General features: G+C 73.8%; 38 protein-coding genes. 18 read left to right on the forward strand and 20 right to left on the reverse strand.

All coding sequences use genetic code 11. The features are described 5' to 3' along the window. Nucleotides 1–2: 2 nt before the first annotated feature. The 4 genes from egtD to egtA are packed head-to-tail and all read right to left on the reverse strand — an operon-like array spanning nt 3 to nt 4,367. A complete protein-coding gene (egtD, locus tag ACWGH0_RS26840; protein WP_453406816.1) occupies nt 3–965 on the reverse strand; it encodes an L-histidine N(alpha)-methyltransferase in 963 nt (320 codons plus the stop codon). After that, a complete protein-coding gene (gene egtC / locus ACWGH0_RS26845) occupies nt 962–1,717 on the reverse strand; it encodes an ergothioneine biosynthesis protein EgtC (protein WP_453406817.1) in 756 nt (251 codons plus the stop codon). Before egtC ends, egtD begins: the two co-directional genes overlap by 4 nt. Continuing rightward, nucleotides 1,717–3,093 carry an ergothioneine biosynthesis protein EgtB gene (egtB, locus tag ACWGH0_RS26850; RefSeq protein ID WP_453406818.1) on the reverse strand — a complete coding sequence of 459 codons (1,377 nt, stop codon included), beginning with the start codon at nt 3,091–3,093 and terminating at the stop codon, nt 1,717–1,719. The genes egtC and egtB overlap by 1 nt, the downstream gene beginning before the upstream one ends. Then, complete coding sequence (gene egtA / locus ACWGH0_RS26855; protein ID WP_453406819.1) at nt 3,090–4,367, reverse strand: ergothioneine biosynthesis glutamate--cysteine ligase EgtA; 1,278 nt, start codon at nt 4,365–4,367, stop codon at nt 3,090–3,092. The genes egtB and egtA overlap by 4 nt, the downstream gene beginning before the upstream one ends. Before the next feature lie 182 nt (nt 4,368–4,549). Here egtA and ACWGH0_RS26860 point away from each other — a divergent pair, with 182 nt between their 5' ends. Together ACWGH0_RS26860 and ACWGH0_RS26865 are read left to right on the forward strand one after the other, a co-directional pair. Next, on the forward strand, nt 4,550–5,440 hold the full coding sequence (locus tag ACWGH0_RS26860) for a TIGR02452 family protein (RefSeq protein ID WP_453406820.1): 891 nt from the start codon (nt 4,550–4,552) through the stop codon (nt 5,438–5,440). Between the two features lie 63 nt (nt 5,441–5,503). Next, the gene (locus ACWGH0_RS26865) at nt 5,504–6,676 is read left to right on the forward strand and encodes a glycosyl hydrolase family 18 protein (RefSeq protein ID WP_453406821.1); all 1,173 of its coding nucleotides are present in this window, start codon (nt 5,504–5,506) and stop codon (nt 6,674–6,676) included. Here ACWGH0_RS26865 and ACWGH0_RS26870 read toward each other — a convergent pair. Next, entirely contained in the window at nt 6,648–7,343 is a 696-nt protein-coding gene (locus tag ACWGH0_RS26870) for an alpha/beta fold hydrolase (RefSeq protein WP_453406822.1), read from the reverse strand. The genes ACWGH0_RS26865 and ACWGH0_RS26870 overlap by 29 nt on opposite strands. 24 nt (nt 7,344–7,367) lie before the next feature. Next, nucleotides 7,368–8,666, reverse strand: coding sequence for an MFS transporter (locus ACWGH0_RS26875; RefSeq protein WP_453406823.1), 1,299 nt, complete (start codon nt 8,664–8,666; stop codon nt 7,368–7,370). A gap of 221 nt (nt 8,667–8,887) precedes the next feature. Here ACWGH0_RS26875 and ACWGH0_RS26880 point away from each other — a divergent pair, with 221 nt between their 5' ends. Continuing rightward, complete coding sequence (locus tag ACWGH0_RS26880; protein ID WP_453406824.1) at nt 8,888–9,922, forward strand: LacI family DNA-binding transcriptional regulator; 1,035 nt, start codon at nt 8,888–8,890, stop codon at nt 9,920–9,922. 178 nt (nt 9,923–10,100) lie between these two features. On the opposite strand, the gene ACWGH0_RS26885 is transcribed toward ACWGH0_RS26880, so the two are convergent. Then, nucleotides 10,101–11,771 carry an IclR family transcriptional regulator domain-containing protein gene (locus tag ACWGH0_RS26885; RefSeq protein ID WP_453406825.1) on the reverse strand — a complete coding sequence of 557 codons (1,671 nt, stop codon included), beginning with the start codon at nt 11,769–11,771 and terminating at the stop codon, nt 10,101–10,103. Nucleotides 11,772–11,893: 122 nt separating this feature from the next. Between ACWGH0_RS26885 and ACWGH0_RS26890 the strand changes: the two genes are divergently transcribed. From ACWGH0_RS26890 to ACWGH0_RS26900, 3 genes are read left to right on the forward strand one after another with little or no spacing between them, the layout of a single operon-like run. Next, entirely contained in the window at nt 11,894–13,078 is a 1,185-nt protein-coding gene (locus ACWGH0_RS26890) for a thiolase family protein (RefSeq protein WP_453406826.1), read from the forward strand. Between the two features lie 3 nt (nt 13,079–13,081). Beyond that, a complete protein-coding gene (locus ACWGH0_RS26895; RefSeq protein ID WP_453406827.1) occupies nt 13,082–14,254 on the forward strand; it encodes a 4-hydroxybenzoate 3-monooxygenase in 1,173 nt (390 codons plus the stop codon). Between the two features lie 12 nt (nt 14,255–14,266). Then, nucleotides 14,267–15,703, forward strand: a complete 1,437-nt coding sequence (locus ACWGH0_RS26900) for a benzaldehyde dehydrogenase (protein WP_453406828.1) — start codon at nt 14,267–14,269, stop codon at nt 15,701–15,703. A gap of 69 nt (nt 15,704–15,772) precedes the next feature. Here ACWGH0_RS26900 and trxA read toward each other — a convergent pair whose 3' ends face one another. Continuing rightward, nucleotides 15,773–16,168: a thioredoxin gene (gene trxA, locus ACWGH0_RS26905; protein WP_453406829.1), complete on the reverse strand. Its 396-nt coding sequence runs from the start codon at nt 16,166–16,168 to the stop codon at nt 15,773–15,775. A 116-nt stretch (nt 16,169–16,284) separates the two neighbouring features. On the opposite strand from trxA, the gene ACWGH0_RS26910 reads away from it, so the two are divergent. Further along, on the forward strand, nt 16,285–17,733 hold the full coding sequence (locus tag ACWGH0_RS26910; protein WP_453406830.1) for a dihydrolipoyl dehydrogenase family protein: 1,449 nt from the start codon (nt 16,285–16,287) through the stop codon (nt 17,731–17,733). A gap of 184 nt (nt 17,734–17,917) precedes the next feature. Beyond that, entirely contained in the window at nt 17,918–18,121 is a 204-nt protein-coding gene (locus ACWGH0_RS26915; protein WP_453406831.1) for a cold-shock protein, read from the forward strand. A 170-nt stretch (nt 18,122–18,291) separates the two neighbouring features. Here the strand turns inward: ACWGH0_RS26915 and ACWGH0_RS26920 are convergent, their stop codons facing one another. From ACWGH0_RS26920 to clpX, 3 genes are all read right to left on the reverse strand, one after another. Next, complete coding sequence (locus ACWGH0_RS26920; RefSeq protein ID WP_453406851.1) at nt 18,292–19,074, reverse strand: VOC family protein; 783 nt, start codon at nt 19,072–19,074, stop codon at nt 18,292–18,294. A 193-nt stretch (nt 19,075–19,267) separates the two neighbouring features. Then, a complete protein-coding gene (locus tag ACWGH0_RS26925) occupies nt 19,268–20,245 on the reverse strand; it encodes a hypothetical protein (RefSeq protein ID WP_453406832.1) in 978 nt (325 codons plus the stop codon). 113 nt (nt 20,246–20,358) lie between these two features. Further along, nucleotides 20,359–21,675, reverse strand: coding sequence for an ATP-dependent Clp protease ATP-binding subunit ClpX (gene clpX, locus ACWGH0_RS26930; RefSeq protein ID WP_453406833.1), 1,317 nt, complete (start codon nt 21,673–21,675; stop codon nt 20,359–20,361). A gap of 128 nt (nt 21,676–21,803) precedes the next feature. On the opposite strand from clpX, the gene ACWGH0_RS26935 reads away from it, so the two are divergent. Further along, nucleotides 21,804–22,931 (forward strand): TetR/AcrR family transcriptional regulator, encoded by a 1,128-nt coding sequence (locus ACWGH0_RS26935; RefSeq protein ID WP_453406834.1) that lies wholly within the window; start codon nt 21,804–21,806, stop codon nt 22,929–22,931. Between the two features lie 117 nt (nt 22,932–23,048). Here the strand turns inward: ACWGH0_RS26935 and ACWGH0_RS26940 are convergent, their stop codons facing one another. Further along, nucleotides 23,049–24,338, reverse strand: a complete 1,290-nt coding sequence (locus ACWGH0_RS26940) for a phosphoribosyltransferase family protein (protein ID WP_453406835.1) — start codon at nt 24,336–24,338, stop codon at nt 23,049–23,051. 290 nt (nt 24,339–24,628) lie between these two features. On the opposite strand from ACWGH0_RS26940, the gene ACWGH0_RS26945 reads away from it, so the two are divergent. Next, a complete protein-coding gene (locus ACWGH0_RS26945; RefSeq protein WP_453406836.1) occupies nt 24,629–25,150 on the forward strand; it encodes an ATP-binding protein in 522 nt (173 codons plus the stop codon). A gap of 98 nt (nt 25,151–25,248) precedes the next feature. Here the strand turns inward: ACWGH0_RS26945 and ACWGH0_RS26950 are convergent, their stop codons facing one another. From ACWGH0_RS26950 to ACWGH0_RS26960, 3 genes are all read right to left on the reverse strand, one after another. Beyond that, complete coding sequence (locus tag ACWGH0_RS26950) at nt 25,249–25,611, reverse strand: tetratricopeptide repeat protein (RefSeq protein ID WP_453406837.1); 363 nt, start codon at nt 25,609–25,611, stop codon at nt 25,249–25,251. Nucleotides 25,612–25,715: 104 nt separating this feature from the next. Beyond that, nucleotides 25,716–26,711 (reverse strand): MASE1 domain-containing protein, encoded by a 996-nt coding sequence (locus ACWGH0_RS26955; protein WP_453406852.1) that lies wholly within the window; start codon nt 26,709–26,711, stop codon nt 25,716–25,718. A gap of 66 nt (nt 26,712–26,777) precedes the next feature. Next, complete coding sequence (locus ACWGH0_RS26960; RefSeq protein ID WP_453406838.1) at nt 26,778–27,611, reverse strand: PP2C family protein-serine/threonine phosphatase; 834 nt, start codon at nt 27,609–27,611, stop codon at nt 26,778–26,780. Nucleotides 27,612–28,016: 405 nt separating this feature from the next. Between ACWGH0_RS26960 and ACWGH0_RS26965 the strand changes: the two genes are divergently transcribed. From ACWGH0_RS26965 to ACWGH0_RS26975, 3 genes are all read left to right on the forward strand, one after another. Next, entirely contained in the window at nt 28,017–28,787 is a 771-nt protein-coding gene (locus ACWGH0_RS26965; protein ID WP_453406839.1) for an NPP1 family protein, read from the forward strand. A 456-nt stretch (nt 28,788–29,243) separates the two neighbouring features. After that, a complete protein-coding gene (locus ACWGH0_RS26970; protein WP_453406840.1) occupies nt 29,244–29,891 on the forward strand; it encodes a transglycosylase SLT domain-containing protein in 648 nt (215 codons plus the stop codon). A 271-nt stretch (nt 29,892–30,162) separates the two neighbouring features. Then, nucleotides 30,163–31,707 (forward strand): SDR family oxidoreductase, encoded by a 1,545-nt coding sequence (locus ACWGH0_RS26975; protein ID WP_453406841.1) that lies wholly within the window; start codon nt 30,163–30,165, stop codon nt 31,705–31,707. Nucleotides 31,708–31,747: 40 nt separating this feature from the next. Here the strand turns inward: ACWGH0_RS26975 and ACWGH0_RS26980 are convergent, their stop codons facing one another. Together ACWGH0_RS26980 and ACWGH0_RS26985 are read right to left on the reverse strand one after the other, a co-directional pair. Then, nucleotides 31,748–33,112, reverse strand: a complete 1,365-nt coding sequence (locus ACWGH0_RS26980; protein WP_453406842.1) for a carboxyl transferase domain-containing protein — start codon at nt 33,110–33,112, stop codon at nt 31,748–31,750. Then, nucleotides 33,105–34,559: an acyl-CoA synthetase gene (locus ACWGH0_RS26985; RefSeq protein ID WP_453406843.1), complete on the reverse strand. Its 1,455-nt coding sequence runs from the start codon at nt 34,557–34,559 to the stop codon at nt 33,105–33,107. The genes ACWGH0_RS26980 and ACWGH0_RS26985 overlap by 8 nt, the downstream gene beginning before the upstream one ends. Nucleotides 34,560–34,817: 258 nt before the next feature. Here ACWGH0_RS26985 and ACWGH0_RS26990 point away from each other — a divergent pair, with 258 nt between their 5' ends. After that, nucleotides 34,818–36,875, forward strand: a complete 2,058-nt coding sequence (locus tag ACWGH0_RS26990) for a SpoIIE family protein phosphatase (RefSeq protein ID WP_453406844.1) — start codon at nt 34,818–34,820, stop codon at nt 36,873–36,875. 3 nt (nt 36,876–36,878) lie between these two features. On the opposite strand, the gene ACWGH0_RS26995 is transcribed toward ACWGH0_RS26990, so the two are convergent. After that, nucleotides 36,879–39,599 (reverse strand): SpoIIE family protein phosphatase, encoded by a 2,721-nt coding sequence (locus tag ACWGH0_RS26995; RefSeq protein ID WP_453406845.1) that lies wholly within the window; start codon nt 39,597–39,599, stop codon nt 36,879–36,881. Nucleotides 39,600–39,787: 188 nt separating this feature from the next. On the opposite strand from ACWGH0_RS26995, the gene ACWGH0_RS27000 reads away from it, so the two are divergent. Both ACWGH0_RS27000 and ACWGH0_RS27005 read left to right on the forward strand, forming a co-directional pair. After that, nucleotides 39,788–40,345: a PadR family transcriptional regulator gene (locus tag ACWGH0_RS27000; RefSeq protein WP_453406846.1), complete on the forward strand. Its 558-nt coding sequence runs from the start codon at nt 39,788–39,790 to the stop codon at nt 40,343–40,345. 98 nt (nt 40,346–40,443) lie between these two features. Next, nucleotides 40,444–42,177, forward strand: coding sequence for an acyl-CoA dehydrogenase family protein (locus tag ACWGH0_RS27005; RefSeq protein ID WP_453406847.1), 1,734 nt, complete (start codon nt 40,444–40,446; stop codon nt 42,175–42,177). Nucleotides 42,178–42,210: 33 nt separating this feature from the next. On the opposite strand, the gene ACWGH0_RS27010 is transcribed toward ACWGH0_RS27005, so the two are convergent. Next, nucleotides 42,211–43,164: an SGNH/GDSL hydrolase family protein gene (locus tag ACWGH0_RS27010; protein WP_453406848.1), complete on the reverse strand. Its 954-nt coding sequence runs from the start codon at nt 43,162–43,164 to the stop codon at nt 42,211–42,213. A gap of 239 nt (nt 43,165–43,403) precedes the next feature. Here ACWGH0_RS27010 and ACWGH0_RS27015 point away from each other — a divergent pair, with 239 nt between their 5' ends. Then, on the forward strand, nt 43,404–44,165 hold the full coding sequence (locus ACWGH0_RS27015; protein WP_453406849.1) for a PIG-L deacetylase family protein: 762 nt from the start codon (nt 43,404–43,406) through the stop codon (nt 44,163–44,165). 57 nt (nt 44,166–44,222) lie between these two features. Here ACWGH0_RS27015 and ACWGH0_RS27020 read toward each other — a convergent pair whose 3' ends face one another. Further along, entirely contained in the window at nt 44,223–45,128 is a 906-nt protein-coding gene (locus tag ACWGH0_RS27020) for an RNA polymerase sigma factor SigF (protein WP_453406850.1), read from the reverse strand. A gap of 285 nt (nt 45,129–45,413) precedes the next feature. Between ACWGH0_RS27020 and ACWGH0_RS27025 the strand changes: the two genes are divergently transcribed. Beyond that, a complete protein-coding gene (locus tag ACWGH0_RS27025) occupies nt 45,414–48,062 on the forward strand; it encodes a beta-N-acetylglucosaminidase domain-containing protein (RefSeq protein WP_453406853.1) in 2,649 nt (882 codons plus the stop codon). Nucleotides 48,063–48,096: the final 34 nt, after the last annotated feature.

The raw sequence follows: 48,096 nt of genomic DNA on the forward strand, positions 1-48,096 counted from the left end.
GGCTAGGCCACCGCCAGCGACAGCGCGAAACGCTCCTTCTCGTCGGTCCACCACTCGCGCAGCTCCAGGCCCGCCCCGGCGAGCTCGTGGCGTACCCCTTCCCGCCGGAACTTGGCCGAGACCTCCGTGCGGATCTCCTCGCCCGCCTCGAACGACACCGCGAGGTCCAGTTCCGCGATCTTCACGGTCAGCGCGGTCCTCGCCCGCAGCCGCATCTCGATCCACTCGTGCGCCCCGTCCCACACCGCGACGTGGTCGAAGTCGCCGGGATCGAAGTCGGCGCCCAGCTCGCGGTCGATGACGGACAGGACGTTCTTGTTGAACGCGGCGGTCACGCCCTGCGCGTCGTCGTACGCCGCGACCAGCGTCGCCTCGTCCTTCACCAGGTCCGTGCCCATCAGCAGCGCGTCCCCCGGCGCCATCAGCGACCGTACGGACTTCAGGAAGACCGCGCGCTCGTCCGGCAGCAGATTGCCGACGGTCCCGCCGAGGAAGGCCACCAGGCGCGGGCCCGGCGTCCCGGGCAGGGCGAGCCCGCGCGTGAAGTCCGCGATCAGGGCGTGCACGGACAGGCCGGGACGCTCGTCGAGGAGCGACGACGCGGCGGCCGTCAGCGCGCTCTCGCTGACGTCGACCGGTACATAGCTGTGGAGGTGCGGAAGCAGGGCGTCCAGCAGATGGCGGGTCTTCTCCGAGGAGCCCGAACCGAGCTCCACCAGTGTGCGGGCCCGTATGGAGGCCGCGATCTCGGGCGCGCGGGCGATCAGGATCTCCCGTTCCGCGCGCGTCGGGTAGTACTCCGGCAGCCGGGTGATCTCGTCGAACAGCTCGCTGCCGCGCGCGTCGTAGAACCACTTCGGCGGCAGCGCCTTGGGGCTGCGGGTCAGTCCGTGCAGTACGTCGGCGCGCAGATCGGCGCCGGTCGCGTCCTCGGGCAGGGTGCGGGTCAGCAGGAACGGGCTCACGCAGGGGGCTCCTTGAGCGGGGTGAGAAGGACATCGGTGCGGGTGGCGGCGAGCAGGGTGCGGTCCGGGACCTCGCGCCAGTGGGGATCGTCGTCGTACGGCTCGGAGGCCACGACCGTGCGGCGGCCGGGCTCCGCGTAGTACCAGAGGGTGTCGCCCCAGGCGGTCGCGGCCACCGTCTCGCCGTCCGTGAGCAGCAGGTTCAGCCGCGACCCGGGGGCCGCCCCGGCCAGCTCCAGGACCGTGTCGGCCAGCGCCTGGCCGAGCTCGTCCCCGTCGCGCAGCCGGTGCAGTACGAGCGCCCAGACCAGCGCGGAGTCGCACCGCGCCTCCAGGGCCAGCAGTTCGGCGGCGGGCAGCGCGCCGGCGAGCGCCGCGGCCGACCCCGGCCAGCCCTTGAGCGCGCCGTTGTGACTGAACAGCCAGGGCCCCGCGGCGAACGGGGCCGCCGCCGCCTCGCCGTCCGCGCCCGCCTCCGTCGCGTCGCGGACCGCGGCGAGCACGGCCTGGGAGCGCACGACCCGGGCCAGGTCGGCGAACGAGGCGTCGGCCCACATCGGGCCGGAGCGCCGGTAGCGGGCCGGCACCGGGTCGCCCTCGGCGTACCAGCCGACGCCGAACCCGTCCGCGTTGACGCTCCCGTACCGCTGGTGGCGCGGCGCCCACGCCTGGCGGTACAGGCCGTGAGCGGGCTTCACCAGGAGGTCGCCCAGGGGCACCGCGGGCCCCAGGCAGGCGAAGTGGCGGCACATCAGGACACCACCGGGCCCGGGGCTGCGTCCCGGGTGTCCGGCGCGTCGCGCGCCGTCCGGAACCCCGCGAAGATCTGGCGGCGTATGGGCAGGTCCCAGTTGCGGAACGTACCCCGGCAGGCCACCGCGTCCACCGCGAACGAACCGCCGCGCAGCACCTTGTGCGCGCCGCCGAAGAACACCTCGGAGTACTCGCGGTACGGGAAGGCCGCGAAGCCCGGGTACGGCAGGAAGTCGCTCGACGTCCACTCCCAGACGTCCCCGATCAGCTGGCGCACGCCGAGCGGCGACGCACCGGCGGCGTACGCCCCCACCGGCGCGGGCCGCAGGTGCCGCTGGCCGAGGTTGGCCAGTTCGGGGGTCGGGTCGGCGTCGCCCCACGGGTAGCGTGTCGAGCGCCCCGACACCGGATCGTGCCGGGCCGCCTTCTCCCACTCGGCCTCCGTGGGCAGCCGGCGGCCGGCCCACCGCGCGTACGCGTCCGCCTCGTACCAGCTGACGTGCAGCACCGGCTCGTCCTCGGGCACGGGCTCGACCACCCCGAAGTGCCTGCGCAGCCACTGGCCGCCCTCGCGCCGCCAGAACAGCGGGGCGCGGAGGTCGTGCCTGCGGATCTGCGCCCAGCCCTCGGGCGCCCACCAGCGCGCGTCGGCGTACCCGCCGTCCGCCATGAAGCGCAGATACGCGCCGTTGCTCACCGGGACCGTGTCCATGAAGAACGCCGGGACGAAACGGTGGTGCGCGGGCCGCTCGTTGTCGAGCGCCCACGGCTCGGTGGACGTGCCCATCGTGAACGGGCCGCCGGGGACCAGCACTTCGGGCCCGGCGGCCGGAGCGCCCGTGGCACGCGGCGGCGGGGGACCGGTGAGCGCGACGGGCCCGCGCCGCAGCTGATGGGTGATCAGCATGGTCTCGTCGTGCTGCTGCTCGTGCTGGGCGACCATGCCGAACGCGAAGCCGGCGTCGAGCAGCCGGCTGCCGCGCAGCGGGCTGCTCTCCAGTACGTCGAGGGCCCGGCCCCGTACGTCGGCCGCGTACCCCCGGGCCTCGGCGGGGGCCAGCAGCGGGAGCGAAGGGCGCTCGGCGCGCGGGTGCTCGAAGGCGTCGTACAGCGGGTCGATGTCCGGGCGCATCGCCTCGCGCCCGGCGACCGCCCGCAGCAGCCACAGCTCCTCCTGGTTGCCGATGTGTGCCAGGTCCCAGACCAGGGGTGACATCAACGGCGAGTGCTGGGCGGTCAGTTCGTCGTCGTCCACGCAGTCGGTGAGAACGGCGGTGCGCTCGCGCGCCCTCAGCAGCGCGTCGACGGCTCGGGTCCGCAGCGACTCGGGGTCCGTGGTGGTGGAGGGGGCTGTGGAGGTGGAGGGGTCGCTCATGTGCGGAGGTCCTTCCCGTGAGCGGGGTCGAGCAGATCGTCGGCGGGGCACCGCCCCTGGACGACGTACCGCTCGGTGAACGCGGCGACCGCGCACTGCACGGCCGTCGACGCGCCCAGGCGGGGCAGCGCGTCGAGCGCCGCGTCGAAGCAGGTCTCGGCGGCGGCCCGCAGCTCGGCGTCGGCCAGCCCGTACCGCGCGGCGTTGATGTACAGCGGGTTGCGCGGGGCGGGCAGCGAACCGGCCGTCTCCGCGAGGGGCTTGACCGCCCGGTACGCGATCTCCGAGGCGGCGGGGTCGTCGAAGAGCGCGGTGGTCACGGCGAGCGGGACGATCCAGCCGTGCTCTCCCGGCTGCGCGTCGATCATGCGCAGTTCGAGGTGGCCGCGCGGCCGTACCGGCGGGAAGAGCGTGGTCAGGTGGTAGTCGAGGTCGGCGCGGGTCGGCGGACGGGGCGCCCCCGAACGTATCCAGGAGCGGAACGACATCCCCTCCGGCACGTCCCAGGGCCGGTCCGGGCCGCCCCTGACGCACATCACGGGTGCGTCCAGCACGCGCTCCGTCCAGGCGCCGCGCGGCTCCGCGTCCAGGGGCGGTGCGAGGGACCGGCCGGGTTCGATCTCCGTCCACAGGGCCTGCCGCGTCGACCGCCAGCCGGTACGACGCCCGTGGTGGAAGGGGGAGTTGGCGAACGCGGCGGTCAGCACCGCGCCGAGCAGGTGCGCGAGCAGCCAGCGCCGCCCGTGGCCGAGCGGGCCGGGCTCCTCGTTCCCCGCGTCCAGACAGACCTGGACGGACGCCGACGAGCACATCATGGCCCGCCCGGCGGGGCCCGCCCGGTCGAGGTACGCCTCCATCGCGTCGTACCGCGGCTCGCGCAGCAGGCGCTTCGGGGGGTGCCAGGGATCGGTGCCGATGCCGGTGAGGCCGAGATCCCGGGAGCGCAGAACGGCGCGTACGGCGTCGAGGTCGGCGGAGACGGAGTCGACGCATGCCGTCAGGGACGGGGCCGGGAGGGAGCTGAGTTCGAGCTGGCCGCCCGGCTCGACGGTGAGGGCCGAGTGGAGCGGCAGGGCCCGCAGGGCGGTCATGGCCGCTTCGAGGCGGGCCGGCTCGACGGGGAGTTCGGGAAGGTGCAGTTCGTGGACGAACCATTCGAGTTCGACGCCGACGATGCTGGGTGGACCTGTCTTGAAACAGATGCCGCGCAGTAATGCTTCCGCTCCGGCTTCCGTGACCGGCGCGCTCTCCTGCGCGAAGTCGGTCGGGGGCATGGGCTGTTCCTCCTTGCCGTCTGTCGGTCCGGCGGCGTGCCGTGATCGTGCCGGTGCCCGCCCCGGAAGAGGGACGGGCATCGCCCTTCAGCTAAAGCCACCGGGGCCCGATCGCACAAGAGCGTCCGGCGGCGTGAAAACTCCGTTGCGCCGGTGGCCCCCGGTGGCCGACGCTCTCACCTGTGAGCGCACGACTGCGGGGCATCGCGAAAGAGACCGAGGAGATCGTCCGGGCGGGCCGGTACGCCGTTCCGGGCGGCCGTACCGTGCCGATCGGCGAGGAGGTGGCCGCCGCCCTGGCCGGGACCAGGATGTACGGCCCCGGCCCGGTGGCCGTCACGCCGGACACGGACCGTACGACGGCCTTCGAGGTCACGGGGGAGAGCAGCCTGGAGGCGGCGCGCCGGCTGACCGGCCGGGGCGCCGGACCCGTCGCCGTGCTGAACTTCGCCTCCGCGCGCAATCCGGGCGGCGGGTACCTGAACGGCGCACAGGCGCAGGAGGAGGCGCTGTGCCGTGCCTCCGCCCTGTACGCGACGCTGCTGCGTGCCCCCGGGTTCTACGCCCACCACCGGGCCGACCGCAGCCCCTTCTACACCGACCGGGTCATCCACTCGCCCGGCGTCCCCGTCTTCCGCGACGACCGGGGCGCCCTGCTGGCCACGCCGTACACCGTGGGGTTCCTGACCTCGCCGGCGCCGAACGCGGGAGTGATCCGCAGCCGGGAGCCGGACCAGGAGCACCGCATTCCGGCGGCGCTCGCGTCCCGCGCGGAACGGGTCCTCGAGACGGCCGCGGCCCGCGGTTACCGGCGGCTGGTGCTGGGGGCCTGGGGATGCGGCGTCTTCATGAACGACCCCGCCGCGGTGGCGGGCGCGTTCCACGCGCACCTCACGGGAGCGGGCCGTTTCTCCGGCCACTTCGACGAGGTGGTCTTCGGCGTGCTGGACCGCACCCGCACGGAGTCCGTGCTGGGCGCCTTCCGCACGGTGTTCGCGGCCCGCGCACACGTCACGGCCCGCGGCGGGGCCGGCGCGCGGACGCGGGCGCCGGAGGAGGCCGCACCCGGGTGAGGTCCGGGTCTGGACGGCCCAGTCCGCGGAGCGGGCCCGGCGACCGGACCACAGGCTCGGTGCATGGCCACACGCATCCTGATCGCCCTCGTCGCCGCCGGCCTGATGGGCACGGCGGCCGTGTACCCGGCGCCCGCCGCACCGCGCCCGGAGCCGCCGTCGCACCGGGGGCCCGTCGGCGCCCCGGCGCCCCGTACCGTCTCCGGCTGGCTGCCCTACTGGGACCAGGAGGGGGCGTATCAGGACGCCCTCGCCCACGCCGGGCAGCTGCACACCGTCAGCCCCTTCTGGTACCACGGCGTTTCGGCCGGGCGCGTCGAGGGCCACCCGGGCGCGGGGGAGCAGCGGATCGTCGACGGACTGCACGCCGCGGGCGTCAAGGTCGTGCCGACCGTGAACGAGACGATGAAGCCCGGCGCGCTGGCCGCGATCCTCATCAGCCCGCAGCGCCGCGCGAGGCACGTCCGTGCCCTTCTCGACATCGCCGACCGCCGCGACTACGACGGACTCGACCTCGACTACGAGTCCCACGCCGCGGCCGACGACGCCACGTACAAGCGGGTGCGCGCCGGCTACGTCAAACTCGTCAAGGGCCTCTGCCGGGGCCTGCGCGCCCTGGACAAGCAGTGCGTCGTCACCGTGGGGGCCAGAACGGCGACCACCGGCCGGATCTGGGACTACGCCGGCGTCGGGCGGGCGGCCGACCGGATGCGCGTCATGGCGTACGACTACCACTGGAAGGGCGGCAGGCCGGGCCCCCTGTCGACCCCTCAGTGGTACGACGAGATCCTGCGCGTCGCCACCGCCGAGGTCCCGGCCGCGAAGATCGAGCTCGGGCTCCCGGGATACGGCTGGGACTGGCCCGCCGACGGCTCGGCACGGGCGAAACACGTCACCTGGAAGGAGGCCGAGGCGCTGCGCGTCGCCAAGGGGGCGCCCTACACCCTCGACCCGGAGTCCCGGACGCCGCACTTCGGCTACCTGGACGGTGAGCAGCGGCGCGAGGTCTGGTACCAGGACGCGCGCGGCGTCGCCGAACACCTGCCGGTGCTGCGCAAGTACGGCGTCACCCACACGGCGCTGTGGGCGCTCAACTTCGAGGATCCGGAGCTGTGGCAGGTCCTCGCGACCGGCTGGGACGCCGCACGGGCGGGGGCCGGCCGTCCGCCGTGGGGGCGGCCTCCGGCCCGCACGCGCGCGACGGCGGTCAGATCCAGCCGTCCAGTGACGTCATGAACGCGTCGAAGTCGTCGCGGTGGATGGTGTGGCCCGCGCCCCTGACCGTACGGACTTCGAAACCGCGCTCGGCCAGCACCGCCGCCCTGGCCGCGTCGACGAGGAGGCTCGGGTCGGCGAGCTGCACCAGCGACGGCACGACCGGCGCGGCGGGCAGCAGGTCGAGTCCCGCCGACGCGGCCAGGCCGAGCGCCGACGCCTCGTCCCAGACCCGCAGCGTCTCCAGCTCGATGTCGACGTCCGCCGCTTCCCAGCGCGGATTCATGGCCGCTATCCGCTCCCGGGACGCCTCCTTGAACCCGGCGAAGAGCCCGGGATCGAAACCCTCGTCGGCGGTGGCGAGGTGCCACGCCGGATCGGAGAAGACGGCACGCCGCGGACGCAGGCGGTCCACGGCGAGCGACAGCGTGAGACCGCCGAGGGAGTGGCCGATGGCGAGGTCGGCCCCCGCCGGGAGCGTTTCGACGAGATCGTCGGCGAAGATCTCCGGTGTGTAGTCGCCCCGGGCGCTGGCGCCGTGTCCGCGCAGGTCGACGGCGATGACCCGGTAGCCCTTCGCGGCCAGCGCGGGACCGACGCGCCGCCAGGTGCGGTGGTCGGCCATGATGCCGTGGATGAGGAGCGCGAGGCGGTCGCCCTCGCCCCAGGTACGAGTGTGGAGCTGCACGGTGGTGCCTTTCGGTAGGTGGGGTCAGCGCACGGAGCGGATCGGGCGCACGGCGAGCGCGCCCAGCACCGCGAGGCCCGCCGCGACGAGGAAGAGCGTGGTGTAGCCGCCGAGGCCGACGATCAGGGAGGCGATGAACGGGGCGACGATCTGCGGCCCGGCGTTGGCGATGTTCAGTACGCCCATGTCGCGGGCGGCGTCCTCCGCCTTCGGCAGGACCATGGTCACCAGCGCGGTGTCCACGGCCATGTAGCAGCCGAAGGCGAGGCCGTTGACGGTGGCGAAGACGATCATCGCCGCCCAGCTCGTCGACACGGCGGGGACGACCAGCGCGACGGCCGACAGCGCGGCCGAGGCGCCGACGAAGAGCTTGCGCCGGTCGAAGCGGTCCGACAGGTACCCGCCGAGGACCGTGGACACGATCATGGCCACGCTGGTGACCGGCATGAGGACCGCCACCGCTTCCTCGGCCCGCAGGCCGGCGGGCAAGGCGGTGTGGTCCTTGATGATGTAGAGCAGGAAGCCGTTGACGGCGAAGTACCCGAGGATCAGCAGGGCCCGGCCGATGAAGGCCCAGCGGAAGTCGTGGGACTTCAACGCGCCCGCGAAGGCGGTGAGTTGGTCCCGTACGGGCAGTGACGGCCGCACCGGCATGCGCTGTTCGCGGGCGCAGGCGGTGAACAGCACGGCCGAGGCGGCGACCAGGGCGCCGAAGACCAGGTAGCCGGTGCGGTGGTCGTCGGAGAGCGCGGCGCCGGTCAGCGCGCCGAGCGTGCTGCCGAAGGGCAGGCCGAGTCCCACGGCAGCGGAGGCCCTGCCGCGCGCGGTCGTCGGGACCCGGTCGGGGACGACGGAGGTGAGGGCGGCCTGGTAGACGTTCATCACGGCCTGGCCGAGACACCAGGCGATGGTGATCATCAGGACCGTGTGCACGCTGCCGAGCAGGAACATCGCGGGGACGGCGAGCAGGCCGCCGCCGAGTATCCAGGGGTTGCGGCGTCCGGAGCGGTCGGACAGGGCGCCCGCCACCGGGTTGAAGACGGTCGCGAAGATCGCGGAGACGCCGGCGACGAGGCCGAGGTTGGCCACCTTGGCGGCCGGGTCGACGGCCTCGACCTGGAGGGCGAGGAGTACGCCGCCGACGCCGATGTAGAGCGCGTACATGGTGGTGTTGCCGACCAGGAGCAGCGGCAGCAGACCGCGCGTCGGCGGGGGCGGGGCGGTGGGGCCGGCTTCTCGCGCGCCGGGGGTGTGGGGATCGGGGGCGTCTGGAGTGCCGGGAGCGTCGGGAGCGCCGGGGGTGCCGGGCGGGGAAAGGGCCACGCTGCCCTCCATGAGGAGTGTCAGAGGAGACGGGCGGATGCGGAAGACGGGCGGGAGCGGGTGGTGCCGTGCGGGACGGCACGGAGGGTGAAGGCGACTGGCGACACGGACCGTGCCGACGGTGGTGACACGTGTCAGTTACATGTCAGCATTGTGTAGCACTCATTTCCGGCCATCCGCCAGACCCCGTTCACCACCGATCTGGAAAGATGCCGAAGGCGATGAGCCAGACACCGAAGCAGTCCGCCGATGGTCCCGTTCCCACCAGCACCGATGTGGCGCGCCTGGCCGGGGTCTCGCGCGCCACGGTGTCGTACGTCCTGAACAACACGTCGGCGGTCCGGATCAGCGAGCCGACGCGCCGCAGGGTGCGTGAGGCCGCCGAGGAACTGGGTTACGTGCCGCACGCGGCCGCGCGCAGCCTGCGGGCCGGGCACACCCGCATGGTGCTGCTGCCCACCGCCCACGTACCCGTCGGCCCCCTCTACGGCCGGTTCCTCAACGAGGTCCAGTGGGCCCTGCGCGCGCTGGACTACACGGTCGTGCAGTACGGCAGCCTGGGTCTCGGCGCGGACGAGGCGGCCCGCGCGTGGGCGGAACTGCGGCCCGTGGCCGTCCTCTCCCTCGGCGAGATCGGACTCACCCCGCACGGTGTGCGGGTGCTCAAGCGCTCCGGTGCCAAAGCCGTCATCACGCTCGGCCCGCAGCGGGTGGAGGGCGCGCACGCCCTGGTCATGGACCAGCGGACGATCGGTGCCGCGGCGGCGTCGCACCTGCTGGAGCGCGGCCGGCGCCGCATGGGAGTGGTCGTACCGGCGGAGCCGGGCCTGAGCATGTTCTCCACACCGCGGCTGGCGGGCGTGCGCAAGGCGGTGTCGGCCGCCGCCGCGGACGGCGAGGCCCGGGTCGAGCCGCTGACCATGGCGTACGACGAGGAGTCCGCCGCGGAACTCGCCGGGCGCTGGCGCGGACTCGGCCTCGACGCGGTGTACGCGTACAACGACGAGTACGCCCAACTCCTCATGCGGGCGTTGCAGGACGCGGGCGTCGACGTGCCGGGGGAGTGCGCGGTCGTCGGCGCGGACGACCTGCTGCTCGGGAAGCTGCTGCGGCCCCGGCTGAGCACGGTCCACATCGAGCTGCCGACGGGGCGGGAGATAGCCGAACTGGTCGACCGCGTGGTGCGCCGGCCGGAGGGCGAGGTGGAGCGCCACGACCTGATGGCGGCCCACGCGATCCGGCGCGAGTCCAGCTGAGCCGCCCGTTCACCCGGGCCGCCGGCCCGTACGTGCACGCCTGTCGCTGGACGGCACGTGTGCGCCGGTACGCGAACGCCGGACGGGGCCGGATCCCGCCGCCCCCGCATCGCACCCCGCCCCGAGAGCGCGGGCGCGGCCGGCACCAGGACAGCACCCGCCCCCATGCCCCGCGCCCTCACAGTGAGCGACGCGCCCCGCCCAGCGCCCGCAGGTCCGTCTCGATCAGCGCCGCCGTCTCCCGCAGCGCCGGCAGCAGCGCCTCCCGCATCTCGGCCGGCGTGCCGTCGCCCGCGTGCCTGGCCACGTTCAGCGCGGCCGCCACCCGGCCGTCCCCGCCGCGCACCGGCACCGCGAGCGAGCGCAGGCCGTCCTCCAACTCCTCGTCCACCAGGGCGAATCCGTCGGCCGCGACCCGCTCCACGATCCGGTCGAGCTCGACCGGGGAGGTCACGGTACGCCGTGTCAGCGCCGGCAGGGCGTCAGGCAGCGCGGGCCGTTCGTCCCGGGCGAGGTCCGCGAGCAGCACCCGGCCCATCGAGGTCGCGTACGCCGGGAACCGCGTCCCCACGGTGATGTTGACGCTCATGATCCGCACCGTCGGCACACGGGCCACGTACCGGATGTCCGCGCCGTCCAGCACGGCCAGTGACGCCGACTCGTGCACCCGCCGCACCAGCGCCGCCAGATGAGGGCGGGCGATCTCCGCGAGCCCAAGTCCCGACAGCCGCGCGCACCCCAGTTCGAGCACCTGCGGCAGCAGCCGCCACCGGCGCCCGTCCGAGGCCACGTACCCGAGGTGCTCCAGTGTGAGCAGTGAGCGCCGGGCCGTCGCCCTCGCGAGACCGGTCGCCTCGGCGACCGCCGTCAGGGCCATGCCCTCGCCCCGGTCGGCCCCCAGCGCACCGAGGACGGCGAGTCCGCGCGCCAGCGACTGGAGGAAGTCAGGCCCCAGTTCGCGCTTGGCCTCCAGTGAGGTGTCCCGTACGGGCGCGCTCCGGGGCGCGGGCCGTGGCGCCGCCAGCGCCGCCTCCAACTCGCCCCGTACCGCGTGCAGTCGGGGCAGTACCGACTCCCGCAGCGACTCCGGGGTGTGCCGGCTCGTGTGGCTGACCACGCTCACCGCGCACACGGTGCGCCCCGCCCCGTCGCGTACCGGCACGGCGACCGCGACGAGCCCCGGCTCGATTAGCTGGTCGTCGCCGGCCCAGCCGTCCGCGCCCGCCCGGGCGGCCCGCTCCTCGAAGGCGTCCCCGCCCGGCGGCCGGCCCGGCGGCGGCAGCGCCGCGAACCCGGCGCCCAGCGGATCGGCTTCCCGCCGCGCGCGCCAGGCCCGCCACCCCGAGGCGTCCCACTCCGCCGCGAACAGCGCCCCCGGCGCGCAGCGCTCGGCGGGCAGCAGATCGCCGATCCGGAAGGCGAGCGACATCGTGCGCCGCCGTGTCGCCTGGAGGACGAACCGCACGCCCGCGACCCGGTCGTCCGGCACCGCCACCGACACGGACTCGTCGAACTCGTCCGCGAGCCGCTCCGCCGCGGGGCCCAGCGCCGCCGGGATCCCGCACGCCGTGAGGTAGGCGCCGGGCAGTTCCATCAGCCGGGGCGCGAGCGCCACCTCGCGCCCGTCGCTGCGCGCCAGGCCGAGCCGGTCGAGGGTGGACACCACCCGGTCGACGGTGGAGCGGGCCAGACCGGTCGACCGTGCGAGGTCGCTGTGCCGCACCCGGTCGTCTTCCGAGGGCGCGGACAGCGCGCGCAGCACGGCGAGCCCGCGCTCCAGCGGCCCCACGGAACCGTCGGGGGCGGCGGCGGACGGCGCGGAGGCCGCGGGGCGGGCGGCGTTCGGCATGGGATTCCTCCTGGCAGGCCGTTGACACCGGGCGGCGCTCGGCAGAGACTCGGGCGAAGTCAAATATGAACGATAGTTCATTGCGCGAACAATGAGAACTCCACGACTCCGGGAGAGACCCGATGAGCATCCGCGACGTCTACATCGTCGACGCCGTCCGCACACCGATCGGCAAGTTCGGGGGTGCCCTCTCCTCCGTGCGTCCCGACGACCTCGCCGCGCACGTCGTCAGGTCGCTCGTCGCCCGCACGCCCGACCTCGACCCGGCCAGGATCGACGACGTCTACTTCGGCGACGCCAACGGCGCCGGCGAGGACAACCGGGACGTCGCCCGGATGGCCGTGCTCCTCGCGGGACTCCCCGTCTCCGTCCCCGGCGTCACCGTCAACCGCCTCTGCGGCTCGGGCCTGGAGGCCGTGATCCAGGCCGCCCGTGCCGTGGCCCTCGGCGACGCCTCCGTGGCCGTCGCGGGCGGCGTGGAGTCCATGTCCCGCGCACCCTGGGTCCTCCAGAAGCCCGAGCGCGCCTTCCCCGCAGGCCACCAGCAGCTGCACTCGACCACGCTCGGCTGGCGCATGACCAACCCGCGGATGCCCGACGAGTGGACCGTCCCGCTCGGCGAGGGCGCGGAGCTGATCGCCGACAAGCACGGCATCACCCGCGAGCAGCAGGACGCCTTCGCCCTGGCCAGCCACCGGAAGGCGGCCAGGGCGTGGGCGGACGGCCTGTACGACGGCGAGGTCGTTCCCTGCGACGGTGTGGAGCTCTCCCGCGACGAGTGCGTCCGCGAAGGCTCGTCCATGGAGGCGCTGGCCAGGCTGAAGCCGGTCTTCCGCGAGGACGGCAGCGTCACGGCCGGCAACGCCTCGCCGCTCAACGACGGCGCCGCGGCGCTCCTGCTCGTCGACGAGGAGGGACTGCGCGCCACCGGCCGCGAACCGCTCGCCCGGGTCCGCGCCTCCGCCGTCACCGGCATCGAACCGCAGCTCTTCGGCCTCGGCCCGGTCGAGGCGGTCCAGCGCGCGCTCGCCAAGGCCGGCAGGTCCTTCGCGGACCTCACCACCTTCGAGCTCAACGAGGCCTTCGCCGCCCAGTCGCTCGGCTGCCTCGCGGAATGGCCGGATCTCGACCCCGCCGTCGTCAATCCGCGCGGCGGCGCCATCGCCCTCGGCCACCCGCTCGGGGCCTCCGGCGCCCGCCTCGCCGGCTCCGTCGCCCACCAGCTCGCCGCCGCGGGCTCGGGCACCGGCCTCGCGGCCCTGTGCATCGGCGTCGGCCAGGGCCTCGCGCTCGTCCTGGAGCGCTGACCGGTGCGTACCAGGGTGGGAATCATCGGAGCGGGACCGGCCGGCCTCCTCCTCGCCCGGCTGCTGCACCGGGCGGGCGTCGACTGCGTCGTCCTGGAGAACAGGACCCGCGCGTACGTCGAACAGCGCCAGCGCGCCGGCATCCTCGAACAGGGCACCGTCGACGCCCTGCGCGCCTGCGGGGCGGCCGACCGCCTCGACGCCGAGGGCCTGGAGCACCACGGCATCGAGCTGCGCTTCGACCGGCGGCGCCACCGCATCGGCTTCCCCGAACTGACCGGCGGCCGGTCCGTGACCGTGTACGCCCAGACCGAGGTCGTCAAGGACCTCGTCGCGCTCCAGCTCGCCGGGGGACCGCCCCTGCTCTTCGGGGCGCAGGCGCTCGCGGTCGAGAAGCCCGAGTCCGACCAGCCGGTGGTCCGCTTCACGCACGAGGGCCGCGAGCAGACCCTCACCTGCGACTACGTCGTCGGCTGCGACGGCTTCCACGGCATCGCGCGCGCCGCCGTCCCCGACGAGGTCCGCCGGACGTACGAGCGCACGTACCCCTACTCGTGGCTCGGCGTCCTGGCCGACGTCCCGCCGTCCTGCGACGAGTTGATCTACGCGCGCGGCGAGGACGGCTTCGCGCTGCACAGCATGCGCTCGCCCACCGTCTCCCGCCTCTACCTTCAGGTGCCCAACGGCACCGACCCCGCCGACTGGTCCGACGAGCGGATCTGGGACGAGCTCGACCGGCGGTTCGCGGTCGACGGCGACTGGAGCCTGGCGAGGGGGCCGATCACCGCCAAGTCCGTGACGCCGATGCGCAGTCACGTCACCGAGCCGATGCGCTACGGGCGGGTCTTCCTGGCCGGGGACGCGGCGCACATCGTGCCGCCGACCGGGGCCAAGGGGCTCAACCTGGCGGTGTCGGACGTACGGATCCTGGCCCGGGCCTTCGCGCACCACCACGCCACCGGCTCGGACGAACTCCTGGACTCCTACTCGGACTTGTGTCTGAGACGTGTGTGGCAAGCCACCCGTTTCTCGTACGACATGACTACGATGTTGCACCGTCAACCAAGCGAGGACGCGTTCGACACCCGAGTGCGTCTCGCACGGCTGCACCGTCTCGCTGCCTCCGAATCCGCCGCTGCGGAACTGGCCGCGAACTACACAGGACTGCCTCTCTGACTGGAGATCCGCATGCCCCTGCTCGACCCCAAGACCTGGCAGCCCGTCCGGCTCTCGGGCGGTGAGTCGGACGTCGTCGAGCCGGCCACGGGCGCGTCGCTCGGCGCTGTCACCCTCGCCACCGCGGACGACGTCGGCACCGCCGCCCGGACCGCCGGGGCCGTGCAGACGGCGTGGGCCCGTACGCCCCATTTCGCGCGCGCGGCCGTGCTGCGCCGCGCCGGTGACCTCTTCGCCGCGCACGCCGACGAGTTGCGGGAATGGCTCGTACGGGAGTCGGGTTCCATACCCGGCAAGGCCGACTTCGAGCTCCACGTCGCCGCGCAGGAGTGCTACGAGGCCGCCGCGCTCGCGTCCCGCCCTGCCGGGCAGGTGCTGCCGAGCGAGGCGCCCCGGCTGTCGTACACCCGGCGGGTGCCCGCCGGGGTGGTCGGCGTCATCGCCCCGTTCAACGCCCCGCTGATCCTCTCCATCCGCTCGGTCGCCCCCGCGCTCGCGCTCGGCAACGGCGTACTGCTGAAGCCCGATCCGCGCACCGCGGTGTGCGGGGGGCTGGCGCTGGCCGCCGTGTTCGCCGAGGCGGGGCTGCCGGAGGGGCTGCTGCACGTCCTGCCGGGCGGGGCGGAGGCCGGGAAGGCGCTGGTCGCCGACCCGGACGTGCCGGTCGTCTCGTTCACCGGCTCCACGGCCGCGGGCCGCGCGGTGGGCGAGGCGGCGGGCCGCGCGCTCAAGCGGGCGCACCTCGAACTCGGCGGCAACTCCGCCCTCGTCGTCCTGGAGGACGCGGACCTCGAAGGCGCCGTCGCCCAGGCGTCGTGGGGCTCGTTCTTCCACCAGGGCCAGATCTGCATGACCACGGGCCGCCACCTCGTGCACGCCTCGCTCTACGACGAGTACGTGGAGCGGCTCGCCGCCCGGGCCGAGTCACTGGCCGTCGGCGACCCGCACCGGGAGAAGGTGCACCTCGGGCCGGTCATCGACCAGGGCCAACTCACCAAGATCCACGGCCTGGTGGAGGCCAGCACCGCGCGCGGCGCGAAGCTCGTGGCGGGCGGCGCCCACCGCGACCTCTTCTACCGGCCGACCGTGCTCGCGGGCGTGGACGACGACACCCCGGCGTACGCCGAGGAGGTGTTCGGCCCGGTCGCGCCGGTCCGCTCCTTCGCCACCCTGGAGGAGGCCGCGGCGCTGGCGTCGGCGAGCCCGTACGGACTGTCCCTGGGCATCCTCACCCGCGACACCGCGCTCGGCGTGCGGCTCGCCGAGCGCATCCCCACCGGCATCGTCCACATCAACGACCAGACGGTGAACGACGAGGCGGTGGCGCCCTTCGGCGGAGTCGCCGCCTCCGGCACCGGGGCGCGCTTCGGCGGCGAGGCCAACCTGGACGCCTTCACCGAAGTGCGCTGGACGACGGTACGCGGCGAACCGGCGGACCACCCCTTCTAGGCAGCGGACACGCGACAGGGCCCGGCCGTACGTCCCGGCCGGGCCCTGTCCGTACTCTCCGCGCTCCGCCTAGCCCGCTTCCCGCGTGTCCTGTGCGCCCTGCGCGGCCTTCGCCTCTTCGACGGACTTGCGGACCTCGTCCATGTCGAGATTGCGCGCCTGCCCGATCACGTCCTCGAGCGCGGCCTCCGGCAGCGCGCCGGGCTGGGCGAACACCGCCACGTTCTCGCGCACGATCATCAGGGTCGGGATCGAGCGGATCTCGAAGGCCGCGGCCAGCTCCTGCTGGGCCTCCGTGTCGACCTTGGCGAAGACCAGGTCGTCGTGACGCTCGGACGCGCTCTCGAAGACGGGAGCGAACTGCCGACAGGGACCGCACCAGGAAGCCCAGAAATCGATCAGAACGAAATCGTTGTCCGACACGACCTGATCGAAGTTCTCCTTGGTGAGCTCGACGGTGGACATGGTGTGCTCCTCTTCCTGGCATGACGGGCGAAGCCGTCCCGCACAACGGCATGCGGGCTCGCGATATTCCGCCTGCCCGGCTGGCCACGGCGCACACCCCCGACCAGACTGCCCGTATGACGAATTCAGTGGATGCGGCGGCACCGGCGGAGTACGACGTCGTGGTGGTCGGGGCCGGGCCCGTCGGCGAGAACGTCGCGGACCGCGCCAGGGCGGCCGGGCTGACGACGGCGGTGGTCGAGAACGAACTCATCGGCGGCGAGTGCTCGTACTGGGCCTGCATGCCCAGCAAGGCCCTGCTCCGCCCGGTGACCGCGCGCGCCGACGCGCGCCGCGTGCCCGGACTGCGCGCGTCGGTGCAGGGGCCGCTCGACGTGTCCGAGGTCCTGGCGCACCGCGACTACTACGTGTCCGAATGGAAGGACGACGGCCAGGCCGGCTGGCTGGAGTCGATCGGCGTGGACATCCACCGGGGCCGGGGCCGGCTCGACGGCCCCCGGCGGGTCACCGTCGAGGCCCCGTCGGGCGAGCGCCGCACCCTGACGGCGCGGCACGCGGTGGCCCTGTGCACCGGCAGCCGCGCCGTCGTGCCCGACCTGCCCGGCGTCGCGGGGGCGAACCCCTGGACCAGCCGGGAGGCGACCAGCGCGGGCAAGGCGCCCGGCCGCCTCGTCGTCGTCGGCGGGGGAGTGGTCGCCGTGGAGATGGCCACGGCCTGGCAGGCGCTCGGCTCCCGGGTCACCCTGCTCGTACGCGGAGAGGGGCTGCTCGCCAGGATGGAGCCGTTCGCGGGCGAGCTGGTCGCCGAGGCCCTCGCGGAGGCCGGCGCCACCGTACGCACCGGAACCTCCGTCGCCGCGCTGGAGCGCGCCGAGGGCGGCGACGGCCCGGTCACCGTCGTCCTCGGCACGGGCGAGCGGATCGAGGCCGACGAGGTCCTGTTCGCCACCGGCCGCGCCCCGCGCACCGACGACGTCGGCCTCGACACGGTCGGCATCGAGCCCGGCTCCTGGCTGAAGGTCGACGAGAGCTGCCGCGTGGAGGGCAACGACTGGCTGTACGCCGTGGGCGACGTCAACCACCGGGCGCTGATGACCCACGAGGGCAAGTACCAGGCGCGCGTCGCGGGCGCGGCCATCGCGGTCAGGGCGCACGGCGAGCCCCTGGACACGGCCCCCTGGGGCGCCCACTCCGCCACCGCCGACCACGCCGCCGTACCCCAGGTGGTCTTCACCGACCCGGAGGCCGCGGCGGTCGGCCTCACCCTCGCGGAGGCCGAGGCGGCGGGACGCCGGGTGCGGGCGGTCGACTACGACATGGCGTCCGTCTCGGGCGCCGGCCTGTACGCCGACGGCTACCGGGGCCGCGCCCGCATGGTCGTCGACCTGGACCGCGAGACCGTTCTCGGCGCCACCTTCGTGGGCCCGGGCGTCGCCGAACTGCTGCACTCCGCCACCGTGGCGGTGGCCGGCGAGGTCCCGATCGCCCGCCTGTGGCACGCGGTCCCGGCCTACCCGACGATCAGCGAGGTGTGGCTGCGCCTCCTGGAGGCGTACCGGGGCTGAGCGGGCTCGCGCCCGCCGAATCCGGGCGAGCGCCCCGGCGAGTCGGGCGGAGTTCCACCGACACGGAAAACAGGACGATTCACAAGCCGGGTCGGGATGGCAAGGTGCAGGAGCCGCAGTTGCGATACGGCTGCGGCCGGCGCGGCGATGGCCGGGCCGTGGTACGGAACAAAGGATCGAACTGATGGCAACAGGCACTGTGAAGTGGTTCAACGCGGACAAGGGCTTCGGGTTCATCCAGCAGGACGAGGGCGGCCCGGACGTGTTCGTCCACTTCTCCGCCATCCAGACGCAGGGCTTCAAGGAGCTCCACGAGGACGACAAGGTCCAATTCGACGTCACCCAGGGCCCGAAGGGCCCGCAGGCGGAGAACGTCACCCTCAGGTAGTGCCCCGCCGGGCCGCCCGGCCCCGCGCCTGAGAGCCGGAGCCGGGTGCCCTGCCGCCCCCGCCCCTCCCCGGGGCGGGCGGCGTACCTCGGGGCGGGCCGCCGCCCCGGGCCGCTGGCGCGGTCGGAGCCGGCCCGGGGCCCGGGCCGGCGGTCAGTTCCCGGCGGCGGTCACGTCCCGGGCGGCGTGGGCCTGAGCACGGCGAACGTCGCGCCGAAGGGGTCCGCGAGCCAGGCCAGCCGGCCGACGTCCGGGATCTCGGCGGCGGGCATCACGACCGACCCGCCGTTCCCCTGCGTCCGCGCGACGACCTCGTCGGTGTCCTCCACGGCGAAGTACGGGATCCAGCGCGGCTGCTCGGAGGCTTCCCGGAGCGCGGCGACCCCGCCGAACGAGGCGTCCTGCTGGTCGCCCTCGGCGGTGGAGAGCACCGTGTACGTCATGCCCGGCGCGTCCATGTCCTGCGACCGCCAGCCGAACAGCGCGCCGTAGAAGCGCAGCGCCGCCGCCGGATCGCCGGTGTGCAGCTCCGCCCAGCACAGCGTGCCCGTCTCGGAGGTCTTCTCCAGCCCCTTCGTCTCGGTCGGCTGCCATACGGCGAACTCAGCGCCGCCCGGGTCGGTGAGCGCCGCCATCCGTCCGGCGTTCATGACGTCGAACGCCTCGACGCGCACGGTGCCGCCGCCCTGCCCGGCGGCCTTCACCGTGGCGTCGGCGTCGGGCGACTGGAAGTACACCGTCCAGGCGGAACTCGCGCCCTCCTCCGTCAGCGGCCCGAGCGCGGCGACCGTTCTGCCCTCCAGCTGGAAGAACCCGTAACCGCCCGCCTCGGGGCCCGCCGACAGGAAGTCCCAGCCGAGGACGCTTCCGTAGAAGGCGGCGGCGGCCCCGGTGTCCGGACTGCCGAGGTCGAGCCAGTTGGGGGACCCGGTGACGAAGTCGGTGCTCAGCATGGTGGTACGCCCTGCCTCTCTGGAGGTGTGCCGCTGGAGGATGCCGCGCGGGTGGCCGGCGGAGCACCTGCCAGCCTTGCCGATCGCGTCCGTGCGGGCATGGGCCGTCACGGTGGCGCAGACCCGGTTCATCCTCATGGACCAGCGCGGCGGCGTACCGGAAACGCATGCCCGCGCGGCGGCTGACGGCCCGTCAGTGCCGGTGGCCGGGCTCCTCGCCCGCGTGCCGGTCGGCAGGCGGCCCGGAGGTGCCCGCCGCCTTCCCCGCCTCGACCGTGAAGGCGGCGGTGCGCACCTTGCCGTCGTGCCGGAAGTCGAGGAAGAGGCGGTACGTGCCGGGACTCGGCGCGGTGGTGGTGAAGGACACCTCGGGGCCGGGCTCGGTGGCGCCGTCGCCCGGCTCGCCGTTGGGGTGCACGTGGAGGTAGGCCAGGTCGCCCGAGCGCAGGGCGACGAGGTGACCGTAGGCGCCGAGGTAGGGCTGGAGGTCGGTGACCGGCCGCCCGTTCTTCGCCACGTTCAGCCGGAGCTCGCCGCTGCGCCCGGAGCTCAGCCCGCCGGTGAGGGTCACGTCGTACCCGTCGACCCTCGCGGTGGCGGCGGGAGCCGGGACGCGGGCGGGCCGGTACGCGCCCGAGACGGCCAGGTCGGCGCCGAGCGTCAGCGCCTCGGCGCCCTTCCGGGCGGGCTTGAAGTCGGCGAAGGCCCGGTAGCCGCCGGCCGCGGGCAGCTCGGCGGACGTGGTCCAGGTGCCGTCGGCGGCGCGGGTCGGGTGGAGGTGCCGGTAGACCGTCAGGTCGCGCGAGGCGACGACGAAGTGCAGCTCCTTCCCGTGTTCGCGCTCGAACGCGGTGACCTTGCGGCCGTTCTCGTCCTGGATGGAGAAGCGGAGCCGGGCGCGCTCGCCGGCCGGGACCCGGGACGTCTCCAGTGCCAGGGTGTAGCCGCCCTCGGAGATCTGGAGGCCCCCGGCGGCCGCTGTCTTGCCGCCGTGTTCCGCGTGCCCGCCGCCTTCGGCCGGCTTCCCCTCCCGCGCCGCCCCGTGCCCGCCGTGGCCGGCCGGCCGCTCGTCCGCCACGACGGGGCCGACGCCCTTGCCCACGCCGTACGCCGCTCCGAACGTCGTGGCCGCCGCCGCGGCGAAAGCTGTGATCTTCAGTCCGGTGTTCATGACGCTCCCCTGGAGGTACGAGCCGCTGCCGATGTCGCGGCCGATGCCCCCAACATACCCCCAGGGGGTATCAAGTCAAGTGCGAAGGCCGGCTCACCCGCGCCGGGGGAACGTCAGGCGGTCCGGTCCCGGCGCCCCGCCTCTCCGCCCGGCTCCGCGCGGGGCACGAGCGCCGGGGCGACGTTGCCGAGCACGGTGTCGCGGTCGATCACGACGCGCCCCACGTCGTCCCGGCCGGGCACCTCGTACATGACGTTCAGCAGCAGCTCCTCGAGGATCGCGCGGGCCGCCCTTGCGCCCGTACGGCGCAGCAGCGCCCGGTCGGCGATCGCGTCCAGCGCCTCCGGCGTGAACTCCAGCTCGACGCCGTCCATCTCGAACAGCCGCCGGTACTGCTCGACCAGCGCGTTGCGCGGCTCCGTGAGGATCCGCACCAGCGCGGCGCGGTCGAGCGGGCTCACGGACGAGATCACCGGCAGCCGGCCCACGATCTCCGGGATGAGCCCGAACTTCAGCAGGTCCTGGGGCGTGACGCGGGCGAGAGGGCCCAGTGCGTCCCGGTCCGCGCCGGCGGCCGGCGCGGGGGCGCCGAATCCGATGCCCCGGTGGCCGGCCCGCTGCTCCACGATCCGCTCCAGCCCGTCGAACGCCCCGCCCACGATGAAGAGCACGTGGGTCGTGTCGAAGGTGACGAACTCCTGCTGCGGATGCTTGCGCCCGCCCTGCGGCGGCACGCTCGCGGTCGTGCCCTCCAGGATCTTCAGCAGCGCCTGCTGCACGCCCTCACCGCTGACGTCGCGAGCGGCCGACGCGTTCTCACCCCTCCGGGCGATCTTGTCGATCTCGTCGATGTAGATGATCCCGGTCTCGGCCTTGCGTACGTCGAAGTCGGCCGCCTGGACCAGCTTGAGCAGGATGTTCTCCACGTCCTCGCCGACGTACCCGGCCTCCGTCAGGGCCGTCGCGTCGGCGGTCGCGAAGGGGACGTCCAGCATCCGGGCGAGGGTCTGGACGAGATACGTCTTGCCGCAGCCGGTCGGGCCGAGCAGCAGGACGTTGGACTTGCCGAGTTCCACGTCCTCGCGCCCGCCCGGACCGGGCGGCCCGCCCCGGGTCCCGCGCCGCCCGGCGACCGCGCCGACGCGCTTGTAGTGGTTGTGGACCGCGACCGCGAGCGTCTTCTTGGCGTCGTCCTGCCCGATGACGTACTGGTCGAGGAAGGCGTGGATCTCCCGCGGCGCCGGCGGCCTGCGGAGCCCGTCGCCGTCCGCCCCGTCCGGCTCCTCCGCGATCAGCTCGTTGCACAGCCCGACGCACTCGTTGCAGATGCAGACGCCGGCCGGGCCCGCGACGAGTCTCTCCACCTGCTTCTGGCTCTTCCCGCAGAACGTGCACTTCAGCAGGTCGCTGCTGTCACCGATCCGTGCCACCCGGAAACGTCCTCACTCGCCGCAAGCCCTCAAGACACTTCGAATGGCACCACCATATGACGTCACCATCTGGATGCCGACGGTATCTTGAACCGACACGGACGGCAACGCGCAGGCAAGTGAGGACCATGGGCCGGCTCAGCAGGGCGGAGCTCCAGGAGCACAACCGCGCCAGGGTGCTCGAAGCGGCCAGGAGCGAGTTCACCGAACGCGGGTTCCCGGGCGCGAAAGTGGACGCCATCGCCGAGCGTGCCGGACTGACCCGCGGCGCGGTGTACTCCAACTTCCCCGGCAAGCGGGCGCTGTACTTCGCCGTACTGGCCGATCTGGCCGAGCGCGTACCCGCCCCGCCGCATGCCCAACCCGGTCGTACCGGCCGGGAGGCCCTCGGCGCGCTCGCCCGCGCCTGGGTGGCCGGGCTGCCGCTCGTCGAAGCCGACGCGGGCGGGCGCCACGGAGTGCCCCGCCTGGAGAGACACCTGATGGCGGAGGTCCTCGCCGAAGAGCGGGTGCGCCGGCCGTTCGCGCAGCTCATGAAGCTCGACGCGATCCTCCTGGGTCTTGCCCTCGAGGAGTTGCGGCCGGCCGCGACGCCGCCGGCCCGCCTGGTGCGCAGGGCGGAGGCCGTTCTCACGACCCTGCACGGCGCCAGCCAGATGGCGGACGCCGCACCGGGCTTCATCGACCCGTTCAGCGTCGTACGGGCCTGCGAACGGCTGGCGGGCCTCGACCTCGACGACGTCTGGCCCCCTCCGCACCTGCCGTACGTCCCGCAGGCCCGCCCCGTCGACGAGCCCTGGTCCCCGCCGTCCCTGCCCGACGCCGTGCGGGGCGGCCCGGCGCGTCTGGCGGGCGACGGCGTGGTGGCGGTGCTCGGCCTGCACCGGCTGGAAGCCGCCGAGGAAGCCGTACGGGCGGCCCCGCCCGGCGCCACGGTCACCGCGGTCCTGGTCACCGGCGAACCGGCCGAACTGCTGCCGCTGGCACGCCTGGCCGTCGCCGGGCTCTGCGGCGGCCTGCGCCGGTCGTTCCCGCCGTCGGCGTGGCCGCGACTCCAGGTGGTGTACGACGCGTCCGGCGCCCTCGCGGGAGCGGCCGGCATACCGGCCGTGAGCGACGGCACCGAAGCGGCGGTGCGGGTCGTGGCGGGCCGGATCGTCGCCCGCGCCGACGGCCGCGGCGCGTGCCACGCGGCGGCCTCGGCCGAGTACGGCGGGCCCGCGACCACGGCCGGATCGGACCGGCGCCGCCGGTGAGGCGGCCGGGCCGGTAACGCCGGACTCCGGCGCGCCGGGCAGGGGCGCCCCGGACGCCCGGAGCCGGACCCGCGCGGCACTCGTCCTGCACCGCCCCCGCCGCGCTCTGCCGGACGGTCAGCTGCCGGGCCCGCCCAAGTGGGTGGTGAACCAGGTGCGGGCCAGTTCGGAGACCCGTTCCAGCGCGCCCGGTTCCTCGAAGAGGTGCGTGGCGCCCTCGACGACCTCCAGGCGGTTCTCGCAGCGCAGCTCCGCCTGCGCCCGCCGGTTGAGGTCCAGCACCAGCGAGTCCCGCCCGCCCACGACGAGCAGGGTGGGCGCGCGTACGTCGCCGAGCCGCGGCCGGGCCAGGTCGGGCCGGCCGCCGCGCGAGACGACGGCGCCGACCTCGGGGCCGGCGGACGCGGCGGCCCGCAGTGCCGCCGCGGCTCCGGTGCTCGCGCCGAAGTAGCCGAGTGGCACGGAGGTGCGCGCACGCAGCCAGCGGGTGGCGTCCAGGAGCCGCGCGGCCAGGGTGTCGATGTCGAAGACGTTCGCCCGGTGGGTCTCCTCCGCCGGGGTGAGCAGGTCGAAGAGCAGGGTGCCGAAGCCGGCCCCGTCGAGGGCCGTCGCCACCGACCTGTTGCGCGGACTGCGGCGGCTGCTGCCCGAGCCGTGGGCGAACACGACGACACCGCGCGCACCGGCGGGCAGGGTGAGGTCGCCGGCGAGCCGGACGCCTCCGGCGTCCACCTCGACCTCCTCGGCGGCGGCCGTCGGGGTGCGCCCCGGCCGGGCGGCGGCCCGCGCCAGCAGGGCGACGACCTCCTCGTCCGGGGTCTGCGTGAAGTTCTCGTACCACTCGCCGACGGCCCGGAACACGGCGGGCGCGGACAGGCACACGACGTCGTCCACCTGAGCGCTCAGCCGCGCCACGGCGTCGGGCGCCGCCACCGGAACCGCGAGCACCACGCGGGCCGCGCCCTGCGCCCGTACGACCTCGCAGGCGGCGGCCGCCGTGGCCCCGGTGGCGATTCCGTCGTCGATCACGACGACGGTCCGCCCCGCAAGCGGCACCCGCGGCCGGTCGCCGCGGAACCGCAGCGCCCGTCTGTCGAGTTCCGCGTGCTCCTCCCGTTCGACCGCGGCGACCTCGTCCGGACCGACCCCGCTGCGGCGGACGATGTCGTCGCTGATGACCCGCGCCCCGCCCTCCCCGATGGCGCCGAACCCCAGCTCCCGGTGGTACGGCACGCCGAGTTTGCGTACGACGACGACGTCGAGGGGGCAGCCCAGTGCCCGTGCCACCTCGTAGGCGACCGGGACCCCGCCTCGGGGCAGGCCCAGGACGACGGGTTCTTCGGATGCGAGGTGTCGCAGGGCCACGGCCAGCCGCTGTCCCGCGTCGGCGCGATCGGTGAACAGCACGGTGGTTCACCCCCAACCAGGGGAGACAGAAACCACGTCCACACCTTCTTCGAACCAACCGCATCGTCCGCCGCCGCGCAAGTCGGCGGCCCGACGCAGTCGGCGTAACCGCTGTACGGCATACGGACCAGCCGCGACGCCCGGGCCCGGAGCCGCACCGGTTGCGGTTCGCTCGTCCGGGAGCCACGATTGTCCCTGACCCACTGGTGACTATCGCTCACTCTTCGTGTTCGGGGGTCGTTGCTGCAACGAGGTGAAGCATGTGGGCCTCGCGGTAAGGAGCCACGGCCATGACACTTCCCAGCGACCGGTCTTACGCGGTCGAACTGCACGTATCGGCGGAGCGCGTCTCGCAGATCCGGCGCATCGTTGCCGCTCACCTGCGGCACTGGAATCTCGAGCTGCACATCCAGCCGGTGTGCAGGGGTGTCGAGGAACTTCTGACCAATGTCCACCGCCATGTCGGCGACGACAACCGGTGCGTGGTCGAACTGCGCTGGACCGGCAGGCATCTCACGGCGTCGGTGGCCGACAACGGCCCCCCGATGCCGCGCCTGGCCTCCGCCGGCGGGGGCGGCCTCGCCGCTGTCGCGCGACTGTGCGACAGCTGGGGGACCTGCGGCACCGCCGACGGCAAAGTCGTGTGGTTCACCCGGCGGGTCGCCGACGCGCACAACAGCCCGCTGGTGCCGTGCCCGCCCGTGCCGGGCGTGGGCGACGCCAAGGGGCAGCCGGAGCCCGTTCCCGCGCCCGCCCCGGCTCCGTCCGCCGCACCGGCCCCCGCCTCCGTCGCGGTTCCCGCGCTGGTCTAGCCGGGAAGGCGCGGCGGCAGCCGCCCCGAGACCTCCCGGGTACCGACCGGGAGGTCTTGGGGCGGCGCGGCGGTCGCGGACTCACCGGGGCGGCGCGGTCAGTCGGGGAAGTCCCCGGACAGCGCGGCGGCCAGCCGCAGGTGCGGGACCGCCTCGTCGCCCCGGCCCTGCCGCTCCAATGTGCGGCCCAGCATCAGCTGGGCGTAGGACTCGACCGGGCTGCGCTCCACGATGGAGCGCAGTTCGGTCTCCGCCTTGCCCAGCTGGGCGGAGTGGTAGTACGAGCGGGCGAGCAGCAGGCGCGGGGCGAGCTGCTCGGGGACCTCGCCGACCAGGCCGGTGAGGACGCGGGCGGCCTTGTCGTACTCCTTGGCTTCGAAGAAGAACCGTGCCCGCGCCCAGCGTTCGGCGGGGGTGCCGTGGCTGTAGTAGACGTCGTTGAGATTCGTCCTCGCGGTCATCGCGGACCCTCCTGTCGGCGCCCCCGGACGGGGGCCGTGCGACAGCCTCAACCACCGGTGTTGGTTGAACATTCCATCAGTGTGGGGCCGGTGCCGACGCGGTGTCAGTCGGCGGGTCGGCGGCCCTCGCCGAGGCCGGAACCCAGCCGGTGCGCCGCTTCCCCCGGCGCGAGGCGCTCCACCACTTCGGCCAGGTCGTGGCAGGCCAGCTCGATCTTCCGGCGGACGTTCTGCTGCTCGGTGATGATCGCCGCCAGCAGCAGCGCGGTGAGCGCCACCGAACCGTTGAGCGCCTGAAGGGTCAGCATGACCTCGAAGAGGCTGTGGTCCGCGAACGGTCCGGCCTTGTCGATCGCCGCCGAGATCGCCAGTACGGACACGAACACGGCGCACGGCCCGCTCCCGGCGAGCCGGAAACGCAGGGCGGCCCAGATGAGCAGCGGGAAGAGGAGGAAGAGCAGCGACATCTCGCTCCTGGTGGCCAGGGAGGCGACCACCGCGGCCGTGACCGTCAGGGCCAGGGCCTCCGGCCACCGCGAGGTGTCGCCCGGCATCCGGAACCGCCGCAGGACGACCAGCAGCGGTGTCACCACCAGCACGCCCATGGCGTCCCCGGCCCACCACGCGGCCCACACGGGCCAGAAGTTGGCGAGGGGCAGATTGCCGCTGAGGAACAGGACGCCCGAGCCCACGGTGGCGCTGATCAGCATCCCGCCCAGGGCCCCGAGGAAGACCAGCGCCACTCCGTCCCGCAGCCGGTTCAGCTCGACGTGGTAGCCCACGCGGCGCAGCATCAGGTACGCGCACACCGGAGCCAGCGTGTTGCCCGCCATGATGCCCAGCTCGGCCGGGCGGAACGAGGTGATCGACAGCACGACGAGGAGGGTGCCGAGCGCGATCCCCGGCCAGACCCGCAGCCCCATGTACAGAAGGGAGCTGAGGGCGATGCCGGTAGGGGGCCACAGGGGCGTGACGACCGAGCCCTCGACGGTCACCTGCTCCAGCAGACCGATCTGCCCGCCCGCGAAATAGGCGCCGGCCACGCCGAGTGTCCGAAGAACGGTCCCGGACACGCGTCGGATCTCCTCGGTGCGCATCACACCAGCCATCAGACAACGCCCCCGGCCCGGCGCGGGCCGTGACACGCCCCCGCGGGGCCGCTTGCCTCAGCCGGGCCGCTCCGCCGACGGCGCGGGGCCGTCGTAGGTCAGGACGAGCACGGCGGCGTCGTCCGCGTGGCCGGTGGAGTCCGCCACCTTCATCACCTCGGCGGCCAGAACGTCCGGATCGCCGCCGCATCCCGCCGCGACCAGCGCCGCGACCTGCTCCAGTCCGTCCTCTATCGGGAACGACGGCCCCTCGACCACTCCGTCCGTCACCAGGACGTAGGACCCCGGCTGCGTCAGCCGGCGGCGGACGACGGGGTACTCCTCGGCCGGCATCAGGCCGAGCGGCAGTCCGCCCTCGTCCTCGGCGATGCCGCACCGGCCGTCGGCCGAGGCCCACACCGTGGGCACATGGCCCGCGCGGGCGCTCGCGAGCTCCTGGGTGGCCGGATCGAAGCGCAGGAACGTACAGGTCGCGAAGAGGCTGCTGTCCACCGACACCAGCAGCTCGTTGGCCCGGCGGAGCACCTCGCCGGGGTCCGCGGCGGCCACGGCCACCGCGCGCAGGCCGATCCGGACCTGGCCCATGAAGGCGGCCGCCTCCACGTCGTGGCCCTGCACGTCCCCGACGCAGAACGCCAGCGAGCCGTCGGGGAGCGCGAAGCCGTCGTACCAGTCGCCGCCGATGTCCAGGCCGTGGCGCGCGGGCGAGTAGCGGGCCGCGGTCCGCAGTCCGGGTACGGACGGCAGCTCGGCCGGCAGCATCTCGCGCTGGAGCGCCTCGGCCAGCTCCACCCGTGCCTGCTGCAACTCCGTGCCGGTACGAACCTGCGCCGTGAGCCGCCCGAGCCGGGTCAGCAGATCGTCGGCGCTCGTGGGGCGACGCCGGGTCATGGACCGCTCCGAGAATCGTGGGCTCCTGCTCGCGAACCACTGCCGGAAACCGCACGCAGCGGCACGCCCCATGGTATTTCCGCGACGCGACTCCCGCTCAGCGAGCGCGTGGCCGCCTGTCCGCGACGCCGCCGCCGAAGGCGCCGGCGGTTCTCCGGAACGGCGCGAACGGAACGGAGGTGCGGGGCGCCCGACCGGTCCCGCGCACCGCTGCTCGTCGTGCGCCGCGGCGCCGCGGTTTCGTCCCGGCAGTGCTTGGACGGGCCTGATCCCCTCTTTCCCCTGGCCTTTGACGCCACGTCACCCGAACGGCCCCGGTCCGTACCACGGTTCGGCGAGGCTGTGATGGGCATGTCAATTTGGCCGCGTGCCGGACGCCGCGGCCCGTCAGGAGGACAGGACACAGTGCAGACGAGTTCGCGGATCCGCAGAATCCCGATCGCCCTGGCCGGCGCCCTGGCGCTGGTCGTCGCCTTTCCGGGCAGCGCTCTCGCCGCCCCGCCCCCGGCGCTCCCCGCCAACGCGGACGGGCTGGAACAGACGTTCCAGCCCGCTTACGACTACGACACGGACGGGTGCTACCCCACCCCCGCCATAGGCACCGACGGGACGGTGAACGGCGGCCTCAAGCCGTCGGGCGCCCTCAACGGCCAGTGCCGGGACGCGTGGGACCTCGACAACACCAACGGATACGCGCGGTCCAAGTGCAACAACGGCTGGTGCGCGATCATGTACGGCCTCTACTTCGAGAAGGACCAGGCCGTGGCGGGCAGCAGCCTCGGCGGGCACCGCCACGACTGGGAGCACGTCGTGGTCTGGGTCCAGAACAACCAGGCCCAGTACGTCTCCACCTCCGCGCACGGCAGCTTCGGCATCCACGGCCGCGACCGGATCCGGTGGGACGGTACGCACCCCAAGATCGTCTATCACAAGGACGGCCTGAGCACGCACTGCTTCCGCCCCGCGAACTCCAACGACGAGCCCCCGGAGAACCACTACCGCGGGTGGCAGTTCCCCCAGCTGGTCGGCTGGAACGGCTATCCCGCGGGGGTGCGCGACAAGCTCAGCCAGGCCGACTTCGGGAGCGCCGTGTTCGGCCTCAAGGACGGCAACTTCAACCGCCACCTGGAGAAGGCCAAGCCGGCCGGGATCCCGTTCGACCCCCACGCCTCCTGACCCACCCCGCCGCTCGACGCCTCGCCGGGCGGCCCGGCTGCGTACTCGCGGCGTGACGCGGACGGCCGCGAGCGGCCCCCGCGACCCGCGGGACGCGCATCCGGGCCGCCCGGAGACCCCCTGCGGACCGCTCCGGGAGGGCTCCGGCTGTGAGTCGGCCCATAGGGCCCGGATCACACACGATGCCCGGTAGTAGGCGCCGGAGCGCTCCCGGGCGGGCCGCGGACGGGTCGTTCACCTCCTCGGGCCCCGAGCTACGTAGCGGGGCCGTACGGCCGGTCATTGCCGACGCCGCGGACTGCCGTTAACCATGGATCGAGCCCGGGGAGCTGATCGCTCCCGGCCCGCCGAGCGCCTCCCGCTCCGGCTGTCGCAGACCTCGTCGCGCTGCTCCACTTCCGCCGCCGCCGGTCTCCGCGCTGTCCTGTCGTCTCCCGAATGGAGAGTTCCATCCGTATGACCGCTCAGTCTCTGAACCTCGCCGCCCGTTCCGCCCGCAAGTTCTCGCTCTCCGCGCTGTGCGCAGCCGGAGCCGCGGCAGTGGCCCTGTCCGTCGCCCCGTCCCCCGCGCACGCCACCGCCCCGGCGGCGCAGAGCACGTCGGCGTCGGCGCAGGTCTCGGCGGCCGGTGTCTTCGCGCAGGCGGACGCCCTCGCCACTCAGGCCGAGAAGGCCGAGAAGATCGCGAAGGCGGAGAAGGCCGAGAAGGCCGAGAAGGCGGAGAAGTCGGAGAAGGCCGCCAAGGCGGCCAAGGCGAAGAAGGCCGCGAAGGCCACCTCCTACCCGGACAACCTCGACGGCTGGATCCGTGAGGCCCTGGCCATCATGAAGGAGGAAGGCATCCCCGGCAGCTACGAGGGCCTTCACCGCAACATCATGCGTGAGTCCGGCGGCGACCCCGACGCGGCCAACAACTGGGACATCAACGCGCAGAACGGCACGCCGTCCAAGGGTCTGCTCCAGGTGATCCAGCCCACCTTCGACGCCTACCACGTCGAGGGCACCCCGAAGCAGCTGACCGACCCGGTCGCCAACATCACCGCGGCGGCCAACTACGCCGCCGACCGGTACGGCTCCATCGACAACGTCGACTCCGCCTACTGAGCGTCCCCGCCGACCCGCACGCCACCGCCGTGCGCCGGCCGGCCCCCGCCGAAGTCCGCGACCGGCCGGTCCGCGGGCGAGGGGGCCACTCGCCCGTGACCGGCACCTCCTGAGCCGGCCGGGCCCCCGGCGGCCCCCGTCATCGGAAAGTGCCCCCCGGCCGCGTCCGCGTGCCGCCTCCGCGCGGAAGGGGTTGAGTAGGGGGAGCGGCGAGCATCGGCGGCGACCCGGCGGCGCCGGGCATCGCACGCCGGTCACGACGGAGGCGCACATGACACAAGCGAACGGAACCCCGGGGCTGCGGTGCCTGGTCACCGGCGCCACCGGCTACATCGGCGGCCGGCTCGTTCCCGAGCTGCTCGACGCCGGACACCAGGTGCGCTGCCTGGCCCGTACGCCGGAGAAACTGCGCGACCACCCCTGGGCCGAACGGGCCGAGGTGGTGCGCGGCGACGTCACGGACGAGGACTCGGTACGCGCGTCCATGCGGGGCGTCGACGTCGCGTACTACCTGGTGCACGCTCTGGGCACCGGCGCCGATTTCGAGCGGACCGACCGCCGGGCCGCCGAGATCTTCGGGGAGCAGGCCCGCGCCGCCGGGGTCCGGCGCATCGTCTACCTCGGCGGACTGACACCGTCGGGCGTCCCCGAACGCGAACTGTCGCCCCATCTGCGCTCCCGGGCCGAAGTGGGCTCGATCCTGCTGGCCTCCGGCGTGCCGACGACCGTCCTGCGCGCCGCGGTGATCATCGGCTCCGGGTCCGCCTCCTTCGAGATGCTCCGGTACCTGACCGAACGCCTGCCCGTCATGGTCACGCCCAGCTGGGTCCGCACCCGTATCCAGCCGATCGCCGTCCGCGACGTCCTGCGCTACCTCGTCGGCAGCGCCGTCATGCCCGAGGACGTGAACCGCGCCTTCGACATCGGCGGCGCCGACGTCGTCACGTACCGCGACATGATGCGCAGGTACGCCGCCGTGGCCGGGCTGCCCCGGCGCCTCATCGTGCCCGTCCCCGTCCTGACGCCGGGACTGTCCAGCCACTGGGTCGGCCTGGTCACGCCGGTGCCGCGGCAGATCGCCCGCCCCCTGGCCGAGTCCCTGCGGCACGAAGTCGTCTGCGACGAGCACGACATCGCCGCGTACGTCCCCGACCCGCCGGGCTCGCCCATCGGCGTCGACAAGGCGCTCGCGCTGGCGCTCCAGCGGGTGAAGGAGACCCGGGTCACCACCCGCTGGTCCTCCGCGTCGGTGCCCGGCGCGCCCAGCGACCCGCTGCCCACCGACCCCGACTGGGCCGGCGGCAGCCTCTACACCGACCGGCGGGAGCTGACCGTCGACGCCACCCCGCAGGCCCTGTGGAAGGTCATCGAGGGCGTCGGCGGCGAGAACGGCTGGTATTCGTTCCCCCTCGCCTGGGCCGTGCGCGGCTGGGCGGACCGCCTGGTCGGCGGCGTGGGGCTCAGGCGGGGCCGCCGCGACGCCCACCGGCTGCGCGTGGGGGACTCGCTGGACTTCTGGCGGGTCGAGGAGATCGAGCGGGGCCGTCTGCTCCGGCTGCGTGCGGAGATGCGGCTGCCGGGTCTCGCCTGGCTGGAGATGTACGCGGAGCGGGACGGGGCCGGGCGCACCCGTTACCGGCAGCGGGCCCTGTTCCACCCCCACGGGCTGCTCGGGCACGCGTACTGGTGGAGCGTCTCGCCGTTCCACGCGGTCGTCTTCGGCGGCATGGCCCGCAACATCGCCCTCGCCGCCGCCGGCACACCGGCCGGACGCCCCGCCGAACAGGGGGCCGGACACACCGCGCCGACGCCGTGAGCCGGGGGTGACCCGGCGCGGCCGGGGCACCGCACGCCCCTCAGCTCACGATCCCCCGCGCGATGCCGAGCTCCACCAGGTCCCGGGGCCGCAGCCGCAGCAGGTCCGCCGTTTCCGGGACCTGCTCCGGGGTGCGCTTGAGGATGGCCGCGGCGGCCTCCGGAGCGATCACGGAGAAGTAGCTGTCGGAGGCGGCCCAGAGGTTGCCGGGCGCGGTCAGGGCGAGAGCACCGCCGGACCCGCCCTCGCCGATCAGAAGCGTGGTGACCGGTACGCGAACCGTCGCCATCGCGTCGAAGAGGTCCGCGATGGCGGCGCCCGCGCCCGCCCGTTCGGCCGCCTCGTCGTTCGCCGCTCCCGGTGTGTCGACGAGGGTGAGCACCGGGATGCCCAGCCGGCCGGCGAGGCGGACCAGACGGGCGGCGGTGCGGAAGCCGGCCGGGAGCGTCGCGGTGCCGCACTGGGCCGCGTACGCCACGGCCCGGCCCCGACGCAGCCCGAAACCGCAGCGCATGCCCGGGTCCGTGCCCCCGCACCGGTCGCCGCCGATCTCCCGGACCTGGTCGAAGTAAGCGGCGAGATACGCGTCGGCGCGCGGCCGCCGGGGGGAGCGGGCCCGGGTCACCGCCTCCCAGCCGGTCGTGGCGGGCCGGTCGCCGCCCGTCGGCCCGGCGAGCGGCCCCGGCGGCTCGGGCGGCCCCTCCCACGGAGCCGCGCCCAGGTGGCGCAGCCACCCGGCCAGCGCGTCCCGCAGGTCCTCGGGGCGTACGACCGCGTCGATCTGGCCCGCGACCAGCTGCCCCTCGGCGGTGTACGCCGCCGGGTCGGCGCCCGGCGGCCGTACCCTCGACCCCGCGAAACCGACCTGCGCGCCGGGCAGCCCCAGGACGACGTCGGCGCCCGCTCCGAGCGTCGCCCAGCCGCCCCCGGTGGTCGGGTCGCGCAGGACGGCGAGCTGCGGCACCCCACGGGCGCGCAGCAGCGCGGACTGCCGGGCCACGCGCTGGAGCTGCACCAGGGCCGCCATGCCCTCCTGCATACGGCTGCCGCCGGTGGCGATCAGGGAGACGAGCGGCAGGCGCCGCTCACGGGCCGCGGTGTACGCCGCCTCCAGACGGTCGCCCGTCCGCTCGCCGAGGGAGCCGCCGAGGAAGCCGAACTCGAAGGAGACGACGACCGCCGGCGTGCCGCCGATGGAGCCGGTGCCGCAGACGACGGACTCGCTCTCGCCGGTGCGCTCCCCGGCGCGGGCCAGCGACCGCCCGTACCCGGGCCATCCGATCGGGCCGTCGGGGCGGCGCGGCGCTTGCGGCCGCATGTCCTCGGGCCCCGCGGCGAGTTCGGCGAAGCTTCCGCGTTCCACGACCGCGGCGATCGCCTCGCGGGCGGTCATGACGTCAGCCACGCGGCCCCCGCTCGTGCAGCGCCCGCTTCATGATCTTTCCCATGTCGTTGCGCGGCAGCGCGTCCAGCACGCGGACCGCCCGGGGCCGCTTGTGCGGGGCGAGCTGGCCCGTCACGTGCCGGGCCAGCTCGTCGAGCGACGGCGGTCGCCCGGGGTCCGACGGCACGATCCAGGCGACGATCCGCTCGCCCAGGTCGGCGTCCGGTTCACCGGTGACCGCCGCCTCCCGGACCCCCGGGTGGTCCAGGAGGGCGTTCTCGATCTCGCCCGCGCCGATCTTGTACCCGCCGCTCTTGATGAGGTCGGTGGCCTTGCGCCCGACGATGCGCACGTATCCGTCCGGGTCGCGCGTCGCCATGTCGCCGGTGCGGAACCAGTCGCCGTCGAACGCCGCCGCCGTGGCGTCCGGACGGTTCAGGTACGCGGTGAACAGGTTCGCCCCCCGCACCTGGATCTCCCCGACGCTCTCGCCGTCGTACGCCGTGATCTCCTCGCCCGACTCGTCGACCAGCCGCACCTCCACGCCGTCGAGCGGCAGCCCGACCGTGCCGGGCCTGGGTTCGCCGTCCGCGCGGACGCTCGTGTTCATCAGGGTCTCGGTCATGCCGTACCGCTCGACGACCCGCCGTCCGGTCGCGGCGGCGATCCGTTCGTGGTCGTGCACCGGCAGCGCGGCCGACCCCGACACCAGCAGACGCGCGCCGGAGAGGGCCGCCGCGAGGTCCGGGTCGCCGGGCAGCGCCTCGGCGATGCGGTGGTACATGGTCGGGACGCCGAAGAACATGGTGCCGTGCGCGCCCAGCTCGCGGGCCAGGGCGTCCGTCTCGAAGCGGCCGAGGTGGTGCACGGCGCCCCCGCGCCGCAGCGGGCCGAGGACGCCGAGGATCAGTCCGTGCACGTGGAACAGCGGCAGGGCGTGCACCAGTACGTCGTCCCCGGTCCACTGCCAGGCGTCGGCCAGCGCGTCGAGGCTCGCCGTGATCGCCCGGCGCGGCAGGACCGCGCCCTTCGGCGGACCGGTGGTGCCGGAGGTGTAGACGACGAGCGCGGGCGCCTCGGCGGGCGGCTCGGGCGGAAGGGGCCCGGCCCCGTCCGCGCGTACGTCGACGTCGACCCGCTCCAGTCCTTCGAGGACCGGCGGGAGCCGGTCCCCCGGGGCGGCCAGCACCAGTGAGGGCGCGCTGTCGGAGACGATGTGCTTCAGCTCCCGCTCGCCGGTCCTCGGGTTGAGGGGTACGGCCGGCACGCCGGCCAGCAGCGCGGCGACGACGCCGACGGCGGTCTCCAGGGTGGGAGCGGCCCAGACGGCGACCCGCCCCGCGCCCGCCAGCCGGCCGGCCGCCGCGCCGGCGGCGGCGGCCAGCCCGGCATGGGTCAGCCGGCGGTCGCCGAAACGCAGCGCCTGCCGGTTCGACCCTGCGGCCAGGGCCGGAAAGAGAGTGGACACGCGTCGTACTCCTCGCTGTGCGGCGGCCGGGACCCGGGCGACCGACGATAACCGGGTACCGCCGGTACGGGGTCCGGAACCCGGCCCGTGGCCGGGACCGGCCGTCGCCCGTTGGCCGGATCCGGTCCACGCGGCGGCCCGCCGGCTCGGCCGTTCCGGCGGGCAAGCGCGCCGCAGGAGCCGAGGAAAGGCCCCGGCGCTGTGCCTCGGATAAGGTGTTTGAGGAGAAATGCGCCCTTCCGGGGTTAGGTCGATGCGTTGGACACAAACCAGTCGTCGGGCGACGCGACCGCACAGCCGCCCGGGGCGGTCGGCTACGCGGGCGTGCTGCGCGAACTGCTGCCGATCGCGTTGTGGCGCGAGGACGCGGACGGCCGGATCGTGGAGTGGTCGCTGGCCGCGCGCGACCTGCTCGGCTACCAGCCCGAGGAGGTCCTGGGCCGCCCCGCCACGCCCCTCCTGGTCCCCGACGGCAACCGGGAGCTGGCCGATCAGCTGACGCGGCGTGTCCGGGCCGGCGAAGCCGTCGTGGGGACCCTGCCGGTACGCCACCGCGACGGCCACGACGTGACGATGGAGATGTGGATCGTCCCCGCCGCCGATCCGCAGGGCCGGCCCGGCACTCTGCTGATCGCCGTCGAGACCTCCGAGGTCCTGCGCATGCGGGACTCCCTCGCGGCCCTGGAGAGTCTCTTCACCCAGTCGCCCATCGGCCTCGCCACCCTCGGCCCCGACCTGCGGTTCCTGCGGGTCAACGACGCTCTCGCCCGGATGAACGGCGTCTCCGCCGCCGCGCACCTGGGCAAGCGGCTGACCGAGGTCGTGCCCGGCGTGAACGCCACGGCACTGGAGTCGACGATGCGCCAGGTGCTGGACCGCGGCACGCCCGTCGTCGACGCCCGCAGGACCGGCCGTACCCCCGCCGATCCCGACAGGGACCGGACCTGGTCCTGCTCGTACGCCCCGCTGCTCGACGGAGCCGGCCGGCGGCTGGGACTGATCGCCTCCCTGATCGACATCACGGAGAGCCAGCAGGCGCAGATCGAGGCCGAACGGGCCAGGCACCGCCTCGCCCTGCTCGCCGAGGCCGGCACCCGGATCGGCACCACCCTGGACCTGCGCCGGACCTCCGAGGAGATCGTGCAGCTCCTGGTGCCGCGCTTCGCGGACTCGGCCGACGTACAGCTGCTGGAAGAGGTGCTCGAACCGGACGAGGCCGCCGCGTCCACCCGGGGCGTGGTGCGCCGGATGGCGGCAGCCTTCCCCGATCCGTCGGCCCCCACGTCGCAACTGGTGCCCGGCACGACCTCGCGGATCCCGCTCGGCTCGCTGTACGAGCGGGTCATCGCCGACGGGCGCCCCATGGACCTCTACCGGTCCGACGTGCCGGCGCTGATCACCGACCCCCACTCCGACAGCCTGCGCGAGTACCTCATGACGCTCGGGTCCGCGCGGCTGATCCCCCTCGTCGCCCGGGGCAAAGTGCTGGGCGCGGTCGTCGTCACGCGGCTGCGCAGCCGTGAGCCGTTCGACGAACAGGACTGCGTCCTCGTCGACGAGCTGGTCGCCCGCGCCGCGCTGAACATCGACAACGCGCGCATGTACACCAGTCAGCGTGCGGCGGCCCTCACCCTGCGGCGGAGTCTGACGAACAGCGCGCTGCCCGATGTGAGCGGCCTCGAACTGACCGGGCGCTACCTGCCCGCGAGCGACCACGCCGTCGGCGGCGACTGGTTCGACGTGATCGAACTGCCCGGCGGCAGAACCGGTCTCGTGATCGGCGACGTGATGGGCCACGGAATCCACGCGGCGGCCGTCATGGGGCAACTGCGCACGGCCGTGCGCACCCTGGCCAGGCACGACATCGCCCCCGCCGAGCTGCTCCGCTCCCTCGACGCCGTGGTGACCGACCTGGGGGAGGACGAGATGGCGACGTGCGTGTACGCCGTCCACGACCCGGTGGCCGGCGAGTGCGTGATCGCCCGGGCGGGACACCCCCCGCCGGCCGTGGCCACGGCCGGCGGGGACCTCACCTTCCTCGGCGGCTCGCCGGGCGTGCCCCTGGGGACCGGCGGGCGCGACTTCCGCACCCAGCGGGTGCCGCTGCCCCCGGGCAGTCTGCTGGTCCTCTACACCGACGGCCTCATCGAGGCCCGGGACCGGGACCTCGACGAGGGCATGGGCAGACTCGCCCGCGCCCTCGCGGGGCGCGAACGCCCGCTGGACGAGCTCTGCGACAGCGTCCTCGAACAGCTCCTGCCCCGCCCGGCGGTGGACGACGTGGCCGTACTCCTGGCCCGTACCCGGCGGACCTGAGCGTCACAGCGTGTCGACGTCGATGTCGTCGATGTCGAAGAAGCCGAGGAGTTCCCGCTCCGGTTCCCGCGAGGCGCCCGGCAGCGCCTGCTCGGCCCAGATGACCTTGCCCTCCGGCGTGTACCGGGTGCCCCACCGCTGACTCAGCTGCGCCACCAGGAACAGTCCCCGTCCTCCCTCGTCCGTGGTGGCCGCGTACCGCAGATGGGGCGACGTGTTGCTTCCGTCGGAGACCTCGCAGGTCAGCGTGCGGTCGCGCAGCAGGCGCATGCGGACCGGAGCGGAGCCGTAGCGGATGGCGTTGGTGATCAGCTCGCTGAGGATCAGCTCCGTGCCGAACGTGAGGGGCGACAGATCCCATTCGTCCAGCTTCTTCGCCACGACCGCCCGCATCGCACCGACCGCGCTCGGGGTGAACGGCACACTCCACTCGGCGACGCGGTCCGGTCCGAGGGTCCGGGTCCGGGCGACGAGCAGCGCCACGTCGTCCCGGGGACGCGCCGGCAGCAGGACGTCGAGGATCGCCCGGCAGCTCTCCTCCGGGTGCCGGTCCGGATGGTGGCTCAGGGCCGTGCGCAGCAGCCGCAGCCCTTCGTCGATGTCACGGGTGCGGTCCTCGACCAGGCCGTCGGTGTAGAGCACCAGCTGGCTTCCCTCGGACAGCACCAGCTCCCCGGTCTCGAACGGCATCCCGCCCAGGCCCAGCGGCGGGCCGGTCGGCAGCTCGAAGATCTCCACCGGCCCCTCGGGGTGGACCACCAGCGGTGGCGGGTGCCCCGCCCGGGCCATGACGCAGCGCCGGGACACCGGGTCGTACACGGCGTACAGGCAGGTGGCGCCCAGCATGCCGTCGTCGTCGGCGTCCGCGCCGTCCTCGCCGTTGTGGTCGATGCGCTGCACGAGGTCGTCGAGACGGGACAGCAGCTCGTCGGGCGGCAGGTCGAGGGACGAGAAGTTGTGCACGGCCGTACGCAGCCGCCCCATGGTGGCGGCGGCGTGCAGCCCGTGGCCGACCACGTCGCCGACGACGAGCGCGACGCGGCTGCCCGAAAGCGGGATCACGTCGAACCAGTCGCCGCCCACTCCGGACTGCGCGGGCAGGTAGTAGTGCGCCACTTCGACGGCGCTGTGCTCGGGCAGACCGCGCGGCAGCAGGCTGCGCTGGAGCGCCACCGCCACGGCGTGCTCGCGGGTGTAGCGGCGGGCGTTGTCGATGCTGACCGCGGCCCGCGCGACCAGCTCCTCGGCCAGGGAAAGGTCCTCCTCGTCGAAGGGCTCCGGCTTCTCCATGCGCCAGAAGTTGACCAGTCCGAGGACCACGCCCCGCGCCTTGAGGGGCGCTGTGATGAGGGAGTGGATCCCGTAGTCCAGGATGCTCTGCGCCACGGGCGGGTCCTGGGCGAACCAGCCGGGGGCGTCGGACAGGTCGGGCACCAGCTCGGCCTGGCCGCTGCCGAGCCCGCGGGCCTGCGGGGTGGACGGGAGGAAGTCGATCAGCGTGCCGCGCGCATACAGGGGCTGGTCGTCCCGGATGCCGCTGACCGCCGTACGCCGCAGGTCCGCGCCCGAGCCGGTCGGCTCGTCGCCGTGCAGCACCTGGTCCGCCAGGTCGACCGTCACGAAGTCCGCGAAGCGCGGAACGGCGACGTCCGCCAGTTCCTCGGCCGTCCGCCGCACGTCGAGCGTGGTGCCGATGCCGACTCCTGCGTCGTAGAGCAGCTTCAGCCGGCGGCGGGCCGCGTCGGCCCGTCCGGTGAGGACGCGCATCTCGGTGGAGTCGCGGATGGTCACCGCGGAGCCCTCGGGCTGGCCGTGCGGTTTCGTCGGCCGCTGGTTCACCACCAGCAGCCGGTTCCCGGCCGCGACGACCTCGTCGGTGGCCTCCCGGCCGGACAGCAGGAGGTCGGCCATCCGCTGGTCGAGGTGGGTGAGCTGCCCGACGTGCCGTCCCTCCGCGTCGGGCGGCAGGCCGAGCAGCCGTTTCGCCTCGTCGTTGGCGAGCAGCAGGCGGCCGTCCCCGTCGGTGATCAGTACGCCCTCCCGGACGGCGTGCAGGACCGCGTCGTGGTGTTCGTACATGCGGGTCATCTCGACGGTTCCCAGCCCGTGGGTCTGGCGCCGCAGCCGCCGGGTGACGAGCGCCGTGCCGGCGGTGGCCACGGCGAGGCCGGCCGCGCTGACGCCGAGTATGACCGGGAGCTGCCGCTCGACCACACCGGTGACGTTCTGCACCGTGAGACCGGCCGAGACCAGCGCCACGACGTCGCCGTCGGCGGCGGTCACCGGGACGATGGCCTGGATCTCCTGGCCCAGGGGCCCGGACACGCTCTCGGTGTGCACCCGCCCCGCGAGGGACGGCTCGATCGTGCCGACGAACCGCTGGCCGATCCGGTCCGGCTGGGGGTGGGTGTAGCGGATTCCGCCGGTGTCCATCACCACGATGAAGTCGACGCCCGCAGCTTTACGGGTCTCCTCGGTGAGCGGCTGGAGGATCTTGGAGGGGTCCGGGGCTCTCAGCGCCTCGCGGAGTCCGGGGGAGCGGCTGAACGTCTCGGCGACCGCGATCGACCGGTTGCGCGCCTCACGGCTGCTGTCGTTGCGCGACTGGAGCACCAGTGCCAGTACGGCACCGGCGGCGAGCAGCAGCACGACCGCCACCTGGAGGACGAAGACCTGCCCGGCGACGCTTCGCGGGCGCTTGCTGGTCAGTGACCGCACCGACACACCCGGTGTGGAGTGAAATGATCGACCACAGTCTTATTTGTACCCCTCTGTGGGCCCCCACGCCTAGGTGGTGGCCCGGACCTGCCCATATCGGCCGGCGCGCGGTGCGCACGCGCGGCGGGTGAGCCGCGTCTCAACCGCGCCGCACCGCTTGTCTATGCAACGAGTTGCATAGAAAGATCGGAGGCATGGCGCTTGAACACGCGATCCTCGTCTCCCTGCTGGAGAAGCCGGGCTCAGGCTACGAACTGGCCCGGCGGTTCGAGCGGTCCATCGGCTACTTCTGGAACGCCACGCACCAGCAGATCTACCGCGTGCTCAAGCGCATGGAGAGCGACGGCTGGATCGACGTCCGCGAGGTGCCGCAGCAGGCACGGCCGGACAAGAAGGAGTACTCCGTCGCCGCGCCCGGCCGCGCCGCGCTCTCCGAGTGGCTGCACGAGCCGATCGAACCCGAGAGCGTCCGGCACGACCTCGCCGTGAAGATCCGCGGCGCGGCCTTCGACGACCCGGCCGCGCTCATCAGCGAGGTGCGGCGGCACCACCAGGCGCACACCGACCGCCTCGCGCACTACCTCGCGGGGGAGCGGCGCGATTTCCCGGACGCCGCGACGGGCGGGGCGCCCGACGCCGCGCGCGAGCTCCAGCACGTCGTGCTGCGCGGCGGCATCGCGTACGAGCGGATGATGCTCGCCTGGCTCGACGACGTCCTCGCCACCCTCCGCCGGCTGGCCCGCGAACGCTGAGCGACGCGTACGCCTCCGGCCGTGACGCCCCGCCCCGACCCGCACCCCTCACTCCTTCACCCTCACCCCTTCACCCTCGTCCCGGAAGGCGAACCCCCATGGCCGACCCGCTGCTGTTCAACCCCCGCACCTACGACCCGGCGCACTTCGACGCGGAGACCCGCAGGCTGCTGCGCGCCACCGTCGACTGGTTCGAGGAGCGCGGCAAGCGCAAGCTGATCGAGGACTACCGCTCCCGTGCCTGGCTCGCGGACTTCCTCGCGTTCTCCGCCAAGGAAGGGCTGTTCGCCACCTTCCTCACCCCCGCGTCCGCCGCCGGGACGCCCTCCGGCGACCGGGGCGACAAGCGCTGGGACACCGCCCGTATCGCCGCCCTCAACGAGATATTCGGCTTCTACGGGCTCGACTACTGGTACGCGTGGCAGGTCACCGTCCTCGGTCTCGGCCCGGTCTGGCAGAGCGACAACGCCGCTGCCCGCACCCGCGCTGCCGAACTGCTCGCCCAGGGCGAGGTCTTCGCCTTCGGCCTGTCCGAGAAGTCCCACGGCGCGGACATCTACTCCACCGACATGCTGCTGGAGCCGGACGGCGACGGGGGCTTCCGCGCCACCGGATCGAAGTACTACATCGGCAACGGCAACGCCGCCGGGCTGGTCTCTGTCTTCGGCCGCCGCACCGACGTCGAGGGCCCCGACGGCTACGTCTTCTTCGCCGCCGACAGCCGCCACCCGGCGTACCACCTGGTGAAGAACGTCGTCGACTCGTCCAAGTACGTCAGCGAGTTCCGCCTGGAGGACTACCCGGTCACCGCCGAGGACGTCCTGCACACCGGCCGCGCCGCGTTCGACGCCGCCCTCAACACCGTCAACGTCGGCAAGTTCAACCTCTGCACCGCCTCCATCGGCATCTGCGAGCACGCGATGTACGAGGCGGTGACCCACGCGAGCAACCGCATCCTGTACGGCCGCCCCGTCACCGCCTTCCCGCACGTGCGGCGCGAGCTGACCGACGCGTACGTGCGGCTCGTCGGCATGAAGCTGTTCAGCGACCGCGCCGTCGACTACTTCCGCTCCGCCGGTCCCGACGACCGCCGCTACCTGCTCTTCAACCCCATGACGAAGATGAAGGTGACCACGGAGGGCGAGAAGGTCATCGACCTGATGTGGGACGTCATCGCGGCCAAGGGCTTCGAGAAGGACACCTACTTCGCCCAGGCCGCCGTCGAGATCCGGGGACTGCCCAAGCTGGAGGGGACGGTCCACGTCAACCTCGCGCTGATCCTCAAGTTCATGCGCAACCACCTGCTCGACCCCGCCGGGTACGCGCCCGTCCCCACCCGCCTCGACGCCGCGGACGACGACTTCCTCTTCCGCCAGGGCCCGGCGCGCGGCCTGGGCTCCGTACGCTTCCACGACTGGCGCACGGCCTACGACGCGTACGCGCACGTCCCCAACGTCGGCCGCTTCCGCGAGCAGGCCGACGCCCTGTGCGCCTTCGTGGAGACCGCCGCCCCGGACGAGGCCCAGAGCCGCGACCTCGACCTGCTGCTCGCCGTGGGCCAGCTGTTCGCGCTGGTCGTGCACGGCCAGCTGATCCTGGAGCAGGCGCGCCTGACCGGCCTGGAGGAGGACGTGCTCGACGAGCTGTTCTCCGTTCTGGTGCGCGACTTCTCCTCGCACGCCGTCGAGCTGTACGGCAAGGACTCCGCCACCGAGCAGCAGCAGCGCTGGGCGCTGGACGCGGTCCGGCGCCCGGTGGTCGACGAGGCCCGAGCGGCCCGGGTCTGGGAGCGCGTGGAGGCGCTGTCCGGTGCGTACGAGATGGCGCCGTAACGGAGCGGAACCCGGCAGTGGCCGGCGACCGGGTCAGCCCCCGGCGCCGGCCGTGGCGGGAGACGGCCGGCGCAGGGCGGCGTCGACCGTCTCGGCGATCACCGCGCTGTAGCGCTCGATGCCCGGGGAGCGCACCGGGCAGGGGCGCGGTGTCTTCGTCGTCGGCGCGAGGCAGAAGTGCAGGTGGTCGTCGTCCCGGTGCAGCGTGACGAGCCCGTTCCGGCAGTCGCCGGGGCGGGCCCGCTCGGCCTCGCCGCAGGGCAGCCGCTGCTTCCACGTGTAGCGCCCGCCCGCCGGGCTCACCTCCCGCCCGGCGTCCGCCACCATGTCCCCGCCGGCGGCCGCCCGGTCCCGGTAGATGCCGTTGACCCGCCGGATACGGTCCGGCGAGAAGGCGTCGGGGCCCTGGAGCACCCAGACGATCCTCGGACGGGGGATTCCGGCGGAGCGGGCCGCCGCCGCGATCTGGCGGGTGAGGGTCTTCGCGTCGGCGGCGTACCGCGCGTAGTAGCGGGCGTCGCCGCCCTGCCCGATGGCGTCCATGCAGGGTGTGTACGCCCAGGAGTTGCCCCAGAACTGGAGGACGACGACCCGGGGCCGCTCCGACCGGACGAGGGCCGCCGCCTTGTGCTGCCGGGGGACGAGCGAGTCCCGCGCCGTCCCCTCCAGGTAGTCGCACAGCGTCGTACCGGAATAGGGCCTGCTGTGCAGGGTCGCCCGCCCCGAGGCGGAGATCCGGCCGGCCAGGACCCGCCCGCTCTCCATGGCCAGGGAGTCCCCGAGGTACAGCACCCGCGCCCGCTCGCGCGGCGGCCGCGACGCCGACGGCGTGCCCGCGGCGGCGGCCGGTTCCCCGGGCCCGGCACCCGCCGCGGCGCGGGCGCCCGGCGGGGGAGCGGCGGCGGTCGTGGCGTCCGAGGGGTCGGAGCACCCGCTCGCCCAGGCCAGTGCCAGGGCGGCGAACACCGCGAATCGTCGGCTCCTCACGCGCCTTCCCCTCCCCGCCGAGTGACCCGGGTGACCCGGGTGGCTCCGGTGACGAGGCACCACACTGGACCCGCGAGCGGCTGAGGTCCAGACGGCGTACGCGCCAAAATCGCGGCGGCGCCGACGCAAGCGCGCGCGGTCGGCTCCGGTTCGCGGTGTGGGGGCGGGGCGCGGGTTGTGCCGGGAGCTTGTGCCGGAAGCCGCACCGGAACGGATCGTTCGCCGCCTATTCTGCGCGCATGACGACCGAGCCGACGCAGCAGCATCAGCAGCCCCAGCAGCTCCAGCCGATGCCCACCGACTGGCAGCGCGCCCTGGCCGTGGTGGCCCACCCGGACGACCTCGAGTACGGGTGCGCCGGAGCCGTCGCGGGATGGACCGACGGCGGACGCGAGGTGGCGTACCTGCTCGCCACCCGGGGCGAGGCCGGGATCGACGGCCTGGAGCCCGACACGTGCGGCCCGCTGCGCGAACGGGAGCAGCGGGCCAGTGCGGCGGTCGTCGGCGTCAGGACGGTGGAGTTCCTCGACCACCGCGACGGCGTGATCGAGTACGGGACCGCTCTGCGCCGGGACATCGCCGCCGCCGTCCGCAGGCACCGCCCGGAGCTGGTCATCACCCTCAACCACCGCGACACCTGGGGCGGCGTCATGTGGAACACGCCCGACCACCGGGCGGTCGGCCGGGCCACCCTGGACGCGGTGGGCGACGCCGGCAACCGGTGGATCTTCCCCGAGCTGACCGCGCAGGGGCTCGCGCCCTGGGACGGTGTGCGCTGGGTCGCCGTGGCGGGTTCCTCGCAGCCGACGCACGCGGTGGACGCCACGCCCGGCATGGAGCGGTCCGTCCTCTCGCTGCTCGAACACCGCGCGTACATCGAGGGCCTGACGGATGAGGACCCCGAGACCTACTGCCGCACGTTCCTCGGCCAGAACGCGCGGCGGGCGGCGGACCTGTTCGGCGGGAAGCCCGCCGTCACCTTCGAGGTCTTCAGCCGCTGAAGCCCCGGCGTCCGTGGAGAAGGGGCCCGGGAAAGGGGGCGATCGGGTCGCGGTCGCTCAGGTCTCGCAGAGCATGCCCGTGCGCAGCCTGCCCAGCGTGCGCGACAGCAGGCGGGAGACGTGCATCTGCGAGATGCCCAGCTCCGCGCCGATCTCCGACTGCGTCATCTCCTGGCCGAAGCGCATCTCGATGATGTGCCGCTCGCGGTCGTCGAGCTCCTCCAGCAGCGGCGCCAGGGTGTGCAGGTCCTCGACCGTCTCCATGGCGGGGTCGGACTCGCCCAGCACGTCGGCGAAGGTGCGCGAGGAAGCGGCGCGGCCGTCCTCGCCGGGGTCGCTGGGCAGGTCGAGGGAGCCGGCGGTGTAGCCGTTGGAGGCCACCAGCCCTTCCACGATCTCGTCCTCACTGAGCTTCAGGTGCCCGGCGAGCTCCTTGACCGTGGGCTCCCGGTCCAGTGCGGTGCCGAGCTCCTCCTTGGCCCTGGCGAGCTCGACCCGCAGTTCCTGGAGCCGGCGGGGGACGTGCACGGCCCAGGTCGTGTCGCGGAAGAACCGCTTGATCTCCCCGACGATGTAGGGGACGGCGAAGGTGGCGAACTCCACCTCGCGGGTGAGGTCGAAGCGGTCGATGGCCTTGATGAGCCCGATGGTGCCGACCTGGACGATGTCCTCCATGTCGCCGCCGCCGCGATTGCGGAACCGCCCCGCCGCGAAGCGCACCAGCGACAGGTTCATCTCGATGAGCGTGTTCCGGGCGTACTGGTGCTCCGGCGTGCCCTCCTCAAGGACCTGGAGCTGGTCGAAGAAGGTCTTCGACAGGGCGCGGGCGTCCTTCGGGGCCACCTTGCCCGTGTCCTCGATCCACGGCAGCTCGCCCGTGCCGGGGACAGCCCCGGTGGTGCGCGTGCCCGTCGCGACCTGCGTCCGCGGAACGTCCGAAATCCGCACCGGCGTTGTCGTCATGTTCCCGCCTCTCTCCGATCGCTCCATTTCCTCCGACTGCCCAGACATCCGCCGTGTATGTCCCGCGCGGCCGAATGGCGGACGGACGCGCCCTCCCGGTACGGCTGTCCGGCCGAAAGTTGACTGGGGTTGGCCGGATTGCGGAAACGTCTTGATTGGACCGTGCGCGCCATTGACAGCCTGTCAGGCCCCAGGAGGATTCTGTGGCGTTGTGCTGCGCGACTGCCCACAGATCTCTTCGGGACCCCTGGAGGACGTGTGACGCTCCGCCCGCGCCCGCTCGCCATGCTCGCCTGCGCTTCCGCTCTCGCCCTCGTCCTCGGTGTTCCGGCCGCCGGTGCGGCGGCCGGCCCGCCGAGGGCGGGGGACCGGATCGCCGCCTCCGTCGTCACGCCGACGCCACAGGACGTCCGGCAGCGCGACGACCGTGTCACCGTCTCGCCGAGGGTGACGCTCGTCGCGGGGGACAAGGCCGACGCCACCGCCCTGAAGGTGACCCAGCAGGCCCTCCTCGACGCCGGCGCCCACCAGGTCGTACGCGGCGAGAACCCCGTCCAGGGCCGGCTGACCGTCTACGTCGGCGGCCCCGGGGAGACGCCGCAGACCGCCGGTGCGCTCACCGCCCTGGGCGTGGAGGGCCCCGCCCAACTTCCCGCCGAGGGGTACGTCCTGGCCATCGGCGATCGCCGTATCGCCCTGTCCGGCAAGGACACCGCCGGTACGTACTACGCCGCCCAGTCGCTGCGTCAGCTGCTGCCCGAGCGCAAGGGGCCCGGCGCGAAGGTCGCGGGAACCGAGATCCGGGACTGGCCCACCACCTCGATCCGCGGTGTCATCGAGGGCTTCTACGGCATCCCGTGGACCCACGCCGCCCGGCTCGACCAGCTCGACTTCTACGGCGAGCACAAGATGAACATCTACGTGTACTCGCCCAAGGACGACCCGTACCTGCGCGAGCGGTGGCGCGAGCCGTACCCGGACGCCCAGCTCGCGAAGATCCGGGAACTCGTCGACCGGGCCCGCGCCCGCCATGTGGAGTTCACCTACGCGCTGTCGCCCGGTCTGAGCGTCTGCTACAGCTCCGAGGCCGACATCAAGGCGCTGACCGACAAGTTCCGGACGGTGTGGGACCTCGGCATCCGCACGTACGCCGTCCCGCTCGACGACATCAGCTACACCAGGTGGAACTGCCAGGAGGACCGGGACAAGTGGGGCACCGGTGCCGCCGCCGCCGGCGCGGCCCAGGCGTACCTGCTCAACCGGGTCAACCGGGACTTCATCGCCACCCACCCCGGCGCGGCGCCGCTCCAGATGGTGCCCACGGAGTACTACAACATCACCCCGTCCCCGTACAAGAAGGCACTCGCCGAGCAGCTCGACGAGGACGTGGTCGTGGAGTGGACCGGGGTCGGCGTCATCGCGCCGGTGATAACGGTGGCGCAGGCGAAGGCCGCGCGGGACGTCTTCGCGCACCCCATCCTGCTCTGGGACAACTACCCGGTGAACGACTACGTCACCAACCGCCTGCTGCTCGGCCCGTACAACGGCCGGCAGAAGGGGATGCCCGCCGAGCTGGGTTCCGGCATCACCGCCAACCCGATGAACCAGGCGTACGCCTCGAAGATCCCGCTGATCACGGTCGCCGACTACACGTGGAACGACGCCGCCTACGACCCGCGCGCCTCGTGGCGTACGGCGATCTCCCTGTACGCGGGCGGCGACACGAGAACGGAGAAGGCGCTGCGCGTCTTCTCCGACGTCAACTACAGCTCCCGCATCAACGCGCAGCAGGCGCCCGACCTGGCCGCCGAGATCGCCGGGTTCTGGGAGTCGGGGGACACCGCGGCGCTGGACAGCGCGCTGGCCGGCCTCCAGAGGGCGCCGGACGTACTGCGCGAGCGGCTGCCGGAGCAGGAGTTCGTCACCGACAGCGGGCCGTGGCTCGACGCCGCCGAGGCGTGGGGCGTGGCGACGCGCGCCGCGCTGCGGCTGGTCGAGCTGGCGCGCGACGGCGAGGGCGCCGCGGCGTGGGACCAGCGGCAGCGGCTGCCCGGGCTCGTCGCCGCCGCGCAGTCCTTCACGTACACGGATCTGGAGGGGCGCAGGATCCCGGTGGTCGTGGGCGAGGGGGTGCTCGACAAGTTCACCGAGGACGCGGCCGCCGAGCACGACCGGCTGCTCGGTGTCACCGGAGCCGTCAAGGGCCTCTCCAATCTGTCCGCGTACCAGGGCAACACCGTCGCGCGGATGCTCGACGGCGACGACGGCACGTTCTTCTGGAGCAGCCGCGCCGTCGCCACCGGCGACCACGTGACGGTCGACCTGCGCAAGGAGCGCGCGATCGGCGGCATCTCGCTCGCCATGGGCAAGCCGTCGAGTGCGAACGACTACATGCGCCAGGGCGTCCTGGAGTACTCGTCGGACGGCTCTTCCTGGGAACAGCTCGCGACGTTCTCCGGAAAGGCCGTCGTGACGGCGACGGCCCCGGCGGGCACCGAGGCGCGGTACGTACGGGCACGGGCCACGGCGAGACAGACGAACTGGCTCGTCGTGCGGGAGTTCGCCGTCGAGACGAAGGACGGGTCCGTGACCGGCGGACCGCCCGCCGCGGCGGGCAGCAGCCTGCGGGCCGCGGCCGACGGCGACGTGACGAGCGTCTACCGAGCGGCCCGCGCGCCCGAGTCCGGCGAAGCGCTCCAGGTGGACCTCGGCGGCGCGCGGGAGGTGCTGTCCGTGACGGTCCTGCGGCCGAAGGACAGTACGGCGCGGGCCGACGTACAGGTGCGCGAGAGTGACGGGGACTGGCGCACGGCCGGCGAGCTCACCGGGGCCTACGGCCATTTCGCGGTGGACGGCGACGCGGTGACGGCCGTACGTCTGCGCTGGAGCGAGGGCGGCGGAGCGCCGCAGATCGCGGAGGTGGTCGTGCGCTAGCGCCTGCGGACGGAGCGCGGCGCGGCCCCCGGGC

It is taken from the genome of Streptomyces sp. NPDC054887 (assembly GCF_053610585.1).

Excerpts from the sequence above, each read along its gene's own strand:
- ACWGH0_RS27000 (WP_453406846.1), top strand. The coding sequence starts at position 39,788 with ATGGCGCTTGAACACGCGATCCTCGTCTCCCTGCTGGAGAAGCCGGGC.
- ACWGH0_RS26935 (WP_453406834.1), top strand. The coding sequence starts at position 21,804 with ATGGGCCGGCTCAGCAGGGCGGAGCTCCAGGAGCACAACCGCGCCAGG.
- ACWGH0_RS27015 (WP_453406849.1), top strand. The coding sequence starts at position 43,404 with ATGACGACCGAGCCGACGCAGCAGCATCAGCAGCCCCAGCAGCTCCAG.
- egtC (WP_453406817.1), bottom strand. The coding sequence starts at position 1,717 with ATGTGCCGCCACTTCGCCTGCCTGGGGCCCGCGGTGCCCCTGGGCGAC.
- ACWGH0_RS26915 (WP_453406831.1), top strand. The coding sequence starts at position 17,918 with ATGGCAACAGGCACTGTGAAGTGGTTCAACGCGGACAAGGGCTTCGGG.
- ACWGH0_RS26970 (WP_453406840.1), top strand. The coding sequence starts at position 29,244 with ATGACCGCTCAGTCTCTGAACCTCGCCGCCCGTTCCGCCCGCAAGTTC.
- ACWGH0_RS26865 (WP_453406821.1), top strand. The coding sequence starts at position 5,504 with ATGGCCACACGCATCCTGATCGCCCTCGTCGCCGCCGGCCTGATGGGC.
- ACWGH0_RS27025 (WP_453406853.1), top strand. The coding sequence starts at position 45,414 with ATGCTCGCCTGCGCTTCCGCTCTCGCCCTCGTCCTCGGTGTTCCGGCC.
- egtA (WP_453406819.1), bottom strand. The coding sequence starts at position 4,367 with ATGCCCCCGACCGACTTCGCGCAGGAGAGCGCGCCGGTCACGGAAGCC.
- ACWGH0_RS26885 (WP_453406825.1), bottom strand. The coding sequence starts at position 11,771 with ATGCCGAACGCCGCCCGCCCCGCGGCCTCCGCGCCGTCCGCCGCCGCC.
- ACWGH0_RS26975 (WP_453406841.1), top strand. The coding sequence starts at position 30,163 with ATGACACAAGCGAACGGAACCCCGGGGCTGCGGTGCCTGGTCACCGGC.
- ACWGH0_RS26910 (WP_453406830.1), top strand. The coding sequence starts at position 16,285 with ATGACGAATTCAGTGGATGCGGCGGCACCGGCGGAGTACGACGTCGTG.
- ACWGH0_RS26960 (WP_453406838.1), bottom strand. The coding sequence starts at position 27,611 with ATGACCCGGCGTCGCCCCACGAGCGCCGACGATCTGCTGACCCGGCTC.
- ACWGH0_RS26950 (WP_453406837.1), bottom strand. The coding sequence starts at position 25,611 with ATGACCGCGAGGACGAATCTCAACGACGTCTACTACAGCCACGGCACC.
- ACWGH0_RS26925 (WP_453406832.1), bottom strand. The coding sequence starts at position 20,245 with ATGAACACCGGACTGAAGATCACAGCTTTCGCCGCGGCGGCGGCCACG.
- ACWGH0_RS27005 (WP_453406847.1), top strand. The coding sequence starts at position 40,444 with ATGGCCGACCCGCTGCTGTTCAACCCCCGCACCTACGACCCGGCGCAC.
- ACWGH0_RS27020 (WP_453406850.1), bottom strand. The coding sequence starts at position 45,128 with ATGACGACAACGCCGGTGCGGATTTCGGACGTTCCGCGGACGCAGGTC.
- trxA (WP_453406829.1), bottom strand. The coding sequence starts at position 16,168 with ATGTCCACCGTCGAGCTCACCAAGGAGAACTTCGATCAGGTCGTGTCG.
- ACWGH0_RS26945 (WP_453406836.1), top strand. The coding sequence starts at position 24,629 with ATGACACTTCCCAGCGACCGGTCTTACGCGGTCGAACTGCACGTATCG.
- egtB (WP_453406818.1), bottom strand. The coding sequence starts at position 3,093 with ATGAGCGACCCCTCCACCTCCACAGCCCCCTCCACCACCACGGACCCC.
- ACWGH0_RS26890 (WP_453406826.1), top strand. The coding sequence starts at position 11,894 with ATGAGCATCCGCGACGTCTACATCGTCGACGCCGTCCGCACACCGATC.
- ACWGH0_RS26900 (WP_453406828.1), top strand. The coding sequence starts at position 14,267 with ATGCCCCTGCTCGACCCCAAGACCTGGCAGCCCGTCCGGCTCTCGGGC.
- ACWGH0_RS26920 (WP_453406851.1), bottom strand. The coding sequence starts at position 19,074 with ATGCTGAGCACCGACTTCGTCACCGGGTCCCCCAACTGGCTCGACCTC.
- ACWGH0_RS26880 (WP_453406824.1), top strand. The coding sequence starts at position 8,888 with ATGAGCCAGACACCGAAGCAGTCCGCCGATGGTCCCGTTCCCACCAGC.